The organism is Streptomyces sp. NPDC002476 (genome assembly GCF_042889785.1).
GTDB lineage: Bacteria > Actinomycetota > Actinomycetes > Streptomycetales > Streptomycetaceae > Streptomyces.
The window spans coordinates 1-57671 of the sequence record NZ_JBIARH010000018.1 but is presented as its reverse complement, the minus strand read 5'-3'; the positions used below and the strand labels follow the sequence as shown (position 1 = coordinate 57671).

Below are 57671 nucleotides of genomic sequence, written 5' to 3'. Positions count from 1 at the left end.
GCCGCAGCAGCCCGTGCAACCCCAGCAGCCTCAGGTCCCGCACCAGCAGGGCATGGGACCCGCACCCGCCGCGGCCGGGCCCGGCGGTGTCGCGGGGTCCCCGTCGGTGCGCGGTGACCGCAGCCCGACCACGTTCCACCAGCTGGCCCTCGGCCGCGTGATGCGCATCGGCCGCGCGCTGGAGAACGAACTGGTCGTCTCCGACCTCCAGGTCTCGCGGCACCACGCCGAGTTCCACGCGACGCCCGACGGCCGTTTCGAGCTCCGTGACCTCGGCTCCCACAACGGCACCTACGTCAACGGCCAGCCGCTCCCCAAGTCCGGTTCCGCGCTCATCGGCCCGAACGACATCGTCGGCGTCGGTCACTCGACGTTCCGCCTGGTCGACGACCGGCTGGAGGAGTTCGTCGACACCGGTGAGGTCACGTTCTCCGCCCGCCATCTCACCGTGACGGTCGACGGCGGGAAGCAGATCCTCAAGGACGTCTCGTTCGGCGTCCCGGAGAAGTCGCTCGTCGCGGTCATCGGCCCGTCCGGCTCCGGCAAGTCCACCCTGCTCAAGGCGCTCACCGGCTACCGGCCCGCCAACCAGGGCGACGTGCTCTACGACAACCGGAACCTGTACAAGCAGTTCGCCGAGCTGCGCCAGCGCATCGGTCTGGTCCCGCAGGACGACATCCTGCACAGGGAACTCACCGTCACCAAGGCCCTCAAGTACGCGGCCAAGCTCCGCTTCCCCGCGGACACCACCGAGGCCGAGCGCGAGGCCCGCATCCACGAGGTGCTCGCCGAGCTCAAGCTCGACATCCACAAGGACAAGAAGGTCACCTCGCTCTCCGGAGGCCAGCGCAAGCGCGTCTCCGTGGCGCTGGAGCTGCTCACCAAGCCGTCGCTGATCTTCCTGGACGAGCCGACCTCCGGCCTCGACCCGGGCATGGACCGTGACGTCATGCAGCTGCTGCGCGGACTGGCCGACGACGGGCGCACGGTCCTCGTCGTCACCCACTCCGTGGCCGAGCTGGCGCTCTGCGACAAGCTGCTCGTCATGGCACCGGGCGGGGCCGTCGCCTACTTCGGCCCGCCGGAGGAGGCGCTCAACTTCTTCGGCTACACCACCTGGGCCGACGTGTTCTCCGCGTTCGAGAACTACCGCGACTACGACTGGGCGGGCCGCTGGCGCGGCTCCCAGCACTACCAGATGTACGCCGCGGACATCGACGCCGTCGCCGCCCAGCCCGTCCACGCGCCGACCCCGCAGCAGATACGCCCGCCCAAGCCGCAGAGCTGGTCGGCCCAGCTGTGGACACTGATCCGCCGCTACCTCTCGGTGATCGCGTCCGACAAGGGCTTCATGGGCCTGATGGTGATCCTGCCCGCCGTGCTCGGCCTCGTCAGCGTGGTCATCCCGGCCAAGTTCGGCCTGACGGCGCCGGAGCCGCCGTCCCGGTTCAACGGAGCGGCCGGAACGATCATGCTGATCCTCGCGGTCGGCATGTGCTTCACCGGTGCGGCCAACTCCGTACGAGAACTGATCAAGGAACGTGTCATCTACGAACGGGAACGAGCCACCGGCCTCTCCCGCTCGGCCTACCTGATGTCCAAGGTGATCGTCCTCGGAATGATCACGGCCCTCCAGGGCGTCATCATCTGCGGCATCGGCTTCGCCACCCGCAAGCTGCCCGCCGAGGGCCTGATCATGCCGCCCGCCGTCGAGCTGTGCGTGACCATCATCGTGCTCGGCTTCACCTCGATGATGTTCGGCCTGGTGATCTCCTCGCTGGTGAAGACCTCCGAGAAGACCATGCCGCTGCTGGTCATGTTCGCGATCGTCCAGGTCGTCTTCACCGGCATCCTCTTCCAGGTGTACGGCTCGCCCGGCCTGGAGCAGTTCGCCTGGCTGATGCCGTCCCGCTGGGCCATCGCCGGCGCGGGTGCCACCCTCGACCTCTCGCACCTCATGGCACCGTGGGACCCCAACGACCCGACCGACCTGGACCCGCTGTGGGAGCACACGGCCGGTCAGTGGGCGATGGACGTCTCGGTCCTGCTGTTCCTCGGCATCGTCTGCGGCTTCGCGGTCGCGCGGCTGCTGCGCCGCCACGAGCCGGAGGTCATGCGCAAGTAGCTCCGACAGGCCCGTGCGCGGACGGCCGTGCCATGGCCGCCGCCGGGCATCGGCACGCACGACGCCGGAGGGCGGCACCCCAGCACTGGGGTGCCGCCCTCCGGCGTATGCGCGTCGGACGGGGACGTACGCCGTACGCCTTGATCCGGTCAGTACGCGCTGTTGACGTTGTCGATCGAGCCGTAGCGGTCGGCGGCGTAGTTGGCCGCGGCCGTGAGGTTGGCGACCGGGTCGTAGATGTTCTTCGAGGTGCCGGGCACGTGGTACGCGTCGAACGTGGGCTGGATGACCTGGAGCAGGCCGCGGGACGGGACGCCGTTGCGGGCGTTGATGTCCCAGTCGTTGACCGCGTACGGGTTGCCGGAGGACTCCCGGATGATGTTCTTGTGCAGACCGTGGTAGGTGCCGGGGATGCCGTGCGCCCTCATGACGTCCAGGGCCTCCCGGATCCACCCGTCCAGGTTGTTCGCGTAGACCGGGGTGCGGGCCGTGGAGCGGCTCGCGGGAACGTCCTCGACCTGGCTCCGGGACTTGGCCTCGGCGACGGCGGCGGCCTTCGCCTTGGCGGCGGCCTCGGTCTTCTTCTTGACCGCGACTTCCTTGGCACGGGCCTGGTCGGCGGCCTTCACCAGGTTCTCGGCGGTCGAGTTCTGCTCGATGAGGCTGGCCTGCAGAGCCTTGGCGTGCGGGTTGCCGACGACGGAACCGAACACCACGGGCGCGGTGGACGCGGCGGCCTCGGCCTCGGGCTTGGACTCGGCGTTGGCGGGGACGAGCGAGAACGAAAGGGACGCGACGGCAGCGGCCGCGATACCTGCGAGGGAGAACTTCTGGGCCTTGTTCAGACGACTACGACGGGCGGGGACGCTGGACACGGTCATGCAGAGATACCTCTTCGAATCGCGGAAGTCCTCACGGAGGACGAAGACGGGAAGCGCTGTGTGCGCACCTCCGTCGGGGACGAGAGCAATTCTTAGCGCCAGCAAAATTCGCTGGCAAAGGTGTGACGTACGACCCCGGGTAGTGGACCGGGGAGGATCTCGATCGGGAGGGCCCGCGCTCCTGCCCACTGATTTCGGGCTCAGAGGTCGCGCGGACAGGTGGGTCGGCGTCGCGTGGCGATGGGCGGCGCCCGGCGGCGTTGTCGTCGGTCGACGACTTCCCCCATGGCCCGAAAGGCATGGGAGGGGCCCCTTCGCGTCACCTCCCTCCTCCGCCTTGCCGGGCTTGCCCCTCGCCCCGCTCCTTCCTCCGCCCCACCTATGCGCGCGACCTCTTACCGGAGGCCGAGGAGTCGATCTGAACAATCTTGGCTTCCGCGCCGGCGAGGCTCACCTGGAGCCCTTCCGGTCCGCCGAGCCATCCTTCCTGTTCTGCCTCCGTTTCTGCCTCCGTGATACGGGCGATGAGGTTGTCGCGGATCTCGACGAGACGACCGCGCTGGGCGGGGTCGGGTCGCAGCAGTGAGCAGCGAACACAGGCTTCTCCGAACTTTGGGTCCGTGCCGTCCCCAAGCCTCTGATCTGTAGCTCTCTGAAACCGAATTGGTGATGCCAGGGGAATCACAGCGAGATGTTCCGGAGCGCGAGAGCCGATCCGCATGCTGCCTGACCCGGGGCGGTTCAGTCTCAGTACCATGACTTCGCATGACCGTCACCGAGATCGAGATCACCGCAGATCTGGTCCGCGACCTGCTGCAGGAGCAACATCCAGACCTTGCGGGGCTGGCCATCCGCGAGGTGGCGGGCGGCTGGGGCAACCAAATGTGGCGCCTCGGGGACGAGCTGGCCGTGCGCATGCAGCGCATGGACCCCACCCCGGAGCTCCAGCTCAACGAGCGGCGGTGGCTACCCGTGCTGGCCCCGCGCCTGCCGCTCCCGGTGCCGACCCCGGTGCGGCTCGGCGAACCGTCCGAGCGCTTCCCCAAGCACTGGACCGTGATGACGTGGGTTCCCGGCGAGCCGCTGGACCACAGCTCGATCAGCCGCGGCGCCCATGCGGCCGACACGCTGGCGGGCTTCCTCCAAGCGCTCCATGTGGAGGCGCCAGCCGAGGCGCCAATCACCACGGACCGCGGCGCCCATCCCAGGAACTGCACGGACGACTTCGAGAACTTCTTCCAGGCCGTTGTCCCCGACGACATCGCTGCCGACGTCCGGGCCGTCTGGGACGACGCCGTTGCGGCCCACGCGTGGGAGGGCCCGCCGGTGTGGGTGCACGGCGACCTCCATCCCGCGAACGTCGTCGTCTCGGACGGAACGCTCTCGGGCATCGTCGACTTCGGTTGCGTGTTCGCCGGCGATCCGGCGTGGGATCTCGCCGCCGCATGGGTGCTGCTACCCGCGGGCACGGCCTCACGGTTCTTCGACATGTACGCGCATGCAGACGAGGCGGCGATCCGGCGCGCCCGCGGGCTGGCTGCTATGAAGAGCCTCTTCCTGATGCTCATGGGGCAGAACGGAGATCGGGGCGTTCCCGGCGGCAAGCAGAGCTGGGGACCTGCAGGGCGGGCGGCACTTGATCGTGTTCTGAAGGGCTTTTGATGCAGGCATGGGGCGAGATGCCTCACTCGGGGGCTGTTACGACCTGGTGAACGATAGGGAGCGGATCAGTGAGCGGCGTCGTGCGGCTTCGAATCCAAGGCGGAGGAGGTCACCGACGCTCCTTCCCCGAGCTCTCAGCTGCTTTCGAGCAGGGGAGGCCCCATCCGCCTTGGGTTCGAAGCTGTCGGCGTACACGTGGGCGTGGGCGAGGAACTGGCCGTGGCGGATGTCGTCGTCGTTCTTCCGGACCTGGTCGGAGACCTCGCGGATCTCGCTGCGGGTGCACCAGGGCATCGGGTGGCCGGCCCACGTCCGGTCCTCGCCCCTGGCTTCCCGGAGCTGGGGGTGATCTCGGCGCTGATCCCGCCAGCCATCAGTTGCTGGGCTGCTTTCTCGGCCCAGTAGGGCTCCTCGTGATCGATACGGACCAGCACCAAGGCGTTTTCGGTCACGGCGGTCCAGCCGTCCGCTTCCAGACCCACGTGGGGGATGTGGGCCTGGGATCCGGCCAGGATGGCGGTCATGACGCTGGGGTGGGTGGGGGGTGTCGAGGCGAACGCGGGCGTCGATGGGTGGCGTGGTGGTCACGTTGGGCGTCGTCTCTCCTGCCGGTGGCCGAACTCACTGTCAGGCGTCGTGGAAGACGAGGCCGAGGGCGTGGCGGCGGCCGGTGCGCACGGTGCTGACGCCGTGGCGGACGGGGCCGGCGCGGTGACCGCGGGCGGAGGGGACGGGGCGGTCGCGGGTGGTGAAGACCAGGCCGTGGCCCTGGGGGAGGGCGGTGGCGGTGCCGCGGGACTGGGCGCGGGGGCGCTGTTCGACGAGGAGGAACTCACCGCCGGTGTAGTCGGTGCCGTAGGCGTCGAGGCCGATGACGACCTGGAGGGGGAAGACGAGGTCGCCGAAGATGTCGCGGTGCAGGGCATTCCAGTCGCCGGGGCCGTAACGCAGCAGGATCTGGGAGCTTTTGTCCTGGCCGGCGGCGTGGCACATGGCGGTCCACTCGGTGAGGGTGTCGGGCCAGGGGGCGGGGCGGTGGAGCTTGTCGGCCCAGGCGCGGGCGATGGTGAGCAGGGGCGGGTAGAGGGCCTCGCGCAGGGCGGCGACGGGCTCGGGCAGGTCGTGGGTGAAGTACCGGTACTGGCCGGAGCCGAAGCGGTGGCGGGCCATGTCGACGGTGGTGCGGAACAGTTCGGGCCTGTCGTACAGGGCGGCGATCTCCCGGCACTGCGCTGGGGCGAGCAGGCGAGGGGTCAGGGCGCATCCGTGGGCGTCGAGTTCGGCGGTCAGGGCGGCCCAGTCGGCGTCGGGGACGCGGGCGGTGGTCGGGTGGTTGGCGGTCCGGGTGTTCACGGTGGTGTCCTTGGGTGCGGGTCGTCCTGCGGGGTGGGCGGCGGAGTAGTGGTGGTGGCGCCGTGGAGAGGGAGGGGCCGGCGGGAAGCGGACGCATGGCCGGGGCTCGTCGTCAGCGGGCGTTGTGGAAGATCACACCGAGGGTGGTGCGCCGGCCGGACTCGACGGCGTTGGTGCCGTGGCGCATCGGGTGGCGCCGGTATCCGCGGCTGCCCGGGACGGGGCGGTGACGGACAGGGAAGATCACGGCCTGGCCGAGCTGCGGCCGCGCGACGATGGCGCGGGACTGGGAGCGGGGCCGCAGCTCGACGAAGACGTTCTCCCCGCCGGTGAAGTCCTCGCCGGGCCGCTCCAGCATGATCGTGGCCTGCAGCGGGAAGACGAGGTCGCCGTAGACGTCCTGGTGCAGGCAGGCGTAGTCACCCGGGCCGTAGCGCAGGATCAGCGGGGTGGGGCGGTGCTGCCCGGCCGAGGCGCACTCGGCGTGCAGTTCGGCGAGGGTGGCGGGGAAGGCGCGTTCGCCCAGCCGCGCGGCCCACTGGTTGGCGATCCGTGCCAGCGGCGGATACAGCCGCTCGCGCAGGGCGTCCAGCACCGGCAGGGCGGCCGGGTCGGCGTAGTAGCGGTACGTGCCTCGGCCGAAGCCATAGCGCTGCATCACCACGGTGGAGCGGAACAGGTCCGCGTCGTCGAAGGTGTCGGCGATCTCCCGGCACTGGGCGGGCGACAGCAGGGGCCCGGTGAGCGCGACGCCGTCCCGGTCCAGCTGCTCCCGCACGTCCTGCCAGTCGACCGCGGCGAGAGCGGGCAGGACGTGCGAGCTTTCGACGGGCATGGCGCCGGTGGGGACCGGGGCGGCGGTGGTGAAGAGGGTGTCGTTCACGGGAAGTCTTTCGGCGAGCGGAGGGTGACGGGTCTCATGCCCGGGGGCTGCGCGCCGGGCGGGGCGTTCGCGCCCGGCGGTTCGATCATCGCCCCTGGGCGGGTCCGGTGCTGGCGGCATTCGGACGGCGCGTCGGACGCCCTTGCGGCCGGGCGGGTCGGGCCGCCGATGCACTCGTCGAAGCGCTCGACCAGGTACGGATGAACGCGCGAGCGGGCCGTTTGGAGGTTCGCCGCCATCGCATTCATGAACGTGCGCCCTTCTCGGGGCCGGTCGTTGGTTCCGACGGGTGGACGGCGGCCGGACCGAGAACGTGAGCCGGGACAGGCGCAGACCGGCAGCGCGCCGCACGTGGACGGTCCCCTCACACGCACTGCCGCAGGGCGAACGTCCGGTCCGAATACCGCCAGCACTCGCCCGACACCCCCGCCAAGCTTGGAAATGCCGCAAAACGGTCGGAGGCGATCCCCTGGCCACTACTGCTGGCGCACCAGACGCGTGCACACGCGGCTGTCCACCCGACCGGACGAAGGAGCGCATCATGTCGATCCAAGAAAACAAGGCCGTCGTGGATCGCTGGTTCACCGAGTTCTGGGGTCCCGACTTCAATCCGGACGTCATCGACGAACTCGCCGCCCCTGACATCAAGTTCGAGTACTCGCTTCACGCCCCCTGCCGCGGCCGCGAAGAGGTACACGCCTTCGCCAAGAAGTTCCGGGCCGCGTTCCCCGACCTCGCGTTCTCCGGCACCGCCGACCTCATCGCCGAAGGCGACTACGTCGTGGGCCAGTGGATCGGGGGCGGCACCCACAGCGGAGACGCGTTCGACGACATGCCCATCGGCGCCCTGACCGCCAACACCGGCAAGACCATGCACTTCACCGGCACCACCATCCTCAAGGTCGAGAACGGCCTGATCACCGAGGAGATCGGCCTCGACGACGGCCTCACCGTCCTGCAGCAGCTCGGACTCATCGTCCCCGCCCGACAGTGAGGATGTGACGTGGTGACGCTCCCGGTGGGTCCGACCCTCCGCCCGACTGACGTCTCGACTGTCCTGTTGGGGATTTGTCGGCCCGCCGGGCGTCGCCACGCACGCGGCCGGACGGGCAAGTGTGACCTTGTAGGAGCTTGGTCCAGAAGCCCCGTCACTGTCTTGTCCACCCGTCCGACCGGCGCGTGCCGCCCTCGGATCGGACACGCGAGGACGGACACGCGAGGACGGACATGACCAGCGTGAGGCACGACGGCCCGGAGATCACCGGTGGTGTCGATACCCACGGCCTGACCCACCACGCTGCGGTGATCGACTCGGTGGGCCGGCACCTGGCCGACCGGGAGTTCCCCGCCACCATCCGCGGCTGCCGGGACCTGCTGGACCGGATGCGTTCCCGCGGCACGCCGGTCGCGGTCGGGGTGGAAGGCGCCGGTGCCTACGGCGCCGAGCTCGCCCGGGTGCTGACCGCCGCGGGCGTCACGGTCATCGACCAGCCGGACCGTAGAACACGGCGGATGAAGGGCGAGTCCGACCCGATCGACGCCTACGCCGCCGCCGGCGGCTACGTGCGCCACCGCGTCTTCTTCGCCGACGAACCCACCGCGATCACCGCCGGCTACCGGCCCTGCGCGGTATGCCTGCCCGAGCAGTACCGGCGGTGGAAAGACCTCCGAAGGACCCGCACCCCATGAACCCCCGCCGCGCACCCGCCTGCTCGCCCCTGCTGTCCGCACCCGAGCGCACCGCCTACGGCGACCTCCCCGAACCCGCCCCGCACACCGCCCCCGAACTCGCCGCCCTGCTGCGCCTGCTCACCGACCACCGCCGCCCGCGCCTGCACAGCGTCGCCATCGGCCACAGCCGTGACGACGCCTCCCGTGCCGCCGCCGCTGCGTTCGCCGACGCCTGGCACGCCGCCGACGGTGCCGTCCTCACCGTCGTCGACTGGCCCGAACAGGCCGCTTCCTGGCTGCGGCCCGCCCACCGCCTCACCGCCCAGGAACCCGACGCCCTCGTCATCGCAGCCGCCCCGCTCGGCTGGGCGCAACTCGCCGGGCGCCTGCGCCACAGCACCCCCTGGCGCCCGGACCGTACGTTCGGCTTCGCATCCCTCGCCGTACCGGCAGTCGCCGCGCTCGCCGGAACCGGCGTCCTCGACGGCGTGCGCGGCGCGAGCGCGGACGGCAGCACCTGGCGCATCGACCACGGCGGCTGGATCAGCACTCTGCCGCCCCTCGCCCCGGGCGGCACCGCATGAGCACCTCAGCAGTGCTCGAAGACGTAGGCCTTCTTCGTCGGGTGCGCCAGGTTGCGGTCGCGCAGGATCGTCATCGCTGGGCGGCTCTTCAGCGCGCACACCGAGGACCACTTCCGTCCGATGTTGTCCGAGTACTCGATGTCGATTACGTGCTTGCCGTACGTCTTCGTGTACGCGTCGCACTCCTGATACTTGACGCACTCCTCGGCGACGACGAAGTCGAATCCGGCGCTCTTCCGGCCGGAGACACCAAGCTGAGGGGTGTTCTTCTGGCCGGCGGCGAGCCCGTCGCGGTGCGCGAGCCGCACGAGCGACTTCGCCAGTGCGAGGTTCCCGGACCGTGTCAATGCCCCGTGCGACCGGGTCCACGAGTCGAGATTGTCGAACTCCACGGCGTCGAACCCGCGGTCGGCGCATCGGGCGATCGACTTCGCCAACACCTTCGTGATCGTGGCGCGCTTCGCTGCGGTCGTGGTGTCGAGGAGCATTTCATCCGGCCAGCCCGGGTCGGACACGGGGTTACCGGTGGAATCCCGCAGGATCGCGGCCGGGTACTTCGACTTCCACAGGTCAGCGTCTTCCGGCTGGGTCTGGAACCCGTTGACGTAGCAGATGTTGTACTTGCCCTCCGCCGGGCGCGCAGTGCTGTCCCGCTCCACGATGGTCACCCCGGCGGGCGGTGTGTACGACCCGCCGAGCTGGTAATCCGGTACCCCCGAGACGGGCAGGTTTGTGTAGGGGATGTCGGAATCTTCGGAGCCGGATGTGGCACTCTCAGCGGCACATCCGGCGATGCTGAGCGCTGCTACGAGCGATACCGCCACGGTCGGCAAGGAGGAAAGGGTTCGCACGTCGGTAAGCCTCGCATGTGCGATGGCCGAAGCCACACGCGGCCCGCGGACTGCGGTGCCCCATCTGCACTGGGCTCGTGGGCAAGGGCATGCCGGGCGTCTCGTCGGCCTTGATCCGGACCGTGCTGCCCTCGCCCGTACACGGCGCTGCGTGGATGTCGGGGACTCTGCTGCGTAATTCGGAACTCAGGCTGCGAGTTGGCGGCTGAGGCGGGTGAGCCTGCTGGTCCTGGGGTCGCGCCGATGCTGAACCGGTGCACCGCCGCGCCCGGCTTCTTCGCGCAGGTGCCGATGCACGCATCGCCAGTGGGAGTGGTGCCGCCGGGCAGCAGGGCAGCGAGCAGTGTGTAGTGCCGTCTGGGCGCGAGGACGGCGGTGCTTCGAACGGGTCTTCCGGCGGCGTTCCGGTGATCAGATGCTCCAGTCAGCCAGCTTCCGGAACCACCCGCAACAATATGGACGTACAGGTAGGTTGTGGCCATCGTTTGATCGTTTGTGGGGCTTGGAGGTCTTCATGAGTGAGCAGCAGACGTCCGTCAGTCGGCTCGCCACGCCGCTGTCGGAACGGATCGACACGACCAGGCCGCACTCTGCCCGCTTCTGGAACTATTTCGTCGGCGGCAAGGACAACTACGAGGTCGACCGTGAGATCGGCGACCAGATCAAGACGTTCTTCCCGGGCCTTGTCGACGTAGCGGTAGCGGGACGGCAGTTTCTGCGCCGCTCGGTGAGTCACCTGGTGGAGGATCAGGGCGTCCGTCAGTTCCTGGACATCGGGACCGGCCTGCCCACTGCGGACAACACCCACCAGGTGGCCCAGGGCATAGCCCCCGAGTCACGCGTCGTGTACGTGGACAACGACCCGCTCGTCCTCGCGCACGCTCGTGCCCTTCTCACCAGCTCACCGGAGGGAGTCACGGACTACATCGATGCCGACTTCTACGAGCCGGACGTCATCCTTGCCGAGGCCGCGAAGACACTCGACTTCGACCGGCCTGTGGCCCTGATGCTGCTCGGCATACTCGGTCACGCGGGCGACTTCTCGCGGGCGCGTGAGGTGGTGGGCCGGCTGATGGCGGGACTGCCGTCCGGCAGCTACCTCGTGGTGTACGACGGCACGCGTACCAGCCAGGGCATGATCGCCGCAGAGGAGGCATACATCAAGAGCGGCGCAGTGCCTTATTACGTCCGTGAGCCGAGCGAGATCGTCACTCTCTTCGACCGGCTGCGGATCCTCGACCCGGGCTTTGTCCGGCTCAGCGAGTGGCGGCCCGACGCCGAGAGCGCGAGGGTTTCCGCCGATGTCGATGCCTTCGGTGGAATCGGCGTCAAGGAGTGACTCGGCGCGGGCACTGTCGTCGGCCGACCAGAGCCGGGGAGAAGGCCATATGCCGGAGTACGAATCCAGTGCACACCGCATCGACGCCACCAGGACGCACCCCGCCCGGGTGTACGACTGATGTCTGGGCGGGAAGGAGAAATGCTCCGTAGGCGAGGAACTCGGCAACCGGGTTGCCGCCCTGTTGCCGGACACGAAGCGCATTGCGCGCGACAATTGGTTTTTTTGCTGCACGGCTGACGCATATCGAAGAGACACGGAGGGCCGCCCGAATCGTCCGGGCGGCCCTCCGGCCTGTCCCGAGGAGCAGGGTCGGACAGGCCGCCGCGGCCGCGCCCGCCGCGCCGGTCGTGCCCCAGCCCGCCAACTGCTGTTCGGCGGATCGCCACCGTGTCCACATAGCGTCGGTCTTTCGCAGTTCGGCGGACTCTGGAACACTCCAGTCGCATTCTCCCCCACAACTCCTCACCCCACAGAGGTCCTCATTCATGGCTGAACTCGACCGACGTCGCTTCATGCAACTCGCCGGAGGTGCAGCCGCCTTCACCATGCTGTCGAACAGCATCGCCCGCGCTGCCTCCCTCCCGGCGAAAGGCGCCACCGGCACGCTCGAGGACGTCGAGCACATCGTCGTGCTGATGCAGGAGAACCGCTCGTTCGACCACTACTTCGGCACACTGAGGGGTGTACGCGGCTTCGGTGACCCACGTCCGGTGACATTGCCCAGCGGTAAACCGGTGTGGCACCAGTCGTCCGGCATCAAGGATGTGCTGCCGTTCCGGCCGACGGCCGACAACCTCGGACTCCAGTTCATCCAGGACCTCAACCACGACTGGGCGGGCGGCCACTGGGCGTTCAACAAGGGCGCGTACGACAAGTGGGTGCCCGCCAAGTCGGCGACGACGATGGCCTACCTCACCCGCGAGGACATACCGTTCCACTACGCCCTCGCCGACGCGTTCACCATCTGCGACGCATACCACTGCTCCTTCATCGGCTCAACGGATCCGAACCGCTACTACATGTGGACGGGATACAGCGGCAACGACGGCGCCGGCGGTGGCCCCGTGCTCGGGAACGAAGAGGCGGGGTACGGGTGGACGACGTACCCCGAACGGCTGGAGAAGGCCGGGGTGTCCTGGAAGATCTACCAGGACATCGGCGACGGGCTCGATGCCGCAGGGTCCTGGGGATGGATCAGCGACGCGTACCGGGGGAACTACGGCGACAACTCGCTGCTGTACTTCAACAATTACCGCAATGCCAAGCCCGGCGATCCGCTCTACGACAAGGCTCGCACCGGCACTGATGCCAAGAACGGCGACGGGCTCTTCGACAGGCTCAGGGCCGATGTGAAGGCTGGGGCCCTTCCGCAGATCTCCTGGATCGCCGCCCCCGAAGCCTTCACCGAGCATCCCAACTGGCCCGCGAATTACGGTGCCTGGTACATCGCGCAGGTACTGGACGCGCTGACGTCCAACCCGGAGGTGTGGGGCAGGACAGCCCTGTTCATCACGTACGACGAGAACGACGGATTCTTCGACCACATCGTGCCGCCGTACCCGCCGTCCGGGGCCGCGCAGGGGCTGTCCACCGTGGCGACCTCCGCCGACTGGTTTGCGGGCAACATCAGATACGCCGCCGGCCCGTACGGCCTGGGGCAGCGCGTTCCGATGCTGGTCGTCTCGCCGTGGAGCACTGGAGGGTTCTCGTGCTCCGAGGTCTTCGACCACACCTCGATCATCCGGTTCATGGAGCGACGCTTCGGGGTGAAGGAACCGAACATCTCGCCCTGGCGACGCGCCATCTGCGGTGACCTCACCTCCGCGTTCGACTTCCGCCGTACGGACACCGCCCCCGTCGCCCTTCCCTCCACCGACGGATACCTGCCGCCGGACCGCAACCGGCATCCCGACTATGTGCCCGTGCCGCCCGCCGTCGGCAGTGTTCCCAAACAGGAACCGGGTACCCGGCCCACCCGGCCGCTGCTGTACGCGCCGTTCGTGGACGGCTCGGCGAATCCGGCGACCGGAAAGTACACCCTCACCTTCAGCGGAGGCGCCGCGGCCGGGGCGCAGTTCCTGGTGACGTCCGCGAACCGTACCGACGGACCGTGGACGTACACCGCCGAGGCCGGTAAGTCGCTCTTCGACACCTGGAACACGGCCTATTCGAACGGAGTGACCAACCTCAGTGTGTACGGGCCGAACGGATTCCTTCGTACCTTCAAGGGGCCCGGCAGAGCGGCAGGGCCCGAGGTGACCGCCCGCCACAACGCCACCAGTGGGAATCTCGACCTGACGATGACCCACAGTGGCTCTGGGGACGCTCATTTGACGCTGAGCGATGCCTACGGCGGTTCTGTCCAGACGTTCACGGTGCGGGCGGGCGCGACTGTGAACCACTCGGTGGACCTGCGGGGGAGCAGCCGCTGGTACGACATCTCGGTGGTCTCCGATACGGACACCACGTTCCTGCGCCGCTTTGCCGGGCACGTCGAGACGGGCGAGGCGGGTACGAGCGATCCGGCCCTGGTGGCAGGCTGAACCAGCGGGCCGGGGTGGGGGACCTGTCCCCGAGTGGTGGGCACCTCTGAGCCCGGCCCCGGCAGGGGCCGGGGAGGAGGGGTCCCCTATGGTGCGGAACCTTCCCCTGCACGACACCGCGCAGAACCAGGTCTGGCTGGAGATCGCCCGGATCGCGCTCGATCTGCTGGCCTGGATGCCCATGCTCGCCCTGACCGGCCGGGCCCGGCTCCGGGGACCGCGCCGCCTGCGGTTCCGCCTGTTCTCCGCCGCCGACAGCTCGTCACCAGCGGTCGACGTCGCATCCTCCGCCTTGCCCGCCACCGGCCCTGGACAGTCGAGATCAACACCGCCCTCGAACGGCTCGCACTCCCCGACCGCCAGGCAGCCGGGATGGTGGTCCGGGCGATCGACTGGAAGTACGTGCTCGGCCTGGAGCTGACCGATCCGGGGTTCGACTTCGCGGTGCCGGCGAAGTTTCGGGCCCGGTTGGTCGAGCACGGCCTGGAGCGCCTGATCTTCGACCGGCTGGTGGAACACTGCCGCCAGGAGGGACTTTCCGTGAAGCGTGCGGATGAGCGTTGGTTCGCGGGCTCGCTGATGGCCACGCAGTCTGCGGTGCCGGGCCTGGGCTGAGCGTGTCGGGCCGCAGCGCTCAGCGGCGGCATGTCCGTGGTCGTCGTGCGGTACGCCGGGCCGGCCGGCCGACGCTGGATGGAGGAGTGGAGCCGGTCGACGTGTTCAAGGAAGGACCACGACGGGCGGATGGACGGCGAGAGCGCCCTGTTCGCGTTGACCGTCACCGATGAGGGACGGCTGCTGCTGGACTCCCCGGTGCTTTCTGCATGCGCCTGGGCCACCGGCCGCGCCCTTGCGCCGGGGCCCGGCAGCAGGGGCTGGCTGGACGGCTTCGAGGACGAAGCGGCGATCTGGCTCGCCAGGGCCGCCGAACTCGGCGAGGATGACGCCGTGAACACGGCGAGCGGGGAAGAGTCCGCGCCCGGACCGGGATCCCCGGGCAAGGCGCAGCCGAGGCAGCTGATCGTGACGGTCTACGGGCTGTACGCGCGCGACACCGGCGGCTGGATGCCCGTGGCCTCGCTGATCCGGCTGCTCGCCGACCTGGGCGTCGAGGGGCCGACCGTGCGGTCCTCCGTCTCCCGGCTGAAGCGCGCCGGAATCCTCGAAGCGGAAACGGTGTCCGGGGCGGCCGGATACCGGATCTCGCCGGACACCGAACGCGTCCTGCGCGACGGCGATCCGCGCATCTTCGCGGCGCGGCGCGCCACCGTCGACGAGGGCTGGGTGCTCGTCGTCTTCTCCGTGCCCGAGTCCGAGCGCGCCAGGCGGCACGCGCTGCGCACCCAGCTGACCAGGCTCGGCTTCGGATCCGTGTCCGCCGGGGTGTGGATCGCACCGGGTCATGTGTACGAGGAGGCGGAGGACATGCTGGCCCGGCACGGGCTGCGCTCCTACACCGACCTCTTCCGGGCCGACCACCTTCCCGCGGCCGGGAGGACGGAGGCCGGGATCCCGGTCGGGAACGCGCCCGAGGGCGAGTGCGAGGCGAGCAGGGGCCGGGCGGGCCGCGCGGAACTGGCCGCGAAGGTGCGCATCTGGTGGGACACCGTCCGGCTCCAGCGGCTCTACGCCGAGTTCCTCGCGGCGTACCGGCCGGTGACCGAGCGGATCGCGAGCGGGGACCGGGTCACCGACAGCGAGGCGTTCACGACGTACATCAGGGTCATCACCGACTGGCGCCGGCTGGTCTACCTCGACCCCGGTGTCGCGCGGGAGCTGCTGCCGGCCGAATGGAGCGGAACCGAGGCGTCCGATCTCTTCGACGAGCTCCACGCCCGGTTGTCCGGCCCCGCCCGCCGCCATGTCGAACGGCTCCGGACCGGCTGACGCCCCGGCCTGGAGCCCGTCGGTTCAGAGCCTGTCGGGTGACCGCACGATCGTGAACACGGCGCCCTCGGGGTCCGCCACGGTCGCGATCCGGCCGAAGGAGCCGTCGCGGGGCGGCTGGAGGACGTACCCACCCAGGTCCACCACACGACGAGCGGTCGCGTCGGTGTCGTCGACCTCGAAGTACGTCATCCAGTGCGGCCCGCGGTCGCGGGGGAGGGCATGACCCACGCCGTGCAGCGAGGCGACCGGACGACCGCGCAGACGCAGCGTCTGGTAGTCGAAGCCAGCCGATACGATCGCCTCCGCCTCGTAGCCGAACACCGTCTGGTAGAACTTGCAGACCGTCGAGGTCTCACGGGTCAGCAGCTCGTTCCAGACCGGGGTGCCGTGGGTGCCTGAGAGCGCCGTGCCGAGATGCGCGGCGGCCTGCCAGATCCCGAAGACCGCGCCCCCGGGATCGGCGGCGACGGCGAGTCGTCCCGCCTCGCCCGTGTCGAGCGGCCCCACGGCGACCGTGCCACCGCAGGAGCGGATCAGCTCCGCCGTGGCATCGGCGTCGTCGGAGGCCAGATACGTTGTCCAGGCCACGGGCAGGAGGCGGTCGGACGGCAGCTGCCCGATGCCCGCGACCACCCTTCCGCCGATCGACGCGCGGACGTACGGACCCAGTTGGTCCGGGCCCGGCGCGAACTCCCAGCCGAACAGACCGGCGTAGAAATCCTCTGTGGTGCTCAAGCCGTGCACGATCAGACTCACCCAGCAAGGTGTTCCGGGTGTGCGCCGGGCGGGAGCCTCGGTCATCGTCACTCTCTCCTCGGACCATCGTGGTGGCCGTACGGGGGGAACAGGGCCGTGCGCCGTGGTGCGGCGCGGGTGGTGCGCGCCCCGTGCAGATGCTCGCACCACCCGGCGCTCCATGCGGCCCGGCCGCGCCGCATCGTCCGGGATCTCGACAGAGAGGCCGGAAACATGCGGTACGTCCGGTTCGGTGGTGTGACGGTGTTACGGGTGGGACCGCTCCTGCGCGAGGATGGTTCCCATGAAGCCGATCATCACCGCGCCCGAATGCGCGAGCGAGCTGGCGGGGCCACGTCCGCCGGTGCTCCTGGACGTACGTTGGCAGCAGGGCGGCCCGCACGGCCGTCCGGACTACGAGGCCGGACACATCCCGGGCGCGGTCTTCGTCGACCTGGACGCGGACCTCGCCGGTCCGGCGGGCAGTGGTGGACGCCACCCCCTGCCCGACCCCGAGGAGTTCGGCGCGACCATGCGCAAGGCCGGTGTCCGCGCGGACACCCCGGTGGTCGTGTACGACGGCGGCCAGAGCTGGGCGGCGGCCCGCGCCTGGTGGCTGCTGCGCTGGACCGGGCACGAGAACGTCCGGGTGCTGGACGGCGGCCTCGCGGCCTGGGAGGGGAAGCTCGACACGGAGATCCCCATGCCGGACGAGGGCGACTTCCGGCCGGTGCCCGGCGCCGTGCCGCTGTTGGACGCCGACGGGGCGGCGGCGCTGGCCCGGTCGGGTCTGCTGCTCGACGCGCGGGCCGCCGCACGCTACCGGGGCGAGGTGGAACCGATCGACCGGGTGGCCGGCCACATCCCGGGCGCCGTCTCGGCCCCGACCACCGAGAACGTGGAAGAGGACGGCCGGTTCCTGCCCGCCTCCTCGCTGGCGGCCCGCTTCGGTGAGCTCGGCGCCGACCGGGCGTCCGAGGTCGGTGTCTACTGCGGCTCGGGCGTCTCGGGCGCCCACGAGGTGCTGGCCCTGGCCGTCGCCGGGATTCCGGCGGCGCTCTACGTGGGCTCCTGGTCCGAGTGGACCGCCGACGGGACCCGCCCGGTCGCCACGGGCCGCGACCCCCGCTGACGCGAGGCGCGCCGGACTGAGCGCGGCGCGCGGCCGGGACGTGGTCCGGCCGCCCGCTGCTCCCGTCGTTCCTTCCGTGTCACGCGCTTCTTCCGGACCGTGTGCCGCTTGCGTGCGGTGCGTCGCTCCCGGGGCACACGTTTCTCCCGTGCCGCGCGCGGAGGACACGGCACGAGGGCCCGCACGCCGTGGCGTACGGGCCCTCGTCATGCTGCGATCGGCCCGTTCAGTCCTGTTTTTTTCGGCGCGTGCCGAAGACGATCTCGTCCCAGCTCGGCACCGCCGCCCGGCGGCCCGGCCGTACGCCGTCGGCCTCGGCCTGACGGTCCGTGGTCCCGATCAGCCGGTCGCGGTGTCCCGCCACCGCCCGCGGCATCAGCACATCCGCGTAGGCGGAACCGGCACCCGCGGAGGCAGCTGCCGCGGGTGACTCGTCGGCCTCCGGCTCCTCCGCGACCGGGTCCGGGACGGGGGGCTCGGGCCGTTCCGGGACGACCATGTCGCCGCGGAAGCTCGGAACCGCCTCCAGCAGGCTGGTCAGCGAGTCGCGTTCACCGGACGAGATGCCGCCCACGTGCTCCTCGGGGTCGGGCACGGGGGCCGGGACCGACGGGCGCTCCAACGGGCGGTCCAGGGAGCGGTCCAGCGGCCGGTCGCGGGGCAGCCGGGCGATCCGGGGCACGAACGGGAAGGTCGGCTCGGGCGCGGCGACCTCGTCGGTCTCGCCGATCAGCGAACGCGCCTCGTCGTCCACGGCCTGGACCAGCCGACGCGGCGCGTCGTACGCCCAGCTCGCCGAATGGGGTTCGCCCGCGACCCGGTAGACCAGCAGGACCTCCCAGGTGCCGTCGTCACGGCGCCACGAGTCCCACTGGACGGTCTCCTTGTCGGCGCCGCGCAGCAGCAGCCGCTCCTTCACCGCCTCGCCGAGCAGGGGGCCGGTGTTCTCGCCGGGACGGCGTACGGGGGTCTTGCGGGCGCGCTCGGCCATGAAGGCGCGTTCCGCGAGGACAGGGCCCTCGAAGCGGCGGACACGGTCGACCGGGATCCCGGCGAACTGGGCGACCTCCTCGGCGGAGGCGCCCGCCCGTATCCGCGCCTGGATGTCGCGCGGGCGGAGGTGGCTCTCCACCTCGATCTCGATCTGGCCCAGCCGCGCACGATCGTTGCGCACGGCGGCTCGCAGCCGCTCGTCGATCGGAAGCGTGTACTCCGTGTTGTCCGCAGCCTTGAGCACCAGTCGTGTGCCGTCGTTGGAGACGGCCACGACACGCAGTTCGGGCATGGGGACCTCCCGGGTGGTGCCTGCCGACGTCACGTGCGTCGCTGCTTCCGCTAGTCGAGTGTGGCCTGCCCGGGTGCAGCCTGCCACAACATTGCCGTGTTGCCCGGTGTGTCGAGCGTGAGCCCTTGACCGCCGGTATGACACGGTGACCCATTGTGCAACATGAAGTGGACTTCTGGTCACATCATGTAGTCGGTCCCCGTGCGATGCCGCGGCGCCGCCGGTTCGAGTGCCTCCTTGCGGCCCCCTTCCCGAAGATCCCGGACACCCGTGCGGGAATCCGGCTCAGGGCTCGTCACAGTACTCCATTCGGGCCACGTGAGTGGACCGCCGCGCCGTCGAAGTCGTCGTCGGGTGCGGCAGTTGAGCTACCCAGCCGGGGACCGTATGCCCCTTGCGCGTGTTCTGCTTCACAGAATCTCCCGAAGCGGAACTAATCACTTCGCTCAGATGTCCCTTTCTGTTGCATGGTGGGAGAGATGTCAATCAAGGGCTGGAAATGGTGCAGAAGCCGGAAAGTGACACGGATCCCAAGGAAAAGCGAATAGATCTGAGCCTGCCGCAGGTGGCGGGCAGTGCCGTGGCGGCGGTCGCCGCGGCGGTGGCGGCTTCCCAGCTGGGTGTCTACGGAACGATCCTGGGCGCGGGGGTGATGAGCGTCGTCGCCACGTGCGGCGGTTCCGTCTTCCAGCACTTCTTCCGTCGCACGGGGGAGCAGATCCGCGAGGCCACGGTCCAGGCGAAGCACCAGGGCCGCGAGGCGGCCGGGCGGAACCGGAGGGCGGGCGACGCGCGGGCCTCGCGGGGGGAACGGCGGTCCTCGCCGGAGCCGGGCCACGACGGGGCCGAGGACGCCACGACGGTGCTCCCCGCCATGGACGCGACAACCATGCTTCCCGCCGTGGATGCCACGACCGTGCTGCGCGCCGTGGACACCGATCAGGACCCCACCCGGCCGACCGGGCCGTTCGGTGCGACCCGGCCGCTCGCGGCGGTCCGCCCGGGCCGGGACGGGTCGCCCGACGAGGAGTTCTCCGAGGCCACCACGCACGGCACCCGGTTCCGGGGCTGGAAGCGTTCCGCTGCCGGGGCGGCCGTGGTCTTCGCCGTGGCCATGGCCGGGATCACCACGTACGAACTGGTCTCCGGGAGCGACCTGAGCGGTGGCCGGGGCACCACCGTGGGCTCCGTCGTACGCGGCGGCGCACGGGACTCCGGGACGAACGACCCCGCGCCGTCGACCGGCACCGGCACCGGCCCGGACCGGGACCGGACGCCGGGGCAGGAGAGCGGCGAGGCCCCCGGCACGGCCCCGGGCGGCGGGCAGACCCGGAACCCCGACTCCGGTCAGGACGGCCGCGCCCCGGCCGATCCGGCGCCCAGCGCCACGCGGCCCGGCGGCAGCGGCGAGGGGACCGGTCCGTCCCCGGCGACCACACCCGCCCCGTCGGCCCCCGGCGAGGACGGCGTCGCCCCGCAGCCCACGGATGCCGGGCAGGCCCCGGCGCAGGGCGGACAGGCCACCACCGGCACCGAAACCGGCCGATGAGACCGAGGGGGCGGTGCCCTCCGGCACCGTCCCCTCGGCCCGGCCTCCGGCCGCACGACGGCACTTCGACGACAGGGTCTGGCCAGGGCGTGTTTCGAAAGCCCCGTCCGGCCTGCGGCGTCTGGCGCGGCGCCTCGCCGCATTGTCGGGATCGTCCACGTACGCCCCCTACGAGGACGCCCCTCCGCCTTGCGATGCACCGCACCGGACGCCGCCTCCCTAGTGCCGTGACCGGCACTAGGGAGGCGGATGGGGCCCCTGCTCGAAAGCAGCTGAGAGCTTGGGGAAGGGGCGTCGGTGACCGACGACGACGCGGAAGGCGGAGTCGCAGGGCGTCGGGAGCCCGCTCCCTCTTGCTCCCCAGGTCGTCAGTCGCCCAGCACCCGGCGCAGATAGGCGTTGCCGAACAGCCGGTCCGGGTCGAGCCGGTCGCGTACGGCGGTGAACTCGCCGAAGCGCGGGTAGACCTCGGTGAAGTACTCCGCGTCACGGGTGTTGATCTTGCCCCAGTGCGGCCGGCCGGCATGGGCGGTCATGATCCGCTCGACGGCCGTGAAGTACGCCTGGTAGGGCGTGCCCCGGTACATGTGGACGGCGATGTACACGCTGTCCCGGCCCGAGGCCGTGGAGAGCGCGATGTCGTCGGCGGGTGCGGTGCGCACCTCCACCGGGAAGCTGATCCGCAGCGGAGAGCGATCGACCATAGCCCTGACCTCCCGCAGCACCTCCAGGGCAGCCTCGCGCGGCACGGCGTACTCCATCTCCACGAAGCGCACCCGGCGCGGACTGGTGAAGACCTTGTAAGGAATGTCGGTGTACGTACGAGCCGAGAGCGCGCGGCTGGAGACCCTGGCGATCGACGGGATCGTCGCGGGGAACGCCCGGCCGACCGCACAGGCCGCCTGGAAGACCCCGTTGGAGAGGAGTTCGTCCTCGATCCAGCCGCTGACCTTCCCGGGAGGCGCGGCCGGTCCCGCGCTGCGGTTGTTGCGCTTGGTGTTGCAGTTGCCGGTGTGCGGGAACCAGTAGAACTCGAAGTGCTCGTTCTCCGTGACCAGCTGGTCGAAGTCGGTCGTGACCCGGTCGAAGCTCATGGGCTCCTCACGGGCCGTCAGCAGGAAGACCGGCTCCACGGCGAAGGTGATCGCCGTGACGACGCCCAGCGCGCCGAGCCCGATCCGGGCGACGGCGAAGATGTCGGCGTTCTCCTTCTCCGAACAGGTCAGCACCCGCCCGTCGGCGGTGACCAGTTCGAGGGCGCGGATCTGCGCGGATATGGACCCCGAGTCACGGCCGGTGCCATGGGTGCCGGTCGATGTGGCGCCGGCGACCGTCTGCTTCATGATGTCGCCCATGTTGGTGAGCGAGAGGCCCTCCCGCGCCAGGACGGTGTTGAGCCGCTCCAGCGTCGTGCCGGCCCCGACGGTCACCGTCATCGCCTCGCGGTCGATCTCCCGGATGCCGGCGAGCAGGTCGGGGCGGATCAGCAGTCCGTCGGTGGCCGCCACCGAGGTGAAGGAGTGCCCGGAGCCGACCGGCTTCACCCGCAGGCCGTCCTCGGAGGCCCGGCGCAGCGCCTCGGCCAGTTCGGGCGCCGAGGCGGGGGTCACGGCCCGCGTCGGACGCGCCGTGACGTTCCCCGCCCAGTTACGCCACGCGCTCGTCGTCGTCCGTGCGCCGGTTCCGGTCATCTTCCCCACGCCCTCCCGTAGCGGCCGGCCCGCTGAGCCGGCGGTACCCCAGGAACGCCACCGCGGCCGCGAGCGCTCCCGCCACGGCAGGCACCGCGTACCCCGCCTCGGCCCCGGAGGCGTCGACCACCCAGCCGGCGGCCGAGGAGCCGAGTGCCACGCCGACGGCGAGCCCGGTGCTGGTCCAGGTCATGCCCTCGGTCAGTGCGGTGCGCGGTACGTGCTGCTCGACGAGGGCCATGGTGGTGACCATCGTCGGTGCGATGGCGAGGCCCGCGACAAAGAGCGCCACGGCCAGGAACGGCAGGCTCCCGGCCAGTTGGAGGGGGATCATACTCACGGCCATCGCGCACACACCCAGCAGCCACCGGGTGGACGGCTTCCCGCCCGGCCGCAGCAGGCCGAAGACGGCCCCGGCCACGCAGGACCCCAGGGCGTACACGGCCAGGACGAGACTCGCCGCCGCCTTGTGCCCCTGCTCCTCGGCGAAGGCCACCGTCACCACGTCGATCGCCCCGAAGATCGCCCCGGTCGCCATGAACGTCACCACGAGCACCCGCAGACCCCGGGAACGCATCGCGGAACCGCCGGTGTGCTGCTCGCGCGGGTGCGGGACGGGTTCGGTGGCGCGCTGCGCGGTCAGCCAGAACACGCCGGCCAGCAGGAACACCGCTGCGAGCAGCGGGCCCGCCTCCGGGAACCAGGACGTGGACAGGCCGATCGAGATGATCGGCCCGAAGATGAAGCACACCTCGTCGACGATCGACTCCCACGAGTACGCGGTGTGCAGCCGCTGCGGCGAACCGCGGTAGATCTCCGCCCAGCGGGCCCGGATCATCGAGCCCACGCTGGGCACGCAGCCGGCGCCCGCCGCGAAGACGAAGAGCGTCCAGTCCGGCAGCCGCTGCTGCGCGCAGACGAGGAGCCCGGCCACCGCCGCGAGCGCGACGAGCGTGGCGGGCCGCAGCACCCGGCGCTGACCGTGCCGGTCCACGAGACGGGAGATCTGCGGCCCGATCACGGCCGCCGACATCGCCAGCGTCGCGGAGAGCGCCCCGGCGAGCCCGTAGCGGCCGGTGAGCTGGGAAACCATGGTCACCACGCCGATGCCCATCATGGACAGCGGCATCCGGCCGAGGAATCCGGCCGCCGAGAACCGCTTGCTGCCGGGGGCGGCGAAGATCGCGCGGTAGGGACTGGGCAAGGAAGGCTCCGGGGCGATGCGATCGAACGTGCCTGTGACGAACGTGTCTGTTACGCCTGCACGCGGCCGGTACAGCTTAGAGGTCGCGCGCATAGGCGGGTCGGCGTCGCGGGGCGATGGGCGGCGCCCGGGAGGCCGGGGCGCGGAGGCGGTGCCGGGGATGTCGGTGGAAGCACTGTCCGAGGCGAGTGGGAGGATCGATGGCATGTCCGATCCGTGTGACCCCGCTCCCTACGACGCACTGCTGCTGCTCTCCTTCGGCGGCCCCGAAGGCCCGGACGACGTGGTCCCGTTCCTGGCGAACGTGACCCGTGGCCGGGGCATCCCCGAGGAGCGGCTGAAGGAGGTCGGCCGGCACTACTTCCTGTTCGGCGGCGTCAGCCCGATCAACGCCCAGAACAGGGCGCTGCTGGACGCCCTGCGCAAGGACTTCGCGGAGCACGGCCTGGACCTTCCGGTGTACTGGGGCAACCGCAACTGGGCGCCGTACCTCACCGACACCCTGCGCGAGATGGTCGCGGACGGCCGTCGCCGCATCGCCGTCCTCGCCACCAGCGCCTACGCCTCCTACTCCGGCTGCCGGCAGTACCGCGAGAACCTCGCGGAGTCGCTGGCCGCCCTGGAGGCCGAGGGGCTGCCGGTGCCCCGCGTCGACAAGCTGCGGCACTACTTCAACCACCCCGGTTTCGTGCGGCCCATGGTGGACGGCGTCCTCGCCTCCCTGGCCGACCTGCCCGAGGACGTACGGGCCGGGGCGCACCTCGCCTTCACCACGCACTCCATCCCCGTGTCCGCCGCCGACACCTCCGGCCCCGTCGAGGGACACGGCGACGGCGGTGCCTACGTCGCGGCCCATCTCGACATCGCCCGGCTGATCGTCGACGCGGTGCGCGAGGAGACCGGCAACGAACACTCCTGGCGGCTCGTCTACCAGTCACGCAGCGGCGCCCCGCACATCCCGTGGCTGGAACCCGACATCTGCGACCACCTGGAGAGCCTGCACGGCGAGGGTGTCTCCGCCGTGGTGATGGCCCCCATCGGTTTCGTCTCGGACCACATGGAGGTTCTGTACGACCTCGACACCGAGGCCACCGCGAAGGCGGCCGAGCTCGGACTCCCGGTCCGCAGGTCCGCGACCGTGGGCGCCGATCCCCGGTTCGCGGCGGCCGTGCGTGAACTGGTGCTGGAGCGGGCCGGGACCGAGCGGGGTTGCGCTCCGGAGCGCTGCGCCCTGGGCGCGCTCGGCCCGAGCCACGATCTGTGTCCGGCCGGGTGCTGTCCGGCCCGGGCACCCAGGCCCGCAGCCGCGGGCGCCGACAGCCCTTGCGCCTGATCCGCCCGGGGCGCACGGCGGCACCACCGCCCCGGGCGCCCGGCCCGGGACCGAGGGCCCGCCGTGGCTCCCGTCGCCCGTGCGACCCGCCTTCGCCCGCCGACATCCGTCGTCCGCCGAAATCTGGAGCGCCGTGACCGATCCGAACCCGTCCGAACTGCTCGACCTCGCCCTGGAGGCCGCCCGTCGCGCCGGTGAGCTGCTGCGCGACGGCCGCCCGGCCGACCTGGGCGTGGCCGCGACCAAGTCCAGCCCGATCGACGTCGTCACCGAGATGGACATCGCCGCCGAGAAGCTGATCACCGGCCTCCTCGCCGAACGCCGCCCCCAGGACGGCTTCCTCGGCGAGGAGGGCGCCAGCACGCCGGGCAGCAGCGGTATCCGCTGGGTCATCGACCCGCTCGACGGCACGGTGAACTACCTGTACGGCCTGCCCACCTGGGCCGTCTCCATCGCCGCGGAGCGGGACGGCGAGCGGATCGTGGGCGTGGTGGAGGCTCCGATGCGCCGGGAGACGTACTGGGCCGTGCTCGGCGGCGGCGCGTACGCCGGCGGGGCGCACGGCGCGAACACCGCTCTGCGCTGCCGGCCCGCGCCACCGCTCGACCAGGCGCTCGTCTCGACCGGTTTCAACTACGTCGCCCACGTCCGCGCGCACCAGGCGGACGTGGCCCGGCGGCTGATCCCGCGGCTGCGCGACATCCGGCGCGGCGGCTCGGCGGCCGTGGACCTGTGCGACGTTGCGGCGGGCCGCCTCGACGGCTACTACGAGCGCGGGCTCCACCCGTGGGACCTGGCGGCCGGTGACCTCATCGCCCGCGAGGCGGGGGCGTGCACCGGAGGCCGCCCCGGGCGGCCCGCCGACGGAGACCTGACGATCGCCGCGACGCCGGGCGTCTTCGAACCGCTTCAGGCCCTCCTGGAGGAATACGGCGCCTGGCACGACTGAGGGCTGTTCCGTAATTCCCGGCGGCGCACATCGACAGCTGCGGCACCTCGCCGCGGCTGTCGGGACGCCCGCGCACGTCCGGCATCGCAAGGCGTCCCCGCGCCTTGCGATGCACCACATCCGACGCCGCGCGCCGGTCCGCCACGCGCTGCGGGGCGGCCTTCATGGCCTGTCGTCGACGCGCCGTCGTCCGACCGGAGGCCGGCCGCGCGGCGGAGGGGCGGGGGAGAGGCCGCAGAGGCCCGCCAGAGGCCCCTGGAGCGGCAGAAGGGCCCCGACCACCGCGAACGGTGGCCGGGGCCCTCCCACGACGGTTCAGACGCCGGTGGTGCCGATCTTGACGCCGTGCTCGGCGGCGAGGCGGTGCAGGTCGTCCAGTTCGCCCTGCTCGACATCCGCGAGGAAGTCGTCGCCCGTCTCCCGAGCCCTTGTGAGGTCGGATTCGGTCGTCCTGATCCGCTGCAGCAGACCAGCGGTGAAAGCGTCCATAATGCGCCCCCTCATCGTGGGTCGGTGGCACGGGGGTGTGCCCGGGGTTTCCCTCCGCGCGGTGGCGGTAGGGCGGTGATCACGCACTCTCCGGGGACGGAGTGGCCTGTGGCACACCACATTCGAGGCATGATCTCGGGTGTGAATGCGTCCTCCCCGGCCCGAACCTCAGAGAAACCTCAACTGGCCCGGAAATCCCGTGAATTCCTGGGGGTCCGGGCCGGTGAACGCCGTCTTACCGCCGGTTTATGCGCGTTGCGGGCAGGATGGAGCAGCGCATGACCGTGTCGATGAGCGGTCCGCTTCACGGACCGTGTGCGCATCGGCACGTTCTGCGTTTTCGACGTGGTGAAGCCTGAACGTGAAAACGTGAAATCTCTGAGGAAGGACAGCGCCGTGCGCGTACTCGTCGTGGAGGACGAGCAGCTGCTCGCCGATGCGGTGGCCACCGGATTGCGCCGAGAGGCCATGGCCGTCGATGTCGTGTACGACGGCGCGGCGGCCGTGGAGCGCATCGAGATCAACGACTACGACGTCGTGGTGCTGGACCGGGACCTTCCCCTGGTGCACGGTGACGACGTCTGCCGCCGGGTCGTCGAGCTGGGCATCCCCACGCGGGTGCTCATGCTCACGGCGTCCGGGGACGTCAGCGACCGGGTGGAGGGGCTGGAGCTCGGCGCCGACGACTATCTGCCCAAGCCGTTCGCGTTCACCGAGCTCACCGCCCGCGTGCGGGCGCTGGGGCGGCGCACGACGGTGGCGCTGCCGCCCGTCCTGGAGCGTGCCGGCATCAAGCTGGATCCCAACCGGCGGGAGGTGTTCCGCGGCGAGACCGAGATCCAGCTCGCGCCGAAGGAGTTCGCCGTGCTGGAGGTCCTGATGCGCAGCGAGGGCGCGGTCGTCTCGGCCGAGCAGCTGCTGGAGAAGGCGTGGGACGAGAACACCGACCCGTTCACCAACGTCGTCCGGGTCACCGTCATGACGCTGCGCCGCAAGCTCGGCGAGCCCCCGGTGATCGTCACCGTGCCCGGCTCCGGCTACCGGATCTGAGCGCCGATGCCCAGCGTCCCGGCGCCCCCGACGGCGCCTCCGAAGCCCACCTGGGAGCCCAAACAGCCGGAGCCGCCGTACTGGCTGCGCCCGACCATCCGCATACGGCTCACGCTGCTCTACGGCGGCATGTTCCTGATCGCGGGCATCCTGCTGCTCTCGATCATCTACATGCTGGCCGCCCAGGCCCTGCACGTGGGCAGTGAACTGCCGTTCAGGATCGTGAGCGGCCGGATCGTCAGCGACGTGTGCAACTTCGGCACGAACCCCACGCCGGACGCCATCAACGCGGCGATAAACTCCTGCGTCAACCATCAACGGCAGCAGGCGCTGGACACCCTGCTGAACCGGTCGCTGCTGGCCCTGGTCGGCCTCAGCGTCATCGCGTTCGCCTTCGGCTACGCCATGGCGGGCCGGGTGCTCTCCCCGCTGGGCCGGATCACCCGCACCGCCCGCCGGGTGGCCGGAACGGACCTGTCCCGCCGGATCGAGCTGGACGGCCCGGACGACGAGCTGAAGGAGCTCGCCGACACCTTCGACGAGATGCTCGACCGCCTGGAGCGCGCCTTCACGGCCCAACAGCGGTTCGTCGGGAACGCGTCGCACGAACTGCGCACGCCGCTCGCGATCAACCGCACGCTGCTGGAGGTGCACCTCTCCGACCCCCAGGCGCCGGCGGAGCTGAAACAGCTGGGGAAGACCCTGCTGGCCACCAATGAGCGCAGTGAGCAGCTGGTGGAGGGCCTGCTGCTGCTGGCCCGCAGCGACAACCAGATCGTCGAACGCAAACCGGTCGACCTGGCCGAGGTCGCCTCGCGCGCCATCGACCAGACGCGTGCCGAGGCCGAGGAGCGGGGCGTGGAGATCCGTGGCGAGTGGTCCCCGGCCGTCATCCAGGGCAACGGCGTCCTGTTGGAGCGGATCGCGCTGAACCTCGTGCAGAACGCCGTGCGCTACAACGTGCCGGAGAACGGCTGGGTGGAGGTCACCACCACGCTGCAGTCCGGTCACGCCGTGCTGGTGGTCGCGAACACGGGGCCGGTGGTGCCCGCCTATGAGATCGACAACCTCTTCGAGCCCTTCAGACGGCTGCGTACGGAGCGGACGGGGAGCGACAAGGGGGTCGGGCTCGGCCTGTCGATCGCGCGGTCCGTGGCGCGCGCCCACGGCGGCCGTATCGTCGCGGAACCCCGCGAGGGAGGGGGCCTTGTGATGCGCGTCTCACTGCCCGTCTGAGCGCGCCGACGCGGCGAATCGTACCCTAAGCGCTTTGTTCGCTTTGGGCGGAATTTTCGTGACCTGTGACCGAGTCGCTCATGTGTGATCGATCACAGAAGCGAATTTCTATGCGTCAACGCTCCGTGATGGGCGCCCGCGTCGGAAATCCGGCAATAGCCGGGGTTTTCGGGTCCTGATATCACGGGAAGTACACGGGGTGGCGCCTGTGAAGCGCGACGCGAGGGCCGTGTACGGTCCCCATCGCCACCCAGACCGATCACTCACGAGCGGTCCTTTTGGGTGTCGATTGAGTAACAGACCTTGATGTGAGGCAAAATCTCCGCCTCGGGTCGGGCACAAGTCCGGCCTCTCACGCGTTACGTGCGCTGAGACACCGCAGACACCCAGAGGGGGAGAGCGACATGGCAACCGATTACGACACTCCACGCAAGACCGACGACGACGTCGATCAGGACAGCCTCGAAGAGCTCAAGGCGCGCCGCAGCGACAAGACGGCCTCCGCCGTCGACGTCGACGAGTTCGACGCCGCCGAGGGCCTGGAGCTGCCCGGCGCGGACCTGTCCAACGAGGAGCTGGCCGTCCGGGTCCTGCCGAAGCAGGCCGACGAGTTCACGTGCATGAGCTGCTTCCTCGTGCACCACAGGAGCCAGCTGGCACGGGAGAAGAACGGTCAGCCGATCTGCCGCGACTGCGACTAGGTCGAGTCGGCCGTGACAGGCGACAAACCGTTCCGGAGGCGACGCCTGCGGCGCAAGAAGTCGTCGGAGGCGGACCAGGGCGGAACAGGCCCGGCGAAAGGCGTGGTGACGCCTGCCGGGCGGTCCGCCCTGTCGCCCTCCCCGGGCGAGCGGTACGACGAGCGAGGCCGGTCGGCCTCGCTCGAAGCAGCCGCGGCACTCGAAGCGGTGACCGCGCAAGGGAGACATGAAGGAGCCGGCCCGGCCCACGGGGCCGGACAGCTCGACAGGACGGGGCCCCGGACCGCAGGGGGCCGTCCGAGCTCGGTGAAACGGGGTGTGCGCAAGGGCGGGGAGGCTGCCAGGGTCGCGATCGGCCATATCGCCGACCTGATCATCGAGTCCGCTCCCCGCATCCCCGTGCGCGACCTCGCGACGCTGCGCAAGCAGTTCCCGGGCCTCGGGCCCGAGGACCTTGCCGACAAGCTCGTCTCGGGCGCGAGCAGGGCGAGCGCCACCGTCGGCGCCGGTATCGGCGCGGCGGCCATGATGCCCGTGCCGCCCGCGATGCTCACCGAACTGACGGCGGAGATCACCGGCGTGGCCGCGATCGAGCTGAAGCTCGTCGCGGAACTCTACGAGGTCTACGGGCTGCGCCCGCCGGGCGGGCTCACCCAGCGGTCCACCGCCTACCTCATGTCCTGGACGGAGGAGCGCGGCATCGACGTCGCGCAACCCACGACGATCAACGCGGCGCTGGGCGGCCGGATGAAGCGCGAACTGCGCCGGCAGATCACGAAGCGCATGACGCGCGATCTGCCGAACCTGATCCCGTTCCTGGTCGGCGCCGCCGTCGGCGCGGTGATGAACCGGCGCGACACCCGGAAGCTCGCCGACAAGATCAGGAAAGACCTGCGCGAGCGCCAGGTCCCCTGGGACCGGCTGCCGGAGCTGCCGCCCCTGGGACGGGCGCGCGGCCCGCGCAAGGGGCCGCGGAAGGACCCGGAGAACTGATCCGCGGGCCCGGAGAACGTCGAAGCCCCGGACACAACCCCGCGCGGGCCGCCGACGCGGGAGCCCCTGATCAGGAACGCGCCGAGCCGAGGGCGGCGACCAGCGCCTGTGGTTCCCGGGTCGAGAGGTAGACGTACGGAGTCGGGTCCTGCGGGTCGGTGACCTCCACCCGGACCGCCGTCGGGATGTAGCTGCGCAACAGCATGAAGGCACGGGTGTCGGCCTTGTACGAGCGCCAGGCGCGCGCCTCCTCGCCGTCCAGCACCTCGGCCTCGCCCAGCGCCGAGACCGGGATCCGTGCGTCCCCGGCCACCAGGGCACCGGCCACCACCCGGATCCTGGCCGAGCCGTACGAACTCACCGCGATCGCCGACAGCACGCTGCCGCCCGCCAGACCGGCCAGCAGGGGCACGGTGCCGAGCGGCAGCAGCATCAGTGCGCAGGCGATGCCGATCAGGAAGGCGATGAGCCACCACGAGCGGGGCGCGGTGAGGCGTTCGTCGAAAGGCGGGGCGGAAGGCTGCATGCACCCAAGCTTGGCACGGTGCGCCCCGGCATCGGCCGCGCGGGTAAGGTCTGCGCCTGTGAGTGGAACATCTGCGGCTCTGAATCCCCCCGCCGACGCGGTGGAACCGGTACGGCACCCCGAGGCCCCGGCCCCCGGCGAACTCCTCGGCGCGCACTACGAACACTGTTTCGGCTGCGGTGGGGCACAGCCGCACGGGCTGCACCTCCAGGCGAGGGCCGGTGAGGGCGTGAGCGTCACCGCCGAGTTCACCGTGCAGGCCGCTCACCAGGGCGCCCCGGGGCTGGCGCACGGAGGTGTCCTGACCACCGCACTGGACGAGACGCTGGGCTCGCTGAACTGGCTGCTGCGGGTGATCGCGGTGACCGGGCGGCTGGAGACCGACTTCGTGCGCCCGGTGCCGGTGGACACCGTGCTGCACCTCGACGCCGAGGTCACCGCGGTGCACGGCCGGAAGATCTACTCGCGGGCGACGGGACGGATAGGCGGCCCGGACGGACCGGTCGCGGTCCGCGCCGAGGCCCTCTTCATCGAGGTGAAGGTCGACCACTTCATCGAGAACGGCCGTCCGGCCGAGATCCGCGCCGCCATGGCCGACCCGGACCAGGTCCGGCGCGCCCGTGCCTTCGAGGTGAACCCCTGATGCGACGGCCCGTGGACGTCCTGATCCGCCGCCTCGACCCGGAGGTGCCGATTCCGGCCTATGGACACCCCGGGGACGGCGGGGTCGACCTGGTGACCGCCGAGTCCGCCGAACTCGCCCCGGGCGAGCGGGCGGTGCTGCCCACCGGAGTGTCGATCGCGTTGCCCGACGGATACGCCGCGTTCGTGCACCCGCGCTCCGGTCTCGCCGCGCGCTGCGGAGTCGCCCTCGTGAATGCTCCGGGGACGGTCGATGCCGGGTACCGTGGAGAGATCAAGGTGATCGTCATCAATCTCGACCCCCGCGAGCCCGTGCGGTTCGAGCGTTTCGACCGGATTGCCCAGCTGGTCGTGCAGCAGGTCGAGAAGGTGCGCTTCCACGAGGTGGCCGAGCTTCCGGGTTCGGCCCGCGGCGAGGGAGGCTTCGGATCCACCGGAGGCCATGCCTCCGCCGGAGCCGATGGTGTCGGGGACGGGATCATCCAGGGCCGGAACAGCTACGCTTCGGTCGTACCCGACCGGGAAGGACAGTGACGTGTTCGGACGTCGCAAGAAGAGTGGTTCCGCCGAGGACGTGGCGGACGAAGCGCGCGAGGCCGAGCAGGTCGTCGACGAGCACGATGGCACCGGCGCGGCCGACGGCGGCCCGCGCCGGGTGAATCTCCCGCCGGCGCCGCGACCGGACGGGCCGTGGGACGTCACCGAGGTCTCCCAGCCCGGTGAGGGCCGGGTCGATCTGGGCGGCATGTTCGTGCCCGGCGTCGAGGGCATGGAGCTGCGCGTCGAGGTGGCCGGCGACGCGATCGTCGCCGCGACGGTGGTGCTGCGCGACAGCGCCGTCCAGCTCCAGGCGTTCGCCGCCCCCAAGAAGGAGGGCATCTGGGGCGAGGTCCGTGAGGAGATCGCCACGGGCATCACCCAGCAGGGCGGGATCATCGACGAGGTCGAGGGGCCGCTGGGCTGGGAGCTGCGCGCCCAGGTCCCCGTACAGCTCCCGGACGGCACGAGCGGCGCGCAGCTGGTGCGCTTCGTCGGTGTCGACGGCCCGCGCTGGTTCCTGCGCGGAGTGATCTCCGGTCAGGGTGCCGTGCAGCCGGAGGCCGCCGGGCTGCTGGAGACGATCTTCCGGGACACCGTGGTCGTCCGCGGCGACGGCCCGATGGCGCCCCGGGACCCGATCGTCCTCAAGCTTCCCGACGATGCCCAGATGGTGCCCGAGGGCGTCCAGCAGGAGGACCAGGAGAGCTCCCGGTTCTCCGGCGGCATGGGCCAGCTCCAGCGCGGCCCGGAGATCACCGAGGTGCGCTGAGCGGACTCGGCGACGGGGCACGGCGGCACGGGCCGCGGCCCGTGCCGGATCGACCCGGGGCCGGTGGGCCGTACCCCCTTTGCGGAGAGGGTGCGGCCCACCGGCCTCTTCGCGTTGGGGAGAGAGCCGGGGGCGCGGGACGCGTGAGGCGGCGGGATACGTGTGAGGCGGGGCGCGAGTCGGGCCCGGAGGGCGCGCGAGAGGCGTGCGTAGGGGGCGCGTATGAGGCACGTATGTGCTCCGTCAAAGGCCACCCGAACGCCGTAAGGAAGCCATCAACGCACCTCGGAACGGCGCCGATGCCGGGTTTGCTCAGGAGGTCAGAAAAACCCGTACCTCATCCAGGAGCACACGATGGCTGATCTGGCCTTCGTCGTCACCACGATCGCGGTGTTCGCGCTGGTGGCCCTCGTCGCCAAGGGGGTGGCCAGGCTGTGACCGCCGAGAACGTCGTCGGACTCGTCGTGGCCGTCGCCCTGCTGGGCTATCTCGTCCTCGCCCTTCTGTACCCGGAGAGGTTCTGAGCCCGATATGAGCCCCGTCCTCGCCGGAGCGCTCCAGGTCCTCGCGCTCGTCGTGGCGCTGGGCCTGGTGTACCGCCCCCTGGGCGACCACATGGCCCGCGTCTACTCCTCCCGGAAACACCTCCGGGTCGAGAAGTGGATCTACAAGGCCATCGGCGCCAACCCGGACACCGAGATGCGCTGGCCCGCCTATCTGCGCGGTGTGCTCGCCTTCTCCGCGGTGAGTGTCCTCTTCCTCTACCTCCTCCAGCGGCTCCAGGGCAGTCTGCCCGGATCGCTCGGCTTCGCCTCGATCGACCCCGACCAGGCGTTCAACACCGCCGCGTCGTTCGTCGCGAACACCAACTGGCAGTCGTACGCGGGCGAACAGGCCATGGGCCACGTCGTCCAGACCGGCGGCCTCGCGGTGCAGAACTTCGTCTCGGCGGCCGTCGGCATCGCCGTCGCGGTCGCCCTGGTTCGCGGCTTCGCCAGGTCCCGCACCGGCGAACTCGGCAACTTCTGGGCCGACCTGGTGCGCGGCACCGTACGCATCCTGCTTCCGATCTCCGTGGTCGGGGCGCTGGTGCTGGTCGCCTGCGGCGCCGTGCAGAACTTCTCCGGCGTCCACGAGGCCGGCCAGTTCCTGGGCGGCTCGCAGCAGTGGCGCGGTGGCGCGGTGGCCTCGCAGGAGGTCATCAAGGAGCTGGGCACGAACGGCGGCGGCTACTTCAACGCCAACGCGGCCCACCCGTTCGAGAACCCCAACGGACTGTCCAACCTGTTCGAGATCTTCCTGATTCTGGTCATCCCGTTCGCGCTGACCCGGACGTTCGGCCGGATGGTCGGTTCGCCCAAGCAGGGCTACGCGATCCTCGGGGCGATGGGTGCCATCTGGCTGGGCTTCACCGCCCTGATGATGTGGACCGAATTTGCCCACCACGGGCCCGCGTTCGACATCGCGGGGGGCGCGATGGAGGGCAAGGAGACCCGGTTCGGCATCGCCGGGTCGTCGGTCTTCGCCGTCGCCACGACGCTCACGTCCACCGGCGCGGTGAACTCCTTCCACTCCTCGTACACCGGCTTCGGCGGCGGGATCACGCTGCTGGGCATGCAGCTGGGCGAGGTCGCGCCCGGCGGTGTCGGGTCCGGTCTCTACGGCATGCTGATCATGGCGATCATCGCGGTGTTCATCGCGGGGCTGATGGTCGGCCGCACACCGGAGTACCTCGGCAAGAAGATCGGCACCCGCGAGATGAAGCTCGCCGCCTGCTACATCCTGATCACCCCGACCCTGGTGCTCTGCTTCACCGCCCTGGCCCTCGCCCTGCCCACGCCGCCCCACTCGATCCTGAACCCCGGCGCGCACGGGTTCTCCGAGGTGTTGTACGCGTACACCTCGGGCGCCAACAACAACGGTTCGGCGTTCGCCGGGCTGAACGCGGACACGCAGTGGTTCAACACGACGATCGGCCTCGCGATGCTGCTCGGCCGGTTCCTGCCGATGGTCTTCGTCCTCGCGCTCGCCGGCTCCCTCGCCGGGCAGCAGCCCGTACCGGCGACCGCGGGAACCCTCGCCACGCACCGGCCGCTCTTCAGCGGTCTGCTGGTCGGCACGGTCCTGATCGTCACCGCGCTGACCTACTTCCCGGCCCTGGCGCTGGGACCGCTGGCCGAAGGGCTGGCGTCATGAACTCCCGTACGAAGCAAGAGGACCCGATGTCCCATGTCACTCCGGCCCGGGCACCGCACCGGGACACGCCCACGGGCCGCACGGGCGAAGGACGCGTCGGCGGGGGACTCTTCGACCCCCGGCAGCTGCTCACCTCGCTCCCGGACGCCGTGCGCAAGCTCGACCCGCGGTCGATGGCCAAGTCCCCGGTGATGTTCGTGGTGCTGGTCGGTTCGGTGTTCACCACCGTGCTGGCCTGCCTGGACCCGGGCGACTGGTTCGGCTGGGCGATCGCGGCCTGGCTCTGGCTGACCACGATCTTCGCCAATCTGGCGGAGGCGGTCGCGGAGGGGCGCGGCAAGGCGCAGGCGGACACCCTGCGCAAGGCGAAGACCGACACCGTCGCCCGGCGCGTCACCGACCACGGCGAGGAGCGGGTGCCGGGCACGGACCTGCACATCGGCGACCTGGTGGTCTGCGAGGCGGGCGACATCATCCCCGGCGACGGTGACGTCGTCGAGGGTGTCGCGAGCGTCGACGAATCCGCCATCACGGGCGAGTCCGCACCGGTGATCCGGGAGTCGGGCGGCGACCGCAGCGCCGTCACCGGGGGTACCAAGGTGCTCTCCGACCGCATCGTCATCAAGATCACCACCAGGCCCGGCGAGACCTTCATCGACCGGATGATCGCCCTGGTCGAGGGGGCCGCCCGGCAGAAGACGCCCAACGAGATCGCGCTGAACATCCTGCTCGCGTCCCTCACCATCGTCTTCCTGCTCGCCGTCGTCACTCTCCAGCCGTTCGCGGCCCACGCAGGCCGTGAGCAGTCGATCATCGTGCTGACCGCGCTGCTGGTCTGCCTCATCCCGACGACCATCGGCGCGCTGCTCTCAGCGATCGGCATCGCCGGCATGGACCGACTCGTGCAGCGCAACGTGCTCGCCATGTCGGGGCGTGCCGTCGAGGCCGCCGGAGACGTCTCGACCCTGCTGCTCGACAAGACCGGAACGATCACCCTCGGCAACCGGCAGGCGTCCGAGTTCGTCCCCGTCAAGGGCACGACGGCAGCCGAGGTGGCCGACGCCGCCCAGCTGTCCTCACTGGCCGACGAGACGCCCGAGGGGCGCTCGGTCGTCGTGCTCGCCAAGGAGAAGTACGGCCTGCGCGAGCGCCACCACGGCGAACTGCGACAGGCCACCTGGGTCCCGTTCACCGCCCAGACCCGCATGTCCGGCGTGGACATCGACGGACGCAGCGTCCGCAAGGGCGCGACCGGTTCCGTCGTCGGCTGGGTCGAGGCACGCGGCGGCACCGTCTCCCCGGAAGCGCGGGAGCTCACCGACAAGATCTCCGAGGCCGGCGGCACCCCGCTGCTGGTGGCGCTGGAGGACGAGAAGGGCGCCCGCGTCCTGGGCGTCATCCACCTCAAGGACGTCGTCAAGGAGGGCATGCGGGAACGGTTCGACGAACTGCGCCGGATGGGCATCCGCACCGTCATGATCACCGGCGACAACCCGCTGACCGCACGGGCCATCGCCGAGGAGGCGGGCGTCGACGACTTCCTCGCCGAGGCCACGCCCGAGGACAAGATGGCCCTCATCAGGCGGGAGCAGTCCGGCGGCAAGCTCGTCGCGATGACGGGCGACGGCACGAACGACGCCCCGGCGCTGGCCCAGGCGGACGTCGGCGTGGCCATGAACACCGGCACCTCGGCCGCGAAGGAGGCCGGGAACATGGTGGACCTGGACTCCAACCCGACGAAGCTGATCGAGATCGTGGAGATCGGCAAGCAGCTGCTCATCACTCGCGGCGCGCTGACGACGTTCTCCATCGCCAACGACATCGCGAAGTACTTCGCGATCATCCCGGCGATGTTCGCTGCGGTCTATCCGGGCCTGGACAAGCTCAACATCATGCAGCTGTCCTCGCCGCAGTCCGCGATCCTCTCGGCGGTCGTCTTCAACGCGCTGATCATCGTCGCGCTGGTCCCGCTCGCCCTGCGGGGCGTGCGCTACCGGCCCAGCAGCGCCGACTCGATGCTCCGCCGCAATCTCGGGGTCTACGGCCTCGGCGGCCTGGTCGCCCCGTTCCTCGGCATCAAGGCCATCGACATGATCATCTCCCTCATTCCCGGGCTGCACTGAGCCCTCGTCCGGGTCGGACCGAGCCGTCGTCCCCCGGGACGGGTTCCCTCTCCCGGACCCAACCGAAATCAGGAATCGGCTGAGCTGCCATGAACGAATCCGTAGCGAACACCGCCCGGCTGCTCTGGGCCGGGCTGCGCGCCCTGCTGGTCCTCACAGTCGTCTGCGGTGTGCTCTATCCGCTCGCCGTGACGGGCATCGCCCAGGGCGTCTTCCCCCATCAGGCCAACGGATCCGAGATCACCGAGAACGGCAGGGTCGTCGGCTCCGAGCTCATCGGACAGCGTTATGACCTGCCGCTGAAGAAGGGACAGGCCGCGGCGGCCCCGGACCTGCGATGGTTCCAGCCGCGTCCGTCCGCCGGCCTCGGCACCAACAGCGTCAACACCCAGTACCGGCTGCTCGTCTCCGGCGCGACCAACCTGGCCGGCGACAACGAGAAGCTCGTCGAGCAGGTGAAGGCCGCCAAGGCGGCCGTCGTCAGGGACAACTCGGTCCCCGGCCACCCCGTCGACCCCGCCGACGTGCCGCCCGACGCGGTCACCTCCTCGGGCTCCGGCCTCGACCCGGCCATCTCCCCGGCGTACGCCCAGCTCCAGGTGCGGCGCGTGGCCGAGCGCAACCACCTCCCCGTCGCCGAGGTGAAGAGGCTGGTCGAGCGGAACACGGAGGGCAGGATTCTCGGCATCGCCGGGGAACCGACGGTCAACGTCCTCCAACTCAACATCTCTCTCCGGCAGTTGGTGAACGACCGCTGAGAGGGAGAGGGGGGCCGCGTCGTCTCCTCCCCGACGACGCAGCCCCCGCCCGCTCCGGCGTACCCGGCCGGTCCGGTGCCGTGCGGCTGGTTCAGTGCCGTGCGGCCGGTCCGGCGAGGCTGCCCGGGTAGAGGTACCGCTCCGCGGGGATCACGGTGCCGTCGACCCAGGCCGAGAAGAAGCCCCGGAGGTCCTGGCCCGAGACCTTCGCCGCCAGCGCCTCGAACTGCCGGAACGAGGCATTGCCGTAGGCGTGGTCGTGGGTCCAGGTCCGCAGCGTGCGGAAGAACGCCTCGTCGCCCACCGTGCGGCGCAGGGCGTGCAGCATCAGCGAACCCTTGAAGTACAGCGCCCCGTCCAGCTCCCTTCCCGGGCCCGGGTCGTAGAGCCGGACGGACCAGAACGACGGGTCGTCGCGGTAGTCCTCCACCTCGGACCGGTAGAAGCCCGCGTCAAGGTCGGCGCCCTTGTGCTCCTCCCACAACTGCCCGGCGTACTGGGCGAAGCACTCCGCGAGGCAGCCGTCCCGCCAGTCCTTGAACGAGACGCTGTCGCCGAACCACTGGTGGGTGTTCTCGTGGACCATCGAGGCGTCGAAGGGCATCGCGCCGTATGTGGGGCGGCTCTGCGTCTCCAGGGCGTTGGATCCGTCGCTGGGTTCCTTCTCGGCGCCGACGACGATGGCACCCGCCGAGGAGAAGGGGTACGGGCCGAACTTCGCCGTCAGGAAGTCCAGAATCTCCGTCTGCTCCGCCTCCGTATCCGGGTCGATGACGTATTCCGGGCTGTAGGCCGTGATGACGGGCGTCCCCGCGGCGGTCTTCCCCCGGTGGACGGTGAACCGGTCGATGGCGACCGTGCTGGCGTACGTGACCATCGGCTTGTCCTCGGACCAGCGGAAGGTCCTTCTGCCGTCCTTGACGCTCTCCGGGCCCGGCAGGCCGTTGCCGACGACCGTCCAGCCGTCGGGCACCGTCGCGGTGAGGGCGAAGGTCGCCTTGTCGGACGGATGGTCGTTCGCGGGGTACCAGGAGGTCGCGGAGTGCGGTTCGCCCGCCACGTACGCGCCGCCGCTCTTCAGGGTGTGCCAGCCCTCGGCGTCGGGCTTGCCCGCGTACCTCACCCGGACCGTGAACGTCGAGCCCTTCGCGACCGGGCGGGCCGGGGTGATGACGAGTTTGTGGGCGCCGGCCCGGGAGAACTCCTTCGCAGGGGTGCCGTTCACGGCGACCGACGCCACGGTGAAGCCCTTGAGGTCCAGGCCGAACCGGTCCAGGCCGGTCAGGGCGCGGGCGGTGACGGTGGTGTCGCCGTCGAGCCGGTCGGTGCGTGCCGGGTCGTAGCCGATCCGGACGTCGTAGTGGGAGACGTCGTAGCCGGGGTTGCCGTCGTCGGGGAAGTACGGGTCGCCGACGCCCGGACCGCCGGTGGCGGCCGAGGCGGGGACGGCGGTGAGCACGACGGCGCTCACCACGGCGGCGGCGAGGGCGGTGGTGGTCCTGCGGGGGTGGTTCGGCGGTCTGCGCATGTCTCGATTCCTTCGAGCGGCCGGTCAGTTCCGGGGAGGGGTGGCGGCGAGCTTCCACACCACGCCGGCGATGGCGTTGGTGCTGGTCGTCTCCGTCTTCGGATCGACGTTGGCGAGGTTGTCGCACGCCTCATGGATGCAGTCCGAGATGCCGGTGCTGAAGCCGGACGACGGGATGCCCGCGTTTCCGAACGACTCGTGGTCCGAGCCGCCGACCCCGATGTCGAACGTGGGGATCTTCCGTTCGGCGAACCACGCCTCGAACGCCTGCTGGGCCTCGGTCTCGCCGCGTTCGTCGTCGTGGACCACGAGCCACTGGTCGGTGTTCCTGCTGCCCGCCTGGTCGAAGTTGAGGTAGACGTCGATGCTGCGGCGGTCGGCCTCGGAGAGCCTGCTGACGTAGGCCTGCGAACCGATCAGCCCCGGCTCCTCGGCGCCCCACCAGGCGAACCGGAGATGCCGCTGAGGTTTCAGCCCGGACTCGGCTACCTGGAGAGCGGTGGCCAGGACCGCGGCCGACCCGGACCCGTTGTCGTTGATCCCCGGTCCCTCCGGCACGCTGTCCAGGTGGGCGCCGGTCAGCAGCACGTGGTCCGGATCGCCGCCCGGCCAGTCGGCGATCAGATTGTGGCCGGTGGTGCCGGCATGGGTGAAGGGGACCAGTGTGGTGCGGAAGCCCGCCCGGTCCAGGGCGCGCTTCACGTACGCCACGGACTCGGCGTACCCCTTCGTACCGTGTGCGCGGTTGCCGCCGTTGCGGTCGGCGATGCGTTGCAGGGCACGCAGATGCGGCATCACCTGCTGCTCGGTGACGGTCGGGGCGGCGGGCGTCGGGGCGGCGGCGGGCGTCCGCGAGGAGGCGGGGGCCTGCGCGGGGGTGAGGGCCTGCGAGGCGGCGGGGGAGACGGGCCCCAGGGGCCGGGCGGCGGCTGATGTGGCGGGGACCGCGGCCAGGGCCAGGGCCAGGGACATCATGAGGGCTCGGGCGGCGGTGGGGCCGGGACGGCCCTTGCGTGTCGTCATACGTACCTTTCGAGGACGGGGTGGCGGCCTTGCCCGTCGAGAACGGCGGTGGCGGCCTCGCCCCGGAGATCCGGCGGAGCAGAGCTCCGGCGAACCGGAGGCCGGTGGACCGGCTGACCCCGGCAAGGCTGGCCGCCCGTTGTCAGGAAGTTGTCGGGAAGCCGTCGGGCAGTGGTTTCGCCCCGATGAGGGAATCCGCCGCGGAGGCGGCGGGGCAGCGGGCGGCGGGGCGTCGCGGTGCGGGGCGATGAGGCCGGGGCAACGTGGTGCGCGGCGTCAGAATCCTGTCAATTCGGCCCCCAGCCCCACCCCCTGCCCTATTCGCCGGGAATCGGAGGGGTAGTTTTCGAGATGGCTGCCGCATCGGCCGCAGCCGGGTTTCGAGAAGACAATGGGGCCATGGCACGCGGCAAACTTCGGATCTACCTGGGCGCGGCACCCGGCGTCGGCAAGACGTACGCGATGCTCTCCGAGGCACACCGCCGCGTGGAGCGGGGCACCGACTGTGTCGTCGCCTTCGTGGAGCACCACGACCGCCCGCGCACCGAGGTGATGCTGCACGGTCTGGAGCAGGTCCGGCGCCGCGAGATCGAGTACCGCTCCGCCCTCTTCACGGAGATGGACATCGACGCGGTACTGGAGCGCGCCCCGGCCGTGGCCCTGGTGGACGAACTGGCGCACACCAACGTGCCGGGCTCCCGCAACGCCAAGCGCTGGCAGGACGTCGAGGAACTCCTGAAGGCCGGCACAGACGTGATCTCCACCGTCAACATCCAGCACCTGGAGTCGCTCGGTGACGTCGTCGAGTCGATAACCGGGGTACGGCAGCGCGAGACCGTTCCCGACGAGGTCGTCCGCAGGGCCGACCAGATCGAGCTCGTCGACATGTCGCCCCAGGCCCTGCGCCGCCGGATGGCCCACGGCAACATCTACAAGCCGGACCGGATCGACGCGTCCCTGTCCAACTACTTCCGCCCCGGCAACCTGACCGCCCTGCGCGAGCTGGCCCTCCTCTGGGTCGCCGACCGGGTCGACGAATACCTCCAGCAGTACCGCGGCGAGCACAACATCCGCACCACCTGGCAGGCCCGTGAACGCATCGTCGTCGGACTCACCGGCGGCCCCGAGGGCCGTACGCTCATCCGCCGCGCCGTCCGGATGGCGGCCAAGGGCTCCGGCAGCGAGATCCTCGCCGTCTACATCGCCCGCAGCGACGGACTGACCTCCGCCTCGCCCAAGGAACTCACCGTCCAGCGCACCCTCGTCGAGGACCTCGGCGGCACCTTCCACCATGTCGTCGGCGACGACATCCCGTCGGCACTGCTCGAATTCGCCCGCGGGGTGAACGCCACACAGATCGTCCTGGGCTCCAGCCGCCGCAAGACGTGGCAGTACATCTACGGACCGGGCGTGGGCGCCACCGTCGCCCGCGACTCCGGCCCCGACCTCGACGTCCACATCGTCACCCACGACGAGGTCGCCAAGGGCCGCGGGCTGCCCATCGCCCGCGGCGCCCGGCTGGGCCGGGTCCGCAGCATCTGGGGCTGGCTGGTCGGCGTGGGCGGCCCGGTCCTGCTCACCCTGCTGCTGCACGAACTGGGCAACGGCCCCGGGCTCGCCAACGACGTCCTGCTGTTCCTCTTCATGACGGTCCTCGCGGCCCTGCTCGGCGGGCTGCGGCCCGCCCTCGCGTCGGCCGCCGTCGGCTCGCTGCTGCTGAACTACTGGTTCACACCGCCCACCCACACGCTGACCGTGCAGGACCCGGAGAACATCGTCGCCATCGTGATCTTCTTCGCGGTCGCGGTCTCGGTCGCCTCGGTCGTCGATCTGGCGGCCCGCCGCACCCATCAGGCGGCCCGGCTGCGCGCCGAGTCGGAGATCCTCTCCTTCCTGGCCGGCAGTGTGCTGCGCGGCGAGACCAGCCTGGACGCGCTCCTGGAGCGGGTGCGCGAGACGTTCGCCATGGAGTCCGTCGCGCTGCTGGAGCGGCGCAGCGACGTCGACCCGTGGACCTGCGCCGGGAGCGTCGGGCCGGGGCCGGTGGCCAGGCCGGAGGATGCCGACGTGGACATGCCCGTCGGTGACCACATGGCGCTCGCGCTCTCCGGCCGGGTGCTGCCTGCCGAGGACCGCCGGGTGCTCGGCGCGTTCGCCGCCCAGGCCGCCGTCGTGCTGGAACGGCAGCGCCTGGTCGACGAGGCGGAGGAGGCGCGGCGGCTCGCCGAGGGGAACCGGATCAGGACGGCGCTCCTCGCCGCCGTCAGCCACGACCTGCGTACCCCGCTGGCCGCCATCAAGGCGGCCGTCAGCTCGCTGCGCTCCGACGACGTCGCCTGGTCCGACGAGGACGAGGCCGAACTGCTGGAGGGCATCGAGAACGGGGCCGACCGGCTCGACCACCTCGTCGGCAACCTCCTCGACATGTCCCGGCTGCAGACGGGCACCGTCACCCCGCTGATCCGCGAGATCGACCTCGACGAGGTGGTGCCGATGGCGCTCGGCGGCGTCCCCGAGGGCAGTGTGGACCTGGACATCCCGGAGACCCTGCCGATGGTCGACGTCGATCCCGGGCTGCTGGAACGGGCCGTCGCCAACATCGTCGAGAACGCCGTCAAGTACAGCCCGGACGGGCAACGCGTCACCGTGGCCGCCAGTGCGCTCGGCGAACGCGTCGAGCTGCGGGTGGCCGATCGCGGACCCGGCGTCCCCGACGACGCCAAGGACCGCATCTTCGAGCCGTTCCAGCGCTACGGTGACGCCCCGCGCGGTGCGGGTGTGGGACTGGGGCTGGCCGTCGCCCGCGGGTTCGTCGAGTCCATGGGCGGCACACTGGGCGCCGAGGACACCCCCGGCGGAGGGCTCACCATGGTGCTCACCCTGAAGGCCGCACCGGGACACGTCCCGGTCGCCCCCGACCTGTCCGCGCGGGCCGCCCCGTGACCGCGCGGGACACCCCGATCCCCCCGCGGTCCCGGAAGACCGCCGCACCGCAGACCGCCGCACGGGCGGTCGCCCTACAGCAGAAAGGCAGGGCCCCCATGACCCGGGTGCTCGTGGTCGACGACGAGCCGCAGATCGTACGCGCCCTCGTGATCAACCTGAAGGCGCGCAAGTACGAGGTGGACGCCGCGCCCGACGGCGCCACCGCGCTCCAGCTCGCCGCCGCACGCCACCCCGACGTCGTCGTCCTCGACCTCGGCCTGCCCGACATGGACGGCGTCGAGGTGATCAAGGGGCTGCGCGGCTGGACCCGGGTGCCGATCCTGGTGCTCTCCGCCCGTCACACCTCCGACGAGAAGGTCGAGGCGCTGGACGCGGGGGCCGACGACTACGTGACCAAGCCGTTCGGCATGGACGAGCTGCTGGCCCGGCTGCGGGCCGCCGTACGCCGTGCCGAACCCGTCGGCGGGCAGGGTTCCGACGACGTCGTGATCGTCGAGACCGGGGAGTTCACCGTCGACCTGGCGGCGAAGAAGGTCCAGCGCGCGGGCCGCGACGTGCGGCTCACCCCCACGGAATGGCACCTCCTGGAGGTCCTGGTCCGCAACAGCGGCCGGCTGGTCAGCCAGAAGCAGCTGCTCCAGGAGGTCTGGGGGCCCTCGTACGGCACCGAGACCAACTACCTGCGGGTCTACATGGCGCAGCTGCGGCGCAAGCTGGAGACCGACCCCTCGCACCCCCGGTACTTCGTCACCGAACCGGGGATGGGCTACCGCTTCGAACGCGGCTGAGACGGGCGTGCGGGGGCGGGCGTGCCCGTCGGACGTACCGGGCGGACATGCGGGGGCGGGCGTGCCCGGCGGACGGGCCCCGGGCGGGCGCGCGTGTCGCAGGGGGCGCGTCGGGGGCCGGAGGCGCGTGCGGTCGATTCGGATGGCGCGTGGGGTCGACAAGGGCGGGGCCGGGTGGCCATTTCGGGATCCCGTTCGAGTGAGACCGGACACCCACTCGGAGGACCGGGGACCGGTACCCTTCGGGTATGAGTGCTGTTCCTCGATTCGAGAAGCCCGGAAGGTCCGGTAAGGCGGAGAAGCCTTCCGGACGCTTCCGGCGGATGCTCGACCGACTGTCCAGCTCCCAGGAGGACCTGGAGTCCGAGGAGCTGCAGGAGGACTCGCAGGCTTCGGGCTGTACGCGGATCTCCGAATGCACCGACCGGCAGATCGTGAAGGTGACCGGTACGTTGCGGACCGTCACCCTGCGGCCGCGCGCCGGAGTGCCCGCCCTGGAGGCGGAGCTGTTCGACGGCACCGCGCCGCTGGACGTGGTCTGGCTGGGCCGACGCTCCATCGTCGGCATAGAACCGGGCCGCAAGCTCATCGCCTCGGGCCGGATCGCCATGAGTCACGGACGCCGGGTGCTGTTCAACCCCAAATACGAACTCCGACCGCTCGGCAAGGAGTAGCCGGTGACGTCTCACGACAAGCCGACGTCCGACACGGACCGCATCACCCGCACCGACCCCCAGGAGGCCGAAGCGAAGGCGGTCACCGAGGCCGCGCTCTTCGAAGCGTTCGGCGGTGCCCGGGGGATGGTGGAGACAGTCGTTCCCGGGCTGCTCTTCGTCACGATCTTCACGATCAACAAGGACCTGCACGTCTCGGCCATCGCGGCCCTGGCGGTGTCGCTGGTCCTCGTGGCCGTGCGGCTGGTCCTCAAGGACACTGCCAAGCACGCCTTCAGCGGTGTCTTCGGCGTCGCCTTCGGTGTCGTCTTCGCGATGATGACCGGCAACGCCAAGGACTTCTACCTGCCGGGCATGCTCTACACGTTCGGCCTGGCCCTCGCCTACCTGGTCACCACCCTCGCCGGGGTGCCGCTGATCGGCCTGATCCTCGGCCCGGTCTTCAGGGAGAACCTCTCCTGGCGCACCAGGAACCCCGGCCGCAAGAAGGCGTACGCCAAGGCCAGCTATGCCTGGGGCCTGATCCTGCTCGCCAAGTGCGCGATCCTCTTCCCGCTGTACTGGTGGGCCGACACCACCCAGCTCGGCTGGGTCCTGGTCGCCCTGAAGATCCCGCCGTTCCTTCTCGCGGTGTACCTGACCTGGGTCTTCCTCGCCAAGGCGCCGCCGCCCATCGACGTCTTCGCCGAGATGGAGGCGGAGGAACAGGCCGAGAAGGCCCGCAAGGCGGAGGCCCGTGCGGCGGCCGAGGCGGGTGCGGCGACCTGCTCCCAGGAGTTCTGAACACGTCGACGGCATCGGCGGACACGAGGGCCCGGAACCATGGAACAGGTTCCGGGCCCTCGGCGTACCGCCCGTGTGCGCGCCGCGTCAGTCCTCCGAGTCGCCCCGACATACCGACAGCAGGTCCTCCAACTGCTCCTCGCGGGCCTGCGCGGCCACGAACAGCAGCTCGTCACCGGCCTCCAGCGTCTCCTCCGTGCTCGGCGTCAGCACCCGCTGCCCGCGGATGATGGTGACCAACGAGGTGTCCTCGGGCCAGGCCACATCGCCGACCTGGGTGCCGGCCAGCGCCGACTCCGGAGGCAGCGTCAGTTCGACCAGGTTGGCGTCGCCGTGGCTGAAGCGCAGCAGCCGTACCAGATCACCGACGCTCACCGCCTCCTCGACCAGGGCCGACATCAGACGAGGCGTGGAGACCGCCACGTCGACCCCCCACGCCTCGTTGAACAGCCATTCGTTCTTGGGGTTGTTGACCCGGGCGACGACCCTCGGCACGCCGTACTCGGTCTTCGCGAGAAGCGAGACGACGAGGTTCACCTTGTCGTCGCCGGTCGCGGCGATCACGACGCTGCAGCGCTGAAGGGCCGCCTCGTCGAGCGAGGTGATCTCGCAGGCGTCGGCCAGCAGCCACTCCGCCATCGGCACCCGCTCCACCGAGATGGCCGTCGGTGCCTTGTCGATGAGCAGCACCTCGTGCCCGTTCTCCAGCAGTTCGCCGGCGATGGAACGGCCCACCGCGCCGGCCCCGGCAATCGCGACACGCATCAGTGACCGCCCTCCTCGGGCCCTTCGGCGAAGGCCGCCTCGACCTTCGCGATCTCGTCCGTACGCATCATCACGTGGACGAGGTCGCCCTCCTGCAGCACCGTCTGCGAGCTGGGCAGTATGGCTTCGCCCAAACGGGTGAGGAAGGCCACGCGGACGCCCGTCTCCTCCTGAAGGGTGCTGATCTTGTGGCCGATCCAGGACGGGGTGGTGTGCACCTCCGCCAGCTGTACGCCACCGCTCGGGTCGCGCCACAGCGGCTCGGCGCCCGACGGCAGCAACCGCCGCAGCATCTGGTCCGCGGTCCAGCGCACGGTGGCGACCGTGGGGATGCCCAGACGCTGGTAGACCTCGGCACGCCGAGGGTCGTAGATCCGCGCCGCGACGTTCTCGATGCCGAACATCTCGCGGGCCACCCGGGCGGCGATGATGTTCGAGTTGTCACCGCTGCTCACCGCGGCGAACGCGCCGGCTTCCTCGATCCCGGCCTCACGGAGGGTGTCCTGATCGAAGCCCACACCGGTGACGCGCCGCCCACCGAAGCCCGACCCGAGACGCCGGAACGCCGTGGGGTCCCGATCGACGACGGCGACCGTGTGCCCCTGCTGCTCCAGGGTCTGCGCGAGAGCGGCTCCCACTCGCCCGCAGCCCATGATGACGATGTGCACCTTGTGCCTACCTCGCAGTCCTGGTCATCCGGCTGACCTGCGAAAACACCCTGCTCACACTTCTTTCTCAGCTTGCCGGGCAAAACAACGGGGCAACGATCCCGTTGCCCAGGATGAGCTTATGCGGCGGGAAGCGCGAAGCCTCATCCGACCGCGCTTTCGACGCGTCCGCGACGGAGGCCGGGGAGAGCGCCCGGTTCCGGCCATCGCGCCGTGTCGACTAAGCGGCCGGTTCCGGCCACCCTGCCATGCCAGGGCCCGTCCGTGAGGGCGGTGCACCCGCGTGGGCAGGGGCATTCGCATAAGGGGGGCGCGTTCGGACGGCGCGGGCGCATTCCCGGGGGAGCGGGCGCATCACCGTGGCGGCGCCGCGCCGTCATGTACCGGCTGCTCGGGCTTCCCGCGGACCCTCGTCGCCGCGGATGCGGGTCCCGCGGGGCCGGCCCTCTCGCGGCCCTTGAGCTCGGCCAGGACAGACATCTAACATGTCAGTTCATGGAGACCTTGCGGACCCTGCGTCCGGTCCGACGGACGTTGCTGCGGGAAACGGCGTACGAGGCGATCCGTGACGCGATCGTGCGCGGCGAGATCCCGCCCGGCACCCCCGTACGGGACGCGGACCTCGCCGAACGTCTCGGGCTGTCCCGGGCCCCGGTCCGCGAGGCGCTGTCCCGGCTCTCCGGCGAGGGGCTCGTGGAGTCCAAGCCGCAGAGCTACACGCGGGTGACCCGCCTGGTCCCGCGCGACGTCCGGGACGCGGCGGCCGTCGTGCGGGCCATGCACGAACTGGCCGTCCGGACCGCCGTGCCCCGTCTCACGGACGCGGACCTCGCCGCGATGCGCGAGGCGAACGACGCGTTCCGGGACGCGGCCCGCCGAGGCGACGTGGCGGAGGCGCTGCGCGCCGACGACCAGCTCCACGACGTGCTCGTCATCGCCGGCGACAACCGTGCCGCGGCCGCCACCGTCGAGCGCTACACGCCTCTGATCCGGCGGTTGGAGTGGAGGCGGTTCGGCACGGCGAGCGCGGCGCACGGCTCGGCGGAACTGCACGACCGGCTGATCGAGGCGTGCGCGGCGCGCGACACCGGCGCGGCGGTCCGGATCACGGCCGAGATCTGGTGGGCACTCGAAGAACTCGCCGACGACCCGTCCGAGGAGCACTCCGCGTAGGCGCTCCCAGCACGCAGCACGCAGCACGCAGCACGCAGCACGCAGCACGCAGCCTTCGGTACCTGCGCCCGCGAGACCCGTAGGCCCCGGTGCCGGCACCCGCACGCCTCAGTACCAGTACCGGTACGGGCGGGCCAGTACCCGTACGCCTCAGTAGGCCGTCCGATCACCATCCCCGACGCCGACAGCCGACCGTGACGCCGACAGCCGGTCGCCTCCTGCCCGTCCCCGACGAGCCGACCACAACTCCGGCAAGCCGATCGCAACCCCGCTCAGCCTTGCTCCGCCCCGACCCGACCGAGGGAGCCTCCGTGATGCCCGCAGCACCCCAGTCCTCGTCGTCCCCGTTGCCGACCGCCGCCCACCCGTCCCCGCCCGCCCCTCCTGCCTCGCTCTCCTCGTACGATCGCCACCCCCTCCTCTTCGGCCCCTCACCCATACACCGCCTCGACCGGCTCACCGACCACCTCGGCGGTGCCGACGTCTGGGCCAAGCGGGAGGACTGCAACTCCGGCATCGCCTACGGCGGCAACAAGACCCGCAAGCTCGAATACCTCGTGGCCGACGCGCTCGCGCAGGGCTGCGACACCCTCGTCTCCATCGGCGGCGTCCAGTCCAACCACACTCGCCAGGTCGCGGCGGTCGCCGCCCGCACCGGCCTCAAGTGCGTACTCGTCCAGGAGAGCTGGGTCGACTGGCCCGACACCGTCTACGACAAGGTCGGCAACATCCTGATCAGCCGCCTGGCGGGGGCCGACGTGCGCCTGGTGCGCGCCGGTTTCGGCATCGGTGTCAAGGAGAGCTGGGAGCGGGCGCTGCGCGAGGTCGAGGAGGACGGCGGCAGGCCGTACGCCATCCCCGCCGGAGCCTCGGACCACCCGCTCGGCGGACTCGGCTTCGCGAACTGGGCGTACGAGGTTGCCGAGCAGGAACGCGCGCTCGGCGTCTTCTTCGACACAGTGGTCGTCTGCTCGGTGACCGGTTCCACCCAGGCCGGCATGGTCGCGGGATTCGCCGCGCTCGAAGAGGCAGGCGGTCGGCCGCGACGCGTGCTCGGCATCGACGCCTCGGCCGACCCCACGCGCACCCGGGAGCAGATCACCCGGATCGCCGCGGCCACCGCACGGCTCATCGGGGTGCGCCGGGAGATCAACGCGGACGACATCGAACTGGACGCGCGCTACCACGCGGGCACGTACGGCATTCCCGACGACACCACGCTCGACGCGATGAGGCTCGCCGCCCGTACCGAAGGAATGATCACCGACCCCGTGTACGAAGGGAAATCGATGGCGGGAACGATCGATCTCGTGTCGCGCGGCGAAATCCCGCGGGATTCCACCGTTCTTTACGCGCATCTCGGAGGTCAGCCCGCGCTCAATGGCTACAGCGCTCTGTTCCAGGACGCCTGAGCACACGCGCGCCGGCGCCTGCGCGGGGGCTGGCTGGGCGCTCGCATGGAGTGCCCGGGGCCCGGCGCAGCGCCGGTGCTCAGTTCCTGTGCGTAGTTCCCCGGCGCGGTTTCCGATGCGGGGTGCAAGGATTTCGTTAAGGATTTCGTGGCGGTTTCGGCTGAGCGCAGGGAAATGGCGGGCCACGGCACCCACAGTTCTGCGTCTTCCATACGGAACGCTTACGATCCTCTGCGTGTCCAAACTGACCGACCTGCCCAAACGGATTCTGATCGGACGGGCGCTGCGCAGCGACAAGCTGGGGGAAACGCTCCTCCCCAAGCGCATCGCACTTCCTGTCTTCGCATCCGACCCGCTGTCCTCGGTGGCGTACGCACCCGGCGAAGTCCTGCTGGTGCTGTCCATCGCGGGCGTGTCGGCCTATCAGTTCAGCCCCTGGATCGCGCTCGCCGTCGTCGTCCTGATGTTCACGGTCGTGGCGTCGTACCGGCAGAACGTGCACGCCTACCCGAGCGGTGGCGGCGACTACGAGGTCGCCACCACCAACCTCGGGCCCAGGGCGGGGCTCACCGTGGCCAGCGCGCTGCTCGTCGACTATGTGCTGACCGTGGCCGTGTCGATCGCCTCCGGGGTGGAGAACCTGGGGTCCGCGATCCCGTTCGTCGTCGAGCACAAGACGGCGGCCGCGATCACGGCCATCGTGCTGCTCACACTGATGAACCTGCGCGGCGTCAAGGAGTCGGGCAAGCTCTTCGCCATCCCCACGTACCTCTTCGTGGCGGGCGTCTTCATCATGATCATCTGGGGTGCGTTCCGGGGCCTGGTCCTCGGGGACACCATGCACGCCCCGACCTCCGATTTCGAGATCAAGGCCGAGCACGAGGGACTGGCCGGTTTCGCGCTGGTCTTCCTGCTGCTGCGGGCCTTTTCCTCCGGCTGTGCCGCGCTCACCGGTGTCGAGGCGATCAGCAACGGCGTGCCCGCCTTCCGCAAGCCGAAGAGCAGGAACGCCGCGACGACGCTCGCGATGATGGGCCTGCTGGCCGTCACGATGTTCTGCGGCATCATCGGCCTGGCCATGGCCACCGGCGTGAAGATGGCCGAGAACCCGGCCCGGGACCTGATCCACAACGGAGTCCCGGTCGGCGCCGACTACGTTCAGGACCCGGTGATCTCGCAGGTCGCGGCAGCCGTGTTCGGCGACGGCACGTTCTTCTTCGTCGTCCTGGCCGCGGCCACCGCCCTCGTGCTCTTCCTGGCCGCCAACACCGCGTTCAACGGCTTCCCGGTGCTCGGCTCGATCCTCGCCCAGGACCGTTACCTGCCCCGCCAGCTCCACACCCGCGGCGACCGGCTCGCCTTCTCCAACGGCATCGTGCTGCTCGCGGGCGCGGCGATCCTGCTGACCTGGGTCTACGGCGCGGACTCGACCCGGCTGATCCAGCTCTACATCGTCGGCGTGTTCGTCTCCTTCACCCTCAGCCAGATCGGCATGGTCAGGCACTGGAACCGCCACCTGGCGACGGAGAAGGACCAGGCCAAGCGCCGCCGCATGATGCGCTCCCGCGCGATCAACACCTTCGGCGCCTTCCTGACCGGCACGGTGCTCGTCGTCGTACTCGCCACCAAGTTCACCCACGGCGCCTGGGTCGCCCTGCTCGGCATGGTGATCTTCTACGCGACGATGACCGCCATCCGCAGGCACTACGACCGCGTGGCCGAGGAGATCGCGGCCGACGAGACCCCGGCCGATGAGAAGATGCGGCCCTCCCGGGTCCACTCGATCGTCCTGGTCTCCAAGCTGCACCGGCCCACCCTGCGCGCTCTCGCCTACGCCAAGCTGATCCGCTCGGGCAAGCTGGAGGCGCTCTCCATCAGCGTCGACCCGGCCGAGACCAAGGCCCTCAGGGAGGACTGGGAGCGACGCGGCATCGACATCCCGCTGAAGATCCTCGACTCCCCGTACCGCGAGGTGACCCGCCCGGTCATCGACTACGTGAAGAACCTGCGCCGGGAGAGCCCGCGCGATGTGGTCAGTGTGTACATCCCGGAGTACGTGGTCGGCCACTGGTACGAGCACTTCCTCCACAACCAGAGCGCCCTGCGTCTCAAGGGGCGGCTGCTGTTCACCCCGGGCGTGATGGTGACTTCGGTGCCGTATCAGCTGGAGTCCTCCGAGGCGGCGAAGCTGCGGGCCAGGAAGCGCGCCGAGTGGAACGCGCCGGGCGCGGTGCGCCGCGGACCCGTGGAACGCAGGCCCAAGGAGCCCGTGAACAAGGGCTGACCGGAACCCGTGCCGGGGCCCCGCCGGCTCCCCGGCCCGTACGTGGTGAACGGCCGGACGACACCGACGTAGACTCGTGGGTCGTCGTCCGGCCGAGCCGCAGGTCGTCGTCCGGCTGTCCCGCCCCCGAAACCTGGAGTCACCCCGTCATGCAGAACGAACCCACGTCGTCGCTGGTCGGGGAGGAGTACGAGGTCGAGGTCGGCCCCGTCGCACACGGTGGCCACTGCATCGCCCGCACCGAGGAGGGCCGGGTCCTCTTCGTACGCCACACGCTCCCGGGCGAGAAGGTCGTCGCCCGGGTCACCGAGGGCGCGAGCGACTCCCGTTTCCTGCGTGCCGACGCCGTACGCGTCCTCGAACCCTCCAAGGACCGTGTCGAGGCGCCCTGCCCGTACGCGGGCCCCGGCAAGTGCGGCGGCTGCGACTGGCAGCACGCCAAGCCCGGCGCGCAGCGCCGGCTCAAGGGCGAGGTGATCGCCGAACAGCTCCAGCGTCTGGCCGGCCTCACCCCCGAGGAGGCGGGCTGGGACGGCACCGTCATCCCGGCCGAGGGCGACAAACTCCCGGCGGGCCAGGTGCCGGCCTGGCGCACCCGGGTCCAGTACGCCATCGACGAGGACGGCCGCGTCGGCCTGCGCAAGCACCGCTCCCACGACGTGGAGCCCGTCGAGCGCTGCCTGATCGCCGCCCCCGGCGTCACCGAACTCGGCATCGAGAAGCGGGAATGGCCCGGCATGGCCTCGGTGGAGGCCATCGCCGCCACCGGCTCCCACGACCGCCAGGTCATCCTCACCCCGAGGCCCGGCGCCCGCCTGCCCCTCGTCGCACTCGACAAGCCCGTCTCGGTGATGCGCGTCGACGAACGCGACGGCGGCGTCCACCGGGTGCACGGCCGCGCCTTCGTCCGCGAACGCGCCGACGACCGCACCTACCGCGTCGGCTCCGGCGGCTTCTGGCAGGTCCACCCCCAGGCCGCCGACACCCTCGTCCGCGCCGTCATGCAGGGCCTCCTGCCCCGCAAGGGCGACACCGCCCTCGACCTCTACTGCGGCGTCGGCCTGTTCGCCGGCGCCATCGGCCAGCGCATCGGCGAGAAGGGCGCGGTGCTCGGCATCGAGTCCGGCAAGCGCGCCGTCGAGGACGCCCGGCACAACCTCAAGGACCTGGACCGCGTCCGCATCGAGCACGGCAAGGTCGACCAGGTCCTCCCGCGCACCGGCATCACCGAGACCGACCTCATCGTCCTCGACCCCCCGCGCGCGGGTGCGGGCAGAGCCACGATCAAGCACCTGTCGGACCTGGGCGCCCGCCGCATCGCCTACGTCGCCTGCGACCCGGCGGCCCTGGCCCGCGACCTGGCGTACTTCCGCGAGGGGGGTTACCGGGTGCGGACGTTGCGGGCGTTCGACCTGTTTCCGATGACGCATCATGTGGAGTGCGTGGCGATTCTGGAGCCGGTCTCGAAGTGCTCCTGACCTGCGGTTTTGTGCGTGCGCATTATGTGCGGTGTGGGCGTTACGGGCGATATCTTGACGCTGAAATGACGCTCGTGACGCTCATTTGACGCTCGTTCTGATGGAGGGTCAGGTGGTTTGTCGGGCAGGTCAAACCACGTCAGGGTGCCGAGCGCCGCTGGCGCGACGAGGGCAGGCGACGCTGGGTGCAGACCGACTGTGTCCTGCTGGTCGCATGTCCCGGAAGAGACCAGCGAGCGCTGTGACCTGCCGTAATGGGTGGTCGACGGGCTCTGACCTGCGCGAATGACCTTTCGACTATTCCACGCTCGTGCCGGTTGATGGGGCCGGAAGTCCCAGAAAAGTCCCAGGGGACTCCCACGGCTGACGGGCGTCTTTCAGCTCTATACGGCAGTACGGGTTCGTCGAACGGCCTCGTTTCCAGCGCGGGCGGTGGAGCCTAGATGTCGAGTGGCTGACGCTCGGCTGGGCAGGCATCATTGCGGGGATTGAACTGTCTCCGTGCTCATGCCGAGCAGTCTGTGGCGGTTTCGGATCGGCATGCCATTGACCCCGGAATGCGACGACCTCAGTCTGTCCGCCGCGGTGATGAAGCCCTCGCCGGCCCCTGCTCGCCCGGCTCCTGCCGTACAGCCCGCGAGACTTTCAGCCCCGGCCGCGCCGTCAGTGACCACGCCCAGAGGACACTGGTCGACAAAGGCCCCGCGACCTCGGTGACCCGCACCGTCACCGCCATTCCGACGGTCCGTTACGGCCGGGTGCCACCGCCACCGTCACGTGGACCTCGACTGCGGCTAACCGTCCGCCGCTGTCTCTTCGCCTGCTCTGGCGTCCGGAAGAACGGTTTGCCCACGCCCTCGTTCTGCTGCATCTGCGGTGCTCCGATCCGGTGGACCGTCACCGAGGCTTGCAAGCGCCCCATCGACCTGGTCCCGGACCCGAGCGGGAACACGGCCGTCTTGCCGCAGGCCGGTGTCGCACCAGGTGATCACGACCTTCGAGCCGCGGCGGGCCCGTTGGTGGACCTGGGTCACCTGAAGCAGGTGCCCAGTGTCGGCCGTCTGCTGCTGGAGGCTGCTCCACTGGGCAGCCAGGTAGGCGTCGCGCTCGGGGCGCGAGCGCAAACGGCTCGCGACGATGGCTGCGGTCACGACGGCGGCGAGCAGAGGGTCGGGACTGTGTGCATGGCCTCACGTGTCCCATTCGTTCAGGTATCCGGAGCTGACGTACCAGGGGCTTGCGGCCAGGGCCCGGTAGAGGGCGGCCTGCCAGGAGTTGCGGGTGCCGTAGCTGGCGGCGCGGTGCTGCAGCTCGTCGGCGATAGCCCTGTACGGCTTGTCTCTCAGGTAGTCGTTGAGGGCGCCTAGTTCGGTGCCGACCTGGGCGGCGTACAGCTTGCCGAGTTTAAAAGTAGCAAAGTGCTGCTGGACCCGGGCTGTCAGGGTCGGTGTCCAACCGGGGGATGGGGTGACGTAGAAGGAGACCCCTGGCTCGGGGGGTTCGGTCAAGCGGGCCGTGAGCCACACATGATCTGTGATGTCGTCGAAGTAGGGGTGGAGGGTCTGTTCCTCGGCGCTGGCCGGGGCGTTTTCGCCTTTGGCGTGATTGCAGGTCAGGCAAGCCGGCACGAGGTTGGCCGGGGCGATGGCGAGCAGGGGGTAACTGCTCTTGGGCAGCTGGTGGTCGAGGGTGTTGGCGTAGCCGTGCCCGCACAGGGGGCATAGATCTTTGGCAGCTTGAAGCAGTTGGTTGTACAGACTCCGGCCGGCGCTGCCCTTGCGGGCCATGCGGGAGGTGTAGCAGCTAATGAGCGCCTTGTTACTAGTGGCGTTCTCGTCGTCGCCGTCGGGTTGGTTCTCTAGGTGGCCCAGGGTGTGCAGGGCAGCGGCTGCGGCGGCCTTCTCGTAATCGGCTGCTGCAGCGGCGACCTGGTCCTCGAGTTCCTTGAGGCGTGCCTTGGCTTTGGCGGGCCGGGTTTTGGATATGCAGCTGGCGTACGTGGTGCGGGCGTCCAGAGCGGGCAGGGGCAGAGGCTTCATCAGGAGTGGTCTCCCGGAAGGTGCCATGCTTCGTCGCCGAGGTCTCGGTCGGCGACGAGGGAGCGGACGATAATCCTAGCCTCGCCGCCAAGCCGGCCGCCGAACCGCTCCATGATGCTCGCGTAGGAGCGCCCGCGGTCCACGAGCGAGGCCAGTTCCCGGTGGAAGCCGGAGGCGGTGACCTCCAGGCCGAAAACCTCTCGGGTCAGGACGCCGACGTTCTCCCCGAACGTCTCGATGCCCGGTTGGTCGGCGACGACACGCTCGCCATAGCGGCGCAGGATCCATACGCAATGGGCTGGGACTTCCTGCAGCACCACCGGCGAGTGAGTTGCCACGATCGCTAGGCCGTTGCGGTCGGTGAGCAGGTCGGACAGGACCCGGACGAACGCGGAGAGCAGCGGTGGGTGTAGGTGCGTCTCCGGCTCGTCAATGATCACCAGGGTGCGTTCGCCGACGTGCTCCACCAGCCGGGTCACCGTCAGCAGCACGACCTTGTGGCCCGAGCTGAGCGAGGCGAACAGCTTGCGGGCCTTGGCGCGGCGGCGGCTTGGGCCGTCGGTGGCCTGGAAGTCTTCGAGCCAGTCGTCGTCTAGCAGGCCGCTGCCAGCGTAAGTGAGGGTGCGCAGGGCGCCCACCCAGCGATGGCCCTGTTCGCCCGTCAGGCATGCCTCGACGCTGTCGGCGAAGTCCCGCTTGAGCTGCCACTGCGACTTCATGCGGTTGCCGCGGCCGGAAGATGGTGCTCGCAGGCCGACGTGGATGGTGGGGAAGGACTCGTCGTCCTGGGGCAGGAAAGGCAGTTCGTCGAAGGCGCTGAAGGAGACGCTGACGAGGTTGGCGAAGGACCGGAGCTGGTCGCGGTTGTCCTCGATGACCCTGCCGACCGCTTCTGGATCGGCCTCCGGGTCGGCGACGGCCCTGGCCAGGCGGTTGAGCAAGACCGACTTGCCGGCCCCGTTGCGGCCGGTGACGACGTGAATGTTGCTGGATGGGCGGGTATCGGGTTCCACGCGGAAGGACAGCGTGAGACCGTCCCCACCGCCGGGGGCCTGGTAGAGGACGTGGAAGGCGGCAATACGGTCGCCGCCGCGCGCGATTCGGCGGAACTGCCTTTGGACTATGCCCGGCTTTACGAATCGCAGCAACGAGGTCCGCGTGACCTCGTGGCTGCTGGCGGCTTCGAAGGCGCGCTCGTCGAAGGCGATGTCCCGCAGACCGGTCAGCACGTCCAGGCGGATGCCGTCCCCGCGCTGGCGCAACCGCTCGTAGAAGGTGTCGTCCTGCCCGAGGGAGAAGAAGGAGTCGTCCAGCGTGGTGAACCGCTCGGGCAGGCGGACCGCACCGTTCTCGCGTTCCATCATGCCGAGGTCGGCGATCTTGACGCTGCCCACCTCGTGCCGTTCGCCTCCGGTGTCGATGATCGACAGACCGAACGTGGTGCGGAACCCGAAGTCGTCCCACCTGTCCTTCTCGAGTACTGCTATGGGCCGCGGTCCCGCGGGGATGCGCTCGCCCTCCTCGACGACAATGAACTGCACAGCACTCACTCTCTGACGGCCGTACCGGACGGCGCTTGCGCTGACCCGCCGATCCTATGTTCAACCCGGAGCCCAAGGCCCAACCCGGGATCGTTGCGGGTCGTCGCGGACACGCGTCTTCCTTTTCGGCCCGCCCCGGGGTCGACATGGCGGTGCGCCCGCAAGCCTTCGCTGACGTGCGAAGTGCCGGTCCGCACCCGTTCATGCGCACGAACCGTGCGCAGCAGGCGAGATTAGGCCGACCGCGTCGACAGGCTCAAAACCACTGCCGCCCCGGCAAGCGCTGCTCTTCAGTGCACTGTTGGGGCATTGCGGAGGAGGCGCAGTAGCCTGAAAGTGGCCAGAGTGGAACAAATCATTATAAGCGGGGCGAAGATCGGGCTAGCATGCGGCGGTGATTCGACAGGGAGTAGGGACTCAGAGGGGTCAGGTTCGAGGGAAGAGGCAGGAGCCGTGGCAGCACTTCGAGCAAGAAGTCGCCGAACTCGTCGAGAGCCTCGATTCAGGCGCCACTGTTGAACCAGACGCTCACGTAACGGGCTTGGTCAGCGGAGCCACGCGCCAACTCGACGCCTTGGTGCGCGGGCACGTCGTCGGCCAAGACATCACGATTGCCGTTGAAGCCAAGCGATACAAGCGGCCGGTAAGCATCGGGACCATTGACGAGTTTGTTGGCAAACTGCTCGACGTGGGCTGTGACCGCGGAGTGCTCTATGCCGCGGGTGGATTCTCCGAAGCTGCTCTGTCCCGGGCAAGCGCTGCGCGGAATCCCGGGATCGGGTGCGTGCTGAAGTTTCCCCGTGATGTTGGACACGTGTTCGTTATGCCGCGAGGGCGTGTTGGTGCCGCTGCCTGGTCTCGGCTGGGGTCAGGTAGCCGAAGA

49 protein-coding genes and 1 pseudogene (1 of these 50 running past the window's edge) are annotated in these 57671 nt (G+C 70.3%); 34 read left to right on the top strand and 16 right to left on the bottom strand.

Annotated features, from left to right (window positions below):
- Positions 1-2125: the 3' portion of an FHA domain-containing protein gene (locus tag ACFYXM_RS21195; RefSeq protein WP_389291344.1), read on the top strand. The gene continues 512 nt to the left of window position 1, outside the view; 2125 of the gene's 2637 nt are visible here — the last part of the coding sequence; the start codon falls outside the window, past its left edge; it ends in the stop codon at positions 2123-2125.
- 149 nt (positions 2126-2274) lie between these two features.
- Here ACFYXM_RS21195 and ACFYXM_RS21190 read toward each other — a convergent pair whose 3' ends face one another.
- The gene (locus ACFYXM_RS21190; RefSeq protein ID WP_389291343.1) at positions 2275-3006 is read right to left on the bottom strand and encodes a transglycosylase SLT domain-containing protein; all 732 of its coding nucleotides are present in this window, start codon (positions 3004-3006) and stop codon (positions 2275-2277) included.
- Between the two features lie 765 nt (positions 3007-3771).
- On the opposite strand from ACFYXM_RS21190, the gene ACFYXM_RS21185 reads away from it, so the two are divergent.
- Positions 3772-4668 carry an aminoglycoside phosphotransferase family protein gene (locus ACFYXM_RS21185; protein WP_389291341.1) on the top strand — a complete coding sequence of 299 codons (897 nt, stop codon included), beginning with the start codon at positions 3772-3774 and terminating at the stop codon, positions 4666-4668.
- A gap of 627 nt (positions 4669-5295) precedes the next feature.
- Here ACFYXM_RS21185 and ACFYXM_RS21180 read toward each other — a convergent pair.
- Both ACFYXM_RS21180 and ACFYXM_RS21175 read right to left on the bottom strand, forming a co-directional pair.
- The gene (locus ACFYXM_RS21180; RefSeq protein WP_389291339.1) at positions 5296-6021 is read right to left on the bottom strand and encodes a 2OG-Fe(II) oxygenase; all 726 of its coding nucleotides are present in this window, start codon (positions 6019-6021) and stop codon (positions 5296-5298) included.
- A gap of 112 nt (positions 6022-6133) precedes the next feature.
- Positions 6134-6904, bottom strand: coding sequence for a 2OG-Fe(II) oxygenase (locus tag ACFYXM_RS21175; RefSeq protein ID WP_389291338.1), 771 nt, complete (start codon positions 6902-6904; stop codon positions 6134-6136).
- A 541-nt stretch (positions 6905-7445) separates the two neighbouring features.
- On the opposite strand from ACFYXM_RS21175, the gene ACFYXM_RS21170 reads away from it, so the two are divergent.
- From ACFYXM_RS21170 to ACFYXM_RS21160, 3 genes are all read left to right on the top strand, one after another.
- Positions 7446-7898: an ester cyclase gene (locus ACFYXM_RS21170; protein ID WP_389291337.1), complete on the top strand. Its 453-nt coding sequence runs from the start codon at positions 7446-7448 to the stop codon at positions 7896-7898.
- A 233-nt stretch (positions 7899-8131) separates the two neighbouring features.
- Positions 8132-8593: a transposase gene (locus ACFYXM_RS21165; RefSeq protein WP_389291335.1), complete on the top strand. Its 462-nt coding sequence runs from the start codon at positions 8132-8134 to the stop codon at positions 8591-8593.
- Positions 8590-9159 carry a hypothetical protein gene (locus ACFYXM_RS21160; protein ID WP_389291333.1) on the top strand — a complete coding sequence of 190 codons (570 nt, stop codon included), beginning with the start codon at positions 8590-8592 and terminating at the stop codon, positions 9157-9159. The genes ACFYXM_RS21165 and ACFYXM_RS21160 overlap by 4 nt, the downstream gene beginning before the upstream one ends.
- Positions 9160-9164: 5 nt before the next feature.
- Here the strand turns inward: ACFYXM_RS21160 and ACFYXM_RS21155 are convergent, their stop codons facing one another.
- Positions 9165-9983, bottom strand: coding sequence for an endo alpha-1,4 polygalactosaminidase (locus ACFYXM_RS21155; RefSeq protein WP_389291471.1), 819 nt, complete (start codon positions 9981-9983; stop codon positions 9165-9167).
- A gap of 541 nt (positions 9984-10524) precedes the next feature.
- Here ACFYXM_RS21155 and ACFYXM_RS21150 point away from each other — a divergent pair.
- The 5 genes and pseudogenes from ACFYXM_RS21150 to ACFYXM_RS21130 all read left to right on the top strand — a co-directional run bounded on the left by ACFYXM_RS21150 (position 10525) and on the right by ACFYXM_RS21130 (position 15782).
- Positions 10525-11349, top strand: a complete 825-nt coding sequence (locus ACFYXM_RS21150) for an SAM-dependent methyltransferase (protein ID WP_389291331.1) — start codon at positions 10525-10527, stop codon at positions 11347-11349.
- Between the two features lie 488 nt (positions 11350-11837).
- On the top strand, positions 11838-13895 hold the full coding sequence (locus ACFYXM_RS21145) for a phosphocholine-specific phospholipase C (protein WP_389291329.1): 2058 nt from the start codon (positions 11838-11840) through the stop codon (positions 13893-13895).
- A gap of 91 nt (positions 13896-13986) precedes the next feature.
- Positions 13987-14246: pseudogene (locus ACFYXM_RS21140) on the top strand (transposase); the annotation flags it as partial.
- A 51-nt stretch (positions 14247-14297) separates the two neighbouring features.
- On the top strand, positions 14298-14510 hold the full coding sequence (locus ACFYXM_RS21135) for a hypothetical protein (RefSeq protein WP_389291469.1): 213 nt from the start codon (positions 14298-14300) through the stop codon (positions 14508-14510).
- A gap of 129 nt (positions 14511-14639) precedes the next feature.
- Positions 14640-15782 (top strand): PaaX family transcriptional regulator C-terminal domain-containing protein, encoded by a 1143-nt coding sequence (locus ACFYXM_RS21130; protein WP_389291327.1) that lies wholly within the window; start codon positions 14640-14642, stop codon positions 15780-15782.
- 24 nt (positions 15783-15806) lie between these two features.
- Here ACFYXM_RS21130 and ACFYXM_RS21125 read toward each other — a convergent pair whose 3' ends face one another.
- The gene (locus ACFYXM_RS21125; protein WP_389291325.1) at positions 15807-16586 is read right to left on the bottom strand and encodes a VOC family protein; all 780 of its coding nucleotides are present in this window, start codon (positions 16584-16586) and stop codon (positions 15807-15809) included.
- A gap of 238 nt (positions 16587-16824) precedes the next feature.
- On the opposite strand from ACFYXM_RS21125, the gene ACFYXM_RS21120 reads away from it, so the two are divergent.
- The gene (locus tag ACFYXM_RS21120; RefSeq protein WP_389291323.1) at positions 16825-17652 is read left to right on the top strand and encodes a sulfurtransferase; all 828 of its coding nucleotides are present in this window, start codon (positions 16825-16827) and stop codon (positions 17650-17652) included.
- Between the two features lie 226 nt (positions 17653-17878).
- Here the strand turns inward: ACFYXM_RS21120 and sepH are convergent, their stop codons facing one another.
- Complete coding sequence (gene sepH / locus ACFYXM_RS21115) at positions 17879-18937, bottom strand: septation protein SepH (RefSeq protein ID WP_389291321.1); 1059 nt, start codon at positions 18935-18937, stop codon at positions 17879-17881.
- A 499-nt stretch (positions 18938-19436) separates the two neighbouring features.
- Here sepH and ACFYXM_RS21110 point away from each other — a divergent pair, with 499 nt between their 5' ends.
- Complete coding sequence (locus ACFYXM_RS21110) at positions 19437-20486, top strand: hypothetical protein (RefSeq protein ID WP_389291320.1); 1050 nt, start codon at positions 19437-19439, stop codon at positions 20484-20486.
- A 368-nt stretch (positions 20487-20854) separates the two neighbouring features.
- On the opposite strand, the gene ACFYXM_RS21105 is transcribed toward ACFYXM_RS21110, so the two are convergent.
- Positions 20855-22177, bottom strand: coding sequence for a D-arabinono-1,4-lactone oxidase (locus tag ACFYXM_RS21105; RefSeq protein ID WP_389291318.1), 1323 nt, complete (start codon positions 22175-22177; stop codon positions 20855-20857).
- On the bottom strand, positions 22134-23381 hold the full coding sequence (locus ACFYXM_RS21100; RefSeq protein WP_389291316.1) for an MFS transporter: 1248 nt from the start codon (positions 23379-23381) through the stop codon (positions 22134-22136). Before ACFYXM_RS21100 ends, ACFYXM_RS21105 begins: the two co-directional genes overlap by 44 nt.
- Before the next feature lie 205 nt (positions 23382-23586).
- Between ACFYXM_RS21100 and ACFYXM_RS21095 the strand changes: the two genes are divergently transcribed.
- Positions 23587-24714, top strand: coding sequence for a ferrochelatase (locus ACFYXM_RS21095; protein ID WP_389291314.1), 1128 nt, complete (start codon positions 23587-23589; stop codon positions 24712-24714).
- 133 nt (positions 24715-24847) lie between these two features.
- A complete protein-coding gene (locus ACFYXM_RS21090) occupies positions 24848-25663 on the top strand; it encodes an inositol monophosphatase family protein (protein ID WP_389291313.1) in 816 nt (271 codons plus the stop codon).
- Between the two features lie 315 nt (positions 25664-25978).
- Here ACFYXM_RS21090 and ACFYXM_RS21085 read toward each other — a convergent pair whose 3' ends face one another.
- The gene (locus ACFYXM_RS21085; RefSeq protein ID WP_199883344.1) at positions 25979-26152 is read right to left on the bottom strand and encodes a hypothetical protein; all 174 of its coding nucleotides are present in this window, start codon (positions 26150-26152) and stop codon (positions 25979-25981) included.
- 396 nt (positions 26153-26548) lie between these two features.
- On the opposite strand from ACFYXM_RS21085, the gene ACFYXM_RS21080 reads away from it, so the two are divergent.
- The 4 genes from ACFYXM_RS21080 to ACFYXM_RS21065 all read left to right on the top strand — a co-directional run bounded on the left by ACFYXM_RS21080 (position 26549) and on the right by ACFYXM_RS21065 (position 30132).
- The gene (locus ACFYXM_RS21080; protein ID WP_389291467.1) at positions 26549-27202 is read left to right on the top strand and encodes a response regulator transcription factor; all 654 of its coding nucleotides are present in this window, start codon (positions 26549-26551) and stop codon (positions 27200-27202) included.
- 6 nt (positions 27203-27208) lie between these two features.
- Positions 27209-28438 carry a sensor histidine kinase gene (locus ACFYXM_RS21075; RefSeq protein WP_389291310.1) on the top strand — a complete coding sequence of 410 codons (1230 nt, stop codon included), beginning with the start codon at positions 27209-27211 and terminating at the stop codon, positions 28436-28438.
- Between the two features lie 404 nt (positions 28439-28842).
- Positions 28843-29139, top strand: coding sequence for a DUF4193 domain-containing protein (locus ACFYXM_RS21070; protein WP_003965732.1), 297 nt, complete (start codon positions 28843-28845; stop codon positions 29137-29139).
- A gap of 12 nt (positions 29140-29151) precedes the next feature.
- Complete coding sequence (locus tag ACFYXM_RS21065) at positions 29152-30132, top strand: hypothetical protein (protein ID WP_389291309.1); 981 nt, start codon at positions 29152-29154, stop codon at positions 30130-30132.
- A 70-nt stretch (positions 30133-30202) separates the two neighbouring features.
- On the opposite strand, the gene ACFYXM_RS21060 is transcribed toward ACFYXM_RS21065, so the two are convergent.
- The gene (locus ACFYXM_RS21060; RefSeq protein WP_389291308.1) at positions 30203-30658 is read right to left on the bottom strand and encodes a DUF3093 domain-containing protein; all 456 of its coding nucleotides are present in this window, start codon (positions 30656-30658) and stop codon (positions 30203-30205) included.
- A 58-nt stretch (positions 30659-30716) separates the two neighbouring features.
- Here ACFYXM_RS21060 and ACFYXM_RS21055 point away from each other — a divergent pair, with 58 nt between their 5' ends.
- The 7 genes from ACFYXM_RS21055 to ACFYXM_RS21025 all read left to right on the top strand — a co-directional run bounded on the left by ACFYXM_RS21055 (position 30717) and on the right by ACFYXM_RS21025 (position 37686).
- A complete protein-coding gene (locus ACFYXM_RS21055; RefSeq protein WP_389291306.1) occupies positions 30717-31301 on the top strand; it encodes a PaaI family thioesterase in 585 nt (194 codons plus the stop codon).
- On the top strand, positions 31301-31834 hold the full coding sequence (dut, locus tag ACFYXM_RS21050) for a dUTP diphosphatase (protein ID WP_389291304.1): 534 nt from the start codon (positions 31301-31303) through the stop codon (positions 31832-31834). The genes ACFYXM_RS21055 and dut overlap by 1 nt, the downstream gene beginning before the upstream one ends.
- A 1-nt stretch (position 31835) precedes the next feature.
- Positions 31836-32609 carry a DUF3710 domain-containing protein gene (locus tag ACFYXM_RS21045; RefSeq protein WP_389291302.1) on the top strand — a complete coding sequence of 258 codons (774 nt, stop codon included), beginning with the start codon at positions 31836-31838 and terminating at the stop codon, positions 32607-32609.
- 434 nt (positions 32610-33043) lie between these two features.
- Complete coding sequence (kdpF, locus tag ACFYXM_RS21040; RefSeq protein ID WP_037777601.1) at positions 33044-33133, top strand: K(+)-transporting ATPase subunit F; 90 nt, start codon at positions 33044-33046, stop codon at positions 33131-33133.
- 7 nt (positions 33134-33140) lie between these two features.
- Positions 33141-34805, top strand: a complete 1665-nt coding sequence (kdpA, locus tag ACFYXM_RS21035) for a potassium-transporting ATPase subunit KdpA (RefSeq protein WP_389291300.1) — start codon at positions 33141-33143, stop codon at positions 34803-34805.
- Positions 34802-36928, top strand: a complete 2127-nt coding sequence (kdpB, locus tag ACFYXM_RS21030; protein ID WP_389291298.1) for a potassium-transporting ATPase subunit KdpB — start codon at positions 34802-34804, stop codon at positions 36926-36928. Before kdpA ends, kdpB begins: the two co-directional genes overlap by 4 nt.
- A gap of 89 nt (positions 36929-37017) precedes the next feature.
- Positions 37018-37686, top strand: a complete 669-nt coding sequence (locus ACFYXM_RS21025) for a potassium-transporting ATPase subunit C (RefSeq protein WP_389291297.1) — start codon at positions 37018-37020, stop codon at positions 37684-37686.
- Between the two features lie 91 nt (positions 37687-37777).
- Here the strand turns inward: ACFYXM_RS21025 and ACFYXM_RS21020 are convergent, their stop codons facing one another.
- The gene (locus ACFYXM_RS21020) at positions 37778-39214 is read right to left on the bottom strand and encodes a M1 family metallopeptidase (protein WP_389291295.1); all 1437 of its coding nucleotides are present in this window, start codon (positions 39212-39214) and stop codon (positions 37778-37780) included.
- Positions 39215-39238: 24 nt separating this feature from the next.
- Complete coding sequence (locus tag ACFYXM_RS21015; RefSeq protein ID WP_389291465.1) at positions 39239-40186, bottom strand: M20/M25/M40 family metallo-hydrolase; 948 nt, start codon at positions 40184-40186, stop codon at positions 39239-39241.
- Positions 40187-40636: 450 nt separating this feature from the next.
- On the opposite strand from ACFYXM_RS21015, the gene ACFYXM_RS21010 reads away from it, so the two are divergent.
- The 4 genes from ACFYXM_RS21010 (at position 40637) to ACFYXM_RS20995 (ending at position 45428) form a co-directional block, all read left to right on the top strand.
- Positions 40637-43180 carry a DUF4118 domain-containing protein gene (locus ACFYXM_RS21010; RefSeq protein ID WP_389291293.1) on the top strand — a complete coding sequence of 848 codons (2544 nt, stop codon included), beginning with the start codon at positions 40637-40639 and terminating at the stop codon, positions 43178-43180.
- A 98-nt stretch (positions 43181-43278) separates the two neighbouring features.
- Positions 43279-43971 (top strand): response regulator, encoded by a 693-nt coding sequence (locus ACFYXM_RS21005; protein WP_389291292.1) that lies wholly within the window; start codon positions 43279-43281, stop codon positions 43969-43971.
- A gap of 248 nt (positions 43972-44219) precedes the next feature.
- Positions 44220-44645 (top strand): OB-fold nucleic acid binding domain-containing protein, encoded by a 426-nt coding sequence (locus ACFYXM_RS21000; RefSeq protein ID WP_360110278.1) that lies wholly within the window; start codon positions 44220-44222, stop codon positions 44643-44645.
- A 3-nt stretch (positions 44646-44648) separates the two neighbouring features.
- Positions 44649-45428 carry a DUF3159 domain-containing protein gene (locus ACFYXM_RS20995; RefSeq protein ID WP_389291290.1) on the top strand — a complete coding sequence of 260 codons (780 nt, stop codon included), beginning with the start codon at positions 44649-44651 and terminating at the stop codon, positions 45426-45428.
- Positions 45429-45515: 87 nt separating this feature from the next.
- On the opposite strand, the gene ACFYXM_RS20990 is transcribed toward ACFYXM_RS20995, so the two are convergent.
- On the bottom strand, positions 45516-46193 hold the full coding sequence (locus ACFYXM_RS20990; RefSeq protein WP_389291288.1) for a potassium channel family protein: 678 nt from the start codon (positions 46191-46193) through the stop codon (positions 45516-45518).
- Positions 46193-46861, bottom strand: coding sequence for a TrkA family potassium uptake protein (locus ACFYXM_RS20985; protein WP_073789829.1), 669 nt, complete (start codon positions 46859-46861; stop codon positions 46193-46195). Before ACFYXM_RS20985 ends, ACFYXM_RS20990 begins: the two co-directional genes overlap by 1 nt.
- A 504-nt stretch (positions 46862-47365) precedes the next feature.
- On the opposite strand from ACFYXM_RS20985, the gene ACFYXM_RS20980 reads away from it, so the two are divergent.
- From ACFYXM_RS20980 to ACFYXM_RS20965, 4 genes are all read left to right on the top strand, one after another.
- Positions 47366-48034, top strand: a complete 669-nt coding sequence (locus ACFYXM_RS20980; RefSeq protein ID WP_389291463.1) for a GntR family transcriptional regulator — start codon at positions 47366-47368, stop codon at positions 48032-48034.
- 314 nt (positions 48035-48348) lie between these two features.
- A complete protein-coding gene (locus tag ACFYXM_RS20975; RefSeq protein ID WP_389291286.1) occupies positions 48349-49446 on the top strand; it encodes a 1-aminocyclopropane-1-carboxylate deaminase in 1098 nt (365 codons plus the stop codon).
- Between the two features lie 235 nt (positions 49447-49681).
- Positions 49682-51730, top strand: a complete 2049-nt coding sequence (locus ACFYXM_RS20970) for an APC family permease (RefSeq protein ID WP_389291284.1) — start codon at positions 49682-49684, stop codon at positions 51728-51730.
- A gap of 149 nt (positions 51731-51879) precedes the next feature.
- The gene (locus tag ACFYXM_RS20965) at positions 51880-53208 is read left to right on the top strand and encodes a class I SAM-dependent RNA methyltransferase (RefSeq protein WP_389291282.1); all 1329 of its coding nucleotides are present in this window, start codon (positions 51880-51882) and stop codon (positions 53206-53208) included.
- A gap of 1190 nt (positions 53209-54398) precedes the next feature.
- Here ACFYXM_RS20965 and ACFYXM_RS20960 read toward each other — a convergent pair.
- Both ACFYXM_RS20960 and ACFYXM_RS20955 read right to left on the bottom strand, forming a co-directional pair.
- On the bottom strand, positions 54399-55247 hold the full coding sequence (locus tag ACFYXM_RS20960; protein WP_389291280.1) for an HNH endonuclease: 849 nt from the start codon (positions 55245-55247) through the stop codon (positions 54399-54401).
- A complete protein-coding gene (locus tag ACFYXM_RS20955; protein ID WP_389291279.1) occupies positions 55247-56788 on the bottom strand; it encodes an AAA family ATPase in 1542 nt (513 codons plus the stop codon). The genes ACFYXM_RS20960 and ACFYXM_RS20955 overlap by 1 nt, the downstream gene beginning before the upstream one ends.
- Positions 56789-57182: 394 nt before the next feature.
- Between ACFYXM_RS20955 and ACFYXM_RS20950 the strand changes: the two genes are divergently transcribed.
- Positions 57183-57671, top strand: a 489-nt coding sequence (locus ACFYXM_RS20950) for a restriction endonuclease (protein WP_389291278.1), incomplete at its 3' end; no start/stop codon positions are given.

Excerpts from the sequence above, each read along its gene's own strand:
- ACFYXM_RS21095 (WP_389291314.1), top strand. The coding sequence starts at position 23,587 with ATGTCCGATCCGTGTGACCCCGCTCCCTACGACGCACTGCTGCTGCTC.
- ACFYXM_RS21170 (WP_389291337.1), top strand. The coding sequence starts at position 7,446 with ATGTCGATCCAAGAAAACAAGGCCGTCGTGGATCGCTGGTTCACCGAG.
- ACFYXM_RS21105 (WP_389291318.1), bottom strand. The coding sequence starts at position 22,177 with ATGACCGGAACCGGCGCACGGACGACGACGAGCGCGTGGCGTAACTGG.
- ACFYXM_RS21085 (WP_199883344.1), bottom strand. The coding sequence starts at position 26,152 with ATGGACGCTTTCACCGCTGGTCTGCTGCAGCGGATCAGGACGACCGAA.
- ACFYXM_RS21125 (WP_389291325.1), bottom strand. The coding sequence starts at position 16,586 with ATGACCGAGGCTCCCGCCCGGCGCACACCCGGAACACCTTGCTGGGTG.
- ACFYXM_RS21070 (WP_003965732.1), top strand. The coding sequence starts at position 28,843 with ATGGCAACCGATTACGACACTCCACGCAAGACCGACGACGACGTCGAT.
- ACFYXM_RS20975 (WP_389291286.1), top strand. The coding sequence starts at position 48,349 with ATGCCCGCAGCACCCCAGTCCTCGTCGTCCCCGTTGCCGACCGCCGCC.
- ACFYXM_RS21130 (WP_389291327.1), top strand. The coding sequence starts at position 14,640 with ATGGACGGCGAGAGCGCCCTGTTCGCGTTGACCGTCACCGATGAGGGA.
- ACFYXM_RS21025 (WP_389291297.1), top strand. The coding sequence starts at position 37,018 with ATGAACGAATCCGTAGCGAACACCGCCCGGCTGCTCTGGGCCGGGCTG.
- kdpB (WP_389291298.1), top strand. The coding sequence starts at position 34,802 with ATGAACTCCCGTACGAAGCAAGAGGACCCGATGTCCCATGTCACTCCG.
- ACFYXM_RS21145 (WP_389291329.1), top strand. The coding sequence starts at position 11,838 with ATGGCTGAACTCGACCGACGTCGCTTCATGCAACTCGCCGGAGGTGCA.
- ACFYXM_RS21015 (WP_389291465.1), bottom strand. The coding sequence starts at position 40,186 with ATGTCCCTGGCCCTGGCCCTGGCCGCGGTCCCCGCCACATCAGCCGCC.
- ACFYXM_RS21160 (WP_389291333.1), top strand. The coding sequence starts at position 8,590 with ATGAACCCCCGCCGCGCACCCGCCTGCTCGCCCCTGCTGTCCGCACCC.
- ACFYXM_RS21060 (WP_389291308.1), bottom strand. The coding sequence starts at position 30,658 with ATGCAGCCTTCCGCCCCGCCTTTCGACGAACGCCTCACCGCGCCCCGC.
- dut (WP_389291304.1), top strand. The coding sequence starts at position 31,301 with ATGCGACGGCCCGTGGACGTCCTGATCCGCCGCCTCGACCCGGAGGTG.
- ACFYXM_RS21120 (WP_389291323.1), top strand. The coding sequence starts at position 16,825 with ATGAAGCCGATCATCACCGCGCCCGAATGCGCGAGCGAGCTGGCGGGG.
- ACFYXM_RS20965 (WP_389291282.1), top strand. The coding sequence starts at position 51,880 with ATGCAGAACGAACCCACGTCGTCGCTGGTCGGGGAGGAGTACGAGGTC.
- ACFYXM_RS21150 (WP_389291331.1), top strand. The coding sequence starts at position 10,525 with ATGAGTGAGCAGCAGACGTCCGTCAGTCGGCTCGCCACGCCGCTGTCG.
- sepH (WP_389291321.1), bottom strand. The coding sequence starts at position 18,937 with ATGCCCGAACTGCGTGTCGTGGCCGTCTCCAACGACGGCACACGACTG.
- ACFYXM_RS20990 (WP_389291288.1), bottom strand. The coding sequence starts at position 46,193 with ATGCGTGTCGCGATTGCCGGGGCCGGCGCGGTGGGCCGTTCCATCGCC.
- ACFYXM_RS21190 (WP_389291343.1), bottom strand. The coding sequence starts at position 3,006 with ATGACCGTGTCCAGCGTCCCCGCCCGTCGTAGTCGTCTGAACAAGGCC.
- ACFYXM_RS20960 (WP_389291280.1), bottom strand. The coding sequence starts at position 55,247 with ATGAAGCCTCTGCCCCTGCCCGCTCTGGACGCCCGCACCACGTACGCC.
- ACFYXM_RS21000 (WP_360110278.1), top strand. The coding sequence starts at position 44,220 with ATGAGTGCTGTTCCTCGATTCGAGAAGCCCGGAAGGTCCGGTAAGGCG.
- ACFYXM_RS21185 (WP_389291341.1), top strand. The coding sequence starts at position 3,772 with ATGACCGTCACCGAGATCGAGATCACCGCAGATCTGGTCCGCGACCTG.
- ACFYXM_RS21005 (WP_389291292.1), top strand. The coding sequence starts at position 43,279 with ATGACCCGGGTGCTCGTGGTCGACGACGAGCCGCAGATCGTACGCGCC.
- ACFYXM_RS21020 (WP_389291295.1), bottom strand. The coding sequence starts at position 39,214 with ATGCGCAGACCGCCGAACCACCCCCGCAGGACCACCACCGCCCTCGCC.
- ACFYXM_RS21075 (WP_389291310.1), top strand. The coding sequence starts at position 27,209 with ATGCCCAGCGTCCCGGCGCCCCCGACGGCGCCTCCGAAGCCCACCTGG.
- ACFYXM_RS21110 (WP_389291320.1), top strand. The coding sequence starts at position 19,437 with ATGGTGCAGAAGCCGGAAAGTGACACGGATCCCAAGGAAAAGCGAATA.
- ACFYXM_RS21165 (WP_389291335.1), top strand. The coding sequence starts at position 8,132 with ATGACCAGCGTGAGGCACGACGGCCCGGAGATCACCGGTGGTGTCGAT.
- ACFYXM_RS21010 (WP_389291293.1), top strand. The coding sequence starts at position 40,637 with ATGGCACGCGGCAAACTTCGGATCTACCTGGGCGCGGCACCCGGCGTC.
- kdpA (WP_389291300.1), top strand. The coding sequence starts at position 33,141 with ATGAGCCCCGTCCTCGCCGGAGCGCTCCAGGTCCTCGCGCTCGTCGTG.